Origin of the sequence: Pseudofrankia coriaricola, from assembly GCF_001854805.1 — a bacterium.
Taxonomy (GTDB): Bacteria; Actinomycetota; Actinomycetes; order Frankiales; family Frankiaceae; genus Pseudofrankia.
In genome coordinates, this window is sequence record NZ_MBLO01000051.1 from 1 (window position 1) to 41,592 (window position 41,592).

The window sequence follows — 41,592 nt, forward strand, 5'->3', positions numbered from 1 at the left end:
CCGTATCCACTCCGAACGCCAGCACCGCTGGGGCCACACCAGAAACGCCGCCTGATCAACAAGAACCGACCCGCATTCGCGGACAACGCACTAGCCGAACGCGCCATCGCCGAAGTCGCACCCGGGCTGATCGAGGCCATGCGCACCGTCGCGGCAGGGCCACCCGAACCCGCCGCCACCACCGACGCCACACCGATCCCGAGACGCGGCGTGGGGATCCATCTGCGCGGGCCTGTCGACCACCACGCCGGCTCAGCCGCTGGGACTACGAGCTACCGAAAGTCTGCACCTTCGACACCGAGGAGGTTGCCTTCGCGCTTCTGGATGCGATCGAGCCGTACGCCGCGGGGATCACCGGCGCCTGCAGCGCGTTGGGCATGCGTGCCGACGTCATCGTGGCCATCTGGCTGAAGGACGGACCAGACACTGACGGTGACGTCTTTGTATCTACTCCCGCGCTCAGTTACCGCAGGCAGACCGTGTAGCGCCTGGCCCGGCTGCATCTGGCCGTGGACCACGACCTGTATATCGAGCTACCAACGCGAAAGCCAAGGCTGATCCTATTGCTGCCGATCGACAGTGCCACCGGACCAACGCGGACCTGAATGACCCATCACTGTTGCAGTAAACACCGCCCGCCAGGCAGCGCCCGGAACTCTTCCTGTGCCGGCAGCCGACGACCATGAACTCGCTCCTTCTCGAAGTAGGACTGGTCAACGCGAGAGGGCGCGTTTTCTCGAGCAGTGAGGTTCCGACCGCGCCGGCGGCGAGTTGCCAGTATCGTGGCACCGATGTGATGCGCCGTGCCGCCTGGAAGGGACCGGTTCGCGTTGGACAACGATCTTGCCAGATGACGCCGGCGCCCCGTGGACGGGATTCTCCGACGCGTGGCTCCTGGGATTTCGCCGCATCTACGCCATCTTCATTGTCCGCGGGAATCGCGACCCACGCCGGACCGCCGTGCGAAGTCCATGGGCCATGCTCCGCTTGGTGGCTCTGTCTTTTGGGCCAGGCATTGTCACTACTGCAGTATCGAAGCTGCCAGCAGGGCACTCCTGGGGGATTTCCGGCGACGACGTGCTGTTGTTCGCGCTGCTGGGCACGGTCAGCGGGGGAATGCTCGGCGCGGCGTCGCTGGCCTGGACCTTTCCGCTCGCACGGCTCGGCACCATTGACGACCTGATCCGCGGCAGCGCCCGCCGAGATCGGATCGTGTCCCCGGTGCTGCGTGGCTACGGCATCTGGCAGTCCGTCCCACCCATCGTGGCGGCGGCGATCCCCGTCGTCGTCCTGTTGGCCCGCGGAGATTTCAGTGCGCGGAATGTGGCGGTAACCGTCAATCTGGCTTGGGCTATGTCATTTCTTGGAAATGTGAGCTACTGGCTGATAGTTCCACCGATCATGGTCATGGTCATGCGGAAATGCACGGATCTCAACCTTCGCTGGAATGACCCGGCGCGCACGCCGGGGATCAGAACCCTTTCCGAAGGGTACGCATACTCGGCGATCTTCCTGGCGCTCGGGGCATTCGCCGTCACCTTGCCGGGCCTCTTTGGCAACGCGCTGCTCGGCAACTACCTGCTCTACCTATATGGGTGGCTACTTGGGCTGTCGCTGTGGGTCGGCGCGCTCACGCAGTTCATGCTATTCACGATCACCCGCCGTTTTCGCCTCCTTATGATGGACACTCTGGTCGGGGGCGACACGTATCTGCTGTCCGAGGGAAGTGCGGCAGAAATCTTCGAGAAGGTGCGGATCAGCGAGAGTTCACCGAGCACGCGTGCCGCGTACGACACGCTAGCCGAAGCGCCCACACTCCCATACGGAACAGGCCTGATCGTCCAGTATGCGACGGCCGTTTTCGGGTCCGTCGTCGGCATCCTGCTACAATAACGCCGGCGGAACGGAGACTACAGTGCCAGAGCGCGACGCGAACATAAAGGCGGTTCTTCGGTACTACGACCGCACGGAGTCACGGCTTGGCTACCTGTATCTGCTGCGCGGGACGAAGCACTTCGGCTGGTACGAGGCCGGGGACTCCGGGTGGCGGTTCTCGCCGGCGATGCGCCGCATGGAGCACCAGCTCGGACGCCGTCTCGGTCTCGACGCCGGCTCTCGGGTGCTCGACGCCGGCTGCGGCATGGGCGAGGTCGCGCGCACCATGGCGGCCGATTTCGGCCTGGATGTCACCGGGATAGACATTCTCGATTTCAACCTCGATGAGGCCCGGCGCCGAAGCGAGAGAGCGGGACTCACCGGCCGCACCCGGTTCGTCGAATGCGACTACCACGACCTCTCCCGGTTCGAGGACGGGGCGTTCGACGGGACCTACACGATGGAGACGTTCGTGCACGCCGCCGACCCCGAGCGGGTGCTGGCCGAATTCCACCGGGTTCTACGCCCAGGCGGTCGGCTCGTGATGTTCGAGTACTCACGGACGCCCCAGGAGCGGTTGGAGCCGGCCGCGCGGGCGGCGTTCGATGCCGTGTGCGAGCTCGGCGCGATGCCCGCCTGGCACCGTCTCAACCACGGCGACCTCGAAAACCTGCTCGCATCGGCCTCATTCAAGGTCGAGTCGGTGGAGGACGTGACGGCCCGCATGCTGCCGATGCTGCGTGCGTTCGCGGTCCTCGGCCGAGTGCCTTACGCCACCGCGCGGCTGCTGGGCAAGAGGGAGAAGGCCGTCAACGCGATGAGCGGCGTGGAGATGTGGAAACACCAGGATGCCTGGCGGTACAACATCTACACAGCTACCAAGAACGCATAGACCTATGTCACTCAGATAGCGGTTGACGCGCTGGCCGACTGCCGTGTGGGTGTAGATGTCTAACCGGGTAACAGGACGACGGCAAATTTGCTGCTCTACAAATCATCTTTATGATCATGGTGCGTGGCCGTTCGGGTCGACGGGCTTGGTGGCGTGGCGCCTGGGCGATGTTTGTGACGCTGGTCAGGAGCAAGATGGAACGCGGTCGGCTGACCCGACCAGCCCGCAATGGGTGGATAGTGCCGCAGGATTTTCTGTGCGACAGCACCAGGCGGACGAGGGCGGGATTCGGCGCGAGAGATCCTTCGGGGTGCTTTATCGAGATCGCCGCTACCCGCTGATGACAGCTGCGTACTTTGTTACTGCGGCGCAGAGGTCTAGCCTTGACCTTTCGCGCTGTGGACGCTGGTGATCTTAAGTCGCCCTCCCGGCGTTGATGATGTTGGATTGTGGTGCTGGCCTGACTCAGGCCGTTGCCGAGTGCTGCGCTGTTGCGCGGGGTGGGCGCTTGGTCCACGGCCGGCGTCGCCGGGAACATCGTGTGGGGCATCGCCTTCGGCCGAGTTTCCAGCTGGCGGCGATGCCCCATGGGAGGGTCGCGACGATGACCCGTGCGATGCGTGGTGGCCAGAAGCTGGAGGGTTGCGCTCGTCCGTGGGAGGGCGATCGGGCCGCGGTGGTGCCTGGTAGCGGAACTCGACAATGCCACGGCGTGCAGTGCCTCCGTGGATTTCGGCGGCCGGCGCCGGGCCGCGAGCAGCTGGTTACCCCGAACAGGCTGTCGCCCGGCGGTCAGCCGGGCTCGGCCCGCCCGGACCGACAGCGTCGGCTCGGCCCCGACGGGACGGCGCCCCCGTCGAGGGGTGGGTGCGGGCGGGGCTCACCGTGTGGATCTCATGGACGACGCTGGTGAGCCACTCGTCGGACGGCACCCCGGCGGCTGGGACGGTGGGCAGGTGTGACAGGTCGGGGATCAGGAGCAGCGCGTCCGGGTGGAGGGCGATCGCGTCGACGGCGAGTGCCAGGCCGGGCCGGTCGGTTTGGCTGGCGGTGGTGTCGCGGTCGACGAACACCTCGACCAGGTCGAGGCCCGTCCGCCGGGCGTGGGCGGTGAGCTGGCCGTCCAGACCGTTGATCTGGTCCTCGTCGGCGTGGGGGACGCAGAGATAGCCGACAGCCGAGCGCGCCGCGGCCGTCGCGGTGCTCACGCCGGCACCGCCGTCGGCCAGAGCGCGACCGGTGCCAGGCTGGCGCTCCAGGCGATGATCTGCTCCTGGTGGGTGACCTCCCAGATGACGCGTAGCTGGGCGCTTTTCCAGGTCAGGACGGTGACCGGGTGGGGAACGACGACGGCGCCGGATTCCCAGGCGCAGCGGGGCCGGGTCGGGCTGGTCACCAGCGGGACCAGGCTGGCGCCGACGGCGGCGCGCTGGTCGGCGAGCAGTCGGCCGACGGCGAGGGCGAGCATCACCTGCCCCGGGGAGGCCAGCGCCGGGCAGGCAACCGCGACCCGCGCACCGGCCGACCGGGCGGCCCGCAAAGCGGCGACGTCGACGGGCTGGTGGCCTGCCGGGATCCAGTCCGGCCACGGCAGGGCGTCGAGGAGGACGCCGGGCCGGGCGGGCAGCCGCACCGGTTCCAGGTCGACTGGCACTGGGCCGTAGCCAGCGCCGTCTAGGTCGATCATCAGGGGCGTCATCGGGCCTCCCGTTGGGCAGACGAACCCGGCTGGTAGCGCGCCGCGGGACCTGCGGCGCGCTACCAGCCGCGACGGCCCGCGCCAGCTGGGGCGGGCCGCGGCCACGATCACCGGGAGCTGCCCGCCGTCGCCACCGACACCTCGTCCACGGCGCACCCGGCGACCGCGGCCGGCCAGCGGCTGGGATCGCCTTGCCGGTCATCCCGCCGTCGGATCGCCGTCTTCCGGCCGTCGGACCGACGTCTTCGGACCGTCGGACCGACGTCTTGGGACGGCTGGACCGCCGTGTTCCCGCCGTCTGGCGGACGTCTTACCGACGTCTCGGGACGGCGCGTGGTGGCGTCGTGACAGATGGGCCGAATGTCCGGATCATGGGGTCGGACCTGCTACGTCGGTTTCCCGAGGAGGCGGCCATGCCCCCGGACGACCCGCCCCGCACCCTGCTCGCCCTGCGCCTGCGCGAACGCGGCCTGACCGTCGAACGCTTCGTCAAGGAGTTCAACAAGGCCGCCCGCCGCGCCGGCCCCGACAACCGCGACCACGCCATCTCCTACCGCCAGGCCACCCGCTGGGTCAGCGGCAACATCCCGTCCCTGCCGTACCCGGTGTCCTGCCGGGTACTGGAGGCGATGTTCGGCGACGGCGCCGCCGCCCTCCTCGGCCCGCCCGACGGCCGGCCGCGTGCCGGGACAGTTCCCAGCAATGGGACGACGGCAGGCTGCTTCGCGGGCGACGATAGAAAGGCCCCGCCCGCCGAGGACGAGGAGGCGAGTCCCACGCGCCGCCGAGACCTGCTCAACATCGGCGTTGTCGCCGCCACCGTCGGCGCCCTGGCCGACCCCGCCACCCGCGCCGCCGGCATCTCCCGCGCCATCGCCACGTCGACACCCGACCCGCTGACGCTCGCCCAGCTCCAGCACGGCATCCACCGGCTGAGCACGCTGTACGCGGTCACCCCGCACACCGAGCTCGTCGCACCGGTCGAACACGCCTGGGACGAGGCCGAGGCCCTTTTGGAGACGCGGGTGTCCGGCACCGCGCGCCGGGACGTCGAACTCGTCGCGGGTCAGTGGGCGTTCTACCGGGGCCGGCTCGCGTTCAGCATGAACGACGACGCGACCGCGCTGACGTTCCTCGTCCTGGCGGGCCAGCACGCGGCCGCCGCCGGCGACCCGCTGCTCGCCGGCAGTGTCGCCGCCATGCGTGCCGCGGTTGCGTTCTTCGCCGGCGAGTTCACCACTGCGGCGACCATCGTCCAGCGGGCCCAGCCGGGCGCCCACCCCTACGTCGCTCCCACGCTGGCCAGTTCGCTGGCCCGCGCCCTCGCCCAGACCGGCGACGCCGACGGCGCGATCGCCGCCCTGCGAACCATGCGCGACACCGTCTGGACCGGACTGCCCCAGCCCGGCACCGAACCCGGCGACGAGGAAGCCTACGAGGCCTTCAGCGCGGTGACACTCGGCTATCTCGGCAGGGGCGAAGCCGCTGAGGTCCACGCCCGAGCGTCGCTCGCCCTGCTCCAGGGCACCGGCCGGCACGTCCAGATCGCGGGAACCCAGCTCGCCCTCGCCCGCGCGTTTCTCCGCCGGAGCAAACCCGAACCTGAGCAGGCCGCCGGCGCGGTCCAGGACGCGCTGACCGTCGCCGCCGGCAAAGACCACGGCGCCACCGTCAACCGCGCCGCCGCGATCTGGCGCCACCTCCAGGCCAACCCCGACTGGGCCCGCCTCCCGACCGTCCGCGACCTCGCCGACCAACTCCCCGCCGGCCGCGCACTGCCGCCAGGCGCCATCATCTGACCCACCACCACGATCGATCGTGCCGAGCTGGGCGAGAGCGTCGTCGCGGGTGTCTTCAGGGGCCTGGCGGGCGGCGTCGGAACGGGCTGTGCGATCGATCGCCTCGCGGACCTCAGCGCGGGCGGCCTCTAGGAGGGCGACGGCTTGGTCTGCGCGGGCCTGTTGGGCAGCAGCAGTCTCGCGGGGGGCGGAAAGCAGCTGCTCGGGGGTCGCGGCACGGAGTGGGTGAGTTCGACGGTCTGACGGGTGGCGGCCTCGTTCGCACTGGCCGAGGCAGGTGCCAGCATCCGGCCCCGGAGGCTCTCTTGCGCGGCGCGCTGGCTCGGTCTGACCACGACCACCGCCTTCGATCCGAATCCATCCCGCAAGGGCGACTTCGTGAACCGTAGCGGCTCGACTACACAGACAACACGGGCCAGGGGGAGGTGCGCATCGCACCGTTGCCGGCGCCACGCTGCCGCGGGGTGGCCATTCCGCCTACTTCTGCCCGGTTTGCCCAACCACTGCCATAAAGGTGGCCATCGGGACTTGAGCTTCTGTGGCGCACCGATGATGCATCTAGGGTCGCTTCCTTAGGTTGTTGCATGGTATGCAACACTTCGTTGCCTTGTCGGGGTAGTCGGGGGACCGCGCGGCGGCGGAGGGGGATGCGGGGTGGGGCCGCTGCTGCCGTCCGACCCGTCAGAGATCGGTGGGTACCGGCTCGTCGCGCGGCTGGGCATGGGCGCGATGGGGTGGGTGTACCTCGCGTGGTCGGACACCGCGGAACTCGTCGCGCTCAAGGTGGTGAAGCCGGACCTGCTGGAGGGTGAGGAGATCCGGCGACGGTTCGCCGACGAGATCGACTCTCTGCGCTTCGTGCAGGGTTCCCGGATCGCCCGCTTCGAGGACGCGGGCGCGCGCGACAACCCGCCCTGGCTCGCGTCCGAGTACGTACCGGGCCGGACACTACGCCAACACGTCGAGCATGAGGGGCCGCTGGAGGCCGGGCTGGCGGCTGCGCTCGGAGTGATGCTGACCGACGCACTGGAGAAGATCCACAAACAGAATCTCTTCCACCGGGATCTCAAGCCACAGAACATCATGCTGGGCCCGGACGGTCCAAAGGTCATCGATTTCGGGCTCGCCGTCCTGGACGGGCAGGCGGGGCAGAACACCGCGACTGGCAGCATCGTCGGCACCCCCGCCTACCTACCGCCCGAGCAGGCCACGGGTTCGCGGGCCATCACGGCGGCGGCCGACGTCTACGCGCTGGGCGCAACGCTGGTCTACACCGCGACCGGGCACGCCCTGTACCCGAGCCGGTCGACCACCGCACTGATCGCGGCGATCGTCGATCCGGCTACGCCGCCGGACCTGTCCGGCGTCCCGGTCGAGTTGGTGGACACGCTCGCCAGCATGGTGGCACTCGACCCGACGCGGCGTCCCAGCGTCCTGGATGTGCGGCGCCGGCTCGTCGCCGTCGTCCAGGCAGCCGGGTCGATGGGCGAGGTACGCCGCCGGCTCGTCGCGCGGACCTACGTCGAGCCGAGCGACCCACCGATGCTCACCGAGCCCTCGGCCCGCCCGGCCGGCGGGTCGGCGCTGGCTGCCGCCGAGGACGACGACGCGCCCAGGGGGGCGCTCGGTGAGGACGTCGAGCCAGCTCCCGCGGCCACGGCCGGCGGCGGCGGCGCGGCAACAGCCGACACGCAGGACGCGGAGAGCAGCGGCGCGGAGAGCAGCGGGGCGGGAGGGCATCTCGGCGCTCCGCTCGGCGGCAGGGACGGACCGCGCGGGCCGAGCGCGGAACCGGCCGACACGCGTTTCGACCCCGAGGTCACGGTGCTGATCGAACCCCCGAAGCTCCCGCCCGTGGCCATGCCCGCGCCAGCGCCCGCCGGCGGCGGACCCACCCCGGTCGCGGCCGGGACAGTGCCGCCGCGTGCACGAGGGCCACGTCCGGTCTCGGTCGGCTGGCTCGCCGACGAGCTGCGCACCGCCTACGCGCGCGACGCGCCGCTCTGATGGCCGCCGGCCCGCCCCACCGGAACAGGGTCGCCGCGCCGCCCTCGCCCGCGGCCCAGGCACGGTCCCCCGCCAGCGCGGCCCGCGCACTCGGACCGGTGTTGTCAAGTATCGAGAGAGGTAGTTCGTGGTCACAGCACCACCGTCGTGGTCGACGCCGTACGCCCCGGGCGCACGGGTGCTCATCCGGGACGAGGAATGGCTGGTCCGCGGCGTCGTCCGCACGACGCATGACGGCTACCTGGTGCGGGTCATCGGCGCGTCGGAGTTCGTGCGTGGCCTCGAGGCGTCCTTCTTCGACGGTCCGGGCCTCGACACCATCGAGGCGCTGCGGCCGGAGGACACGCAACTCGTCCGCGATGACTCCGAGAAGTTCCGGCGCAGCCGTCTGTACCTGGAGGCGGTGCTGCGGCGCACCCCGCTGCCACGCTCGGAGCGACGCCTCGCGCTCACCGACGCGTTCCTGCTCGACGCGCTGGACTACCAGCTGCGACCGGCCACGCTCGCGCTGAGCGGTCTCGAGCCGCGGATCCTGATCGCCGATGTCGTCGGCCTGGGCAAGACCCTGGAGATCGGGCTGCTGCTCGGCGAGCTGATCCGCCGTGGCCGGGGCGAGCGGCTGCTCGTCGTCACCCCGCAGCATGTGCTGGAGCAGTTCCAGCATGAGCTGTGGACGCGGTTCTCGATCCCGCTCGTGCGGCTGGACTCGGTGGGCATCGAGCGGATCCAGCGGGAGATCCCAGCTGGCCGCAACCCGTTCACCTATTTCAAGCGGGTCATCGTTTCGATCGACACGTTGAAGAACGTCGGCATGTACGGCCACCACCTGGAGGACACTCGGTGGGACGCGGTCATCATCGACGAGTCCCACAACCTGATCGGCGCGAACAGCCTGCGTAACAGGCTCGCCCGGACGCTCGCCGCGCAGACCGACGCGCTGATCCTGGCGAGCGCCACCCCGCACAACGGCAACAAGCGGTCCTTCGGCGAGCTGATCCGGATGCTCGACCCGGCCGCGATCGCCAACCTGAACACCTACCAGCGCGATGACCTCAGGCACCTCTACATTCGCCGGACGAAGCGCTCCTCCGAGGTACGTGACAAGGTCACCGACCGGTGGGCCGACCGCGGCCCGTCGCGGCGGCCGGACTGCAAGGCGAGCGCGGCCGAGGAACGGGTCTTCGCGGAGCTGACGGCCCGCTGGGTCCAGGCGCCGCCGGAGCGGACCGCCACCGAGCCAGCTGCCTCGGACCTCGGCGCCTCGGAACCCAGCACATCGAAACTGGGCACGGTCACGTCCGGCGAGCAGACCGCCGAGGTACCCCAGGGCCGGCGGCCAGGACCGGCGGCGGGCGTGAACCGGCGCGGCGGGCAGCAGCTCTTCCCCTACACGCTGGTCAAGGCGTTCCTCTCCTCGCACCACGCGTTCCTGGAAACGATCGACAACCGGCTGGCGTCGACGGCGCTCGCCGAGAGCGAGCACCGCGCCGACGAGCGCGCCCGGCTCGAGGAACTGCGCCGGCTGGCCTCGGCGATGACCGACGACGACTCGACCAAGCTCACGGCCCTGCTCGACGAGCTGCGCGCCGCCGGCGTCGGCCCTCGCTCGGACACCCGGGTCGTCGTCTTCTCGGAACGGCTCACGACGCTGCGCTGGCTCGCCCGGGTGGTGCCCGCGGCGCTCGGCCTGCCGGTGGCGAAGGTGCCGCGCACCCGCCGTTACAGCGACGCCTCCTTCGACCTGGAGTTCAACAGGCGGGAGAGCGGCGGCGCGGCCCGCATCCTGCACGGCGGCCTGTCGGACGCCGACCAGCAGCGCATCGTCGAGGAGTTCTCCCTCGACGGCGCGCCCGTCCGGCTGCTGTTCACGGGTGACGTCGCCTCCGAGGGCGTGAACCTGCACCGCGCCTGCCACCGGCTCGTCCACTACGACGTGCCGTGGAGCCTGATCCGTATCGAACAGCGCAACGGCCGTATCGACCGCTACGGGCAGCGGCACAGCCCTGAGTTCACCGCGCTGCTGCTCACCTCAGCGACCCCGGGCGCGCTGGACGACCGGGCGGTCGCCGCGAAGCTGCTCGCCGCCGAGCAGGAGGCGAACGACGCCCTCGGCACCGCCGAGGAGGTGACCGGCCTCTACCGCGCCGACCGCGAGGAACGCCGCCTGCTGCGGGACCTGCTCGCTGGCCGCGGTGTCGAGGAGTCGCTGCGCCTAGCCAGCCGCGCGGTGTCCCTCACCGCCGGCACGGCCGGCGGCGGTGCCGATGCCCGCCCCGACGCGCCGGGCGTAGCCGCTGGCGACGCCCTCGACCTGACCGGCGGCGACCCGCTCGATCTCGACAGCGACGGCGACGGCGACGGCGACGAGTCCAGCGACGACGCCACCGACGGCGCGGCCCACGTCGAGGAGGCCGAGGGAGCCGAGGCAGAGGCCCAGCCGGCGTTCGACGCGCTCGGCCTCAGCCTGGGCCCCGACACGGACGCACACGTCGAGGACCCGGCTCCGGTCGGCTTCGCGCCGCCCAAACTGTTCCGCGACGTGGCAGCGTTCGTCGAGGAGGCGTTCAAGGAGGTCTACGACGGCCGCGCCGCCGAGACGGTCGGCTTAGACCAGGAGACCGGCCTCGACAAGAAGACCACCTATTTCGCGTTCAGCGCGCCCGAGGACCTGGAGGCCAGGCTCACCGACCTGCCCCGCGGCTACCTCGCCCGCCTGCGCGACCAGACCGGCCAGCTGCGCCTGCGGCTGACGTTCGACCGAGACGAGGCGAACGCGTCGCTGGCGGCGTCGCGGCGCGGCCGGGAGACGCTCTGGCCGGAGAAGGGGTTCCTCACCGAGATCCACCCGGTCGTCGACTGGCTGGTGGACAAGGTCCTGGTCCGGCTCGACCGCCAGCAGGCCCCGCTGCTGACCGTGCCCGTCCGCGAGCCCGAGTTCCTCGTCCAGGGCGTGTACTGCAACGAGTTCGGCCAGCCGACGGTGGTCGAGTGGATGGCGGTGCGCTGGCTGGACGGCACGCCGCGGATCCGCCCCATGGACGAGGCACTGAAGGCCGCCGGGGTGGGCCCCGGGATGACGAACACCCAGGCGGCATTCGACCTCGCCCCGCTGCGGGCCATGGTGCCCGCGGCCGTCGTGGAGGCCCGCCGGCATCTCGAGGCTGAGCGGGCCCGCTGGGACGAGCAGATCGCCGAACCGCTCGATGAGTACCTGGCCCGCCTGGACGCCTGGGTGCGCCGGAGCCTGCCGTCCGACGCCGAGCGGCGCGCCGCACGCCAGCTCGACGACCGGCGGGCCGCCGCCCAGGTGACGAAGCGGGAGCGCCGGGTGCGCGAGACCGAGGCACGGCAGCGCGAGCTGGTCCAACGGCTGCGGACCACCGGTGAGCCGCTGCTGCGGGTCCTCGCCGTCCTCGCGCCGGCCCCGAACACGGGAGAGGCCCGATGAGCTTCGACGCCCTGACGAACCACGGCGAGTACCTCTCGCCCTACTTCGTCGAGGAGGTCCTCCCCGGCGAGATCCGCAAGTCGGTGGCCGCCCGCTGGGCCGAGCGGGAGAAGGTGGCGGCCACCCAGCCGGACGGCGCGGGCCGCGTCACGGCGACCCTCGTCGTCGCCGAGCCGGATCCTGGCTACGGCGAGCCGTCCGGGAGCGGCACAGCTGCCCTGGTCGCGCCGGTCACGGCCAGCACGATGGCGGCTACCGGGCTCGATATCGGCCCCGGCCTGCGCAGCCTGGATCTGACCGGTGGCGCCGAGCCGGCCGCGAACGCCGAGCTGACCGCGAGCGTCCCGGAGGAGGCTCCGCGGCCGGCGGTGACCCCGCGCGAGGGCCTGCGCCGGCTGCGCCAGGCGTACTACGACCGCAAGAGCGACCTCGTCGCGCTCGACCCGGAGAACGACGACGCCAAACGCGCCGAGCTGCTGCACGCCCTGCACGACCAGGTCCTGGCGGCCCTCGGCTTCCCGCCGCGCCGGCACGTCCGTCCCGTCGCGCACGCCGGAGCCGAGGTGCGCGTCCCGCTGGCCGCCGAACTCGACGGCGTGTGGGCCCTCGAGTGCGGCTGGGCGACCGAGACCGACGCCGCCATCGATCCGGCCGGCGCCGGCCGGCTGCTCGAGGCCGTCGACCTCGGGCCGCGGGAGCGGGTCACCCACGGGATGCGGCTGGCCGCCCACCTGTTCGCCGCCGAGGAGCCGCCGCGCTACCTGCTGCTGCTCGCCGGCGGCGTGGTGATCCTCGCCGACCGGCGTACCTGGGGCGAGGGCCGCTACCTGGCCGTAAGCCTCGACGTGGCGTTCGGCCGCAACGACACGAGGCCGGGCGGCGAGCTGGACGTCATCGCCGCGCTGTTCGGCGCGGACGCGCTGTGCCCGCCCGAGGCCGGCGGCGCCGAGCCACTCGCGGACCTGGTCGCCGGCTCCCAGAAGCAGGCCGTCGGGGTAACGGCCGAGCTGCGCGACGGGCTGCGCGAGTCGGTCGAGCTGATCGCGAACGAGGTACTGGCGAGGATCGCCGAGGCCGGCGTGCGGCCCGAGGAGATCGACGACCTGAAGTCGCTGGGCGCCCGCCTCACCAAGGAGGCGCTGCGCTACCTCTACCGGATCCTCGTCCTGCTCTACGCCGAGGCCCGCCCGGAGCTGCGCGTGCTGCCGGTCGACCATCCGGAGTACGCCGACGGCTACAGCCTGGCTCGCCTCGGCGACCTGGTGGCCCGCCGGCTGCCCCCCAGCCCGGCCGCCCGGACCGGCACGCACCTGTTCGACTCGCTGGACGTGCTGTTTCGGGTCGTCAACGACGGCTACCGCCCGCGCGACGCCACGCCCGCCGCCGCCATCGTCTCCGGACCCGACGCCGTGTCGCCCGCGGAGGTGCTGGCAAGCGGTGCCGACGGCCTGCCGGCGGTGGCCGCCCAGACGGCGGCCGACGGGGGGGCCGATGGGGGCAGGGCCAGCGGGGAACGGATGGCGGCGCAGGAAGCCGCCCGGCGGCGAGCCGGCAGGGCTGCGGCGAAGGTCAGCGAGGGTGAGGGGATCCGGTTCGAGCCGCTGCGCTCCGACCTGTTCGACCCAGAAGCGATCACGCTCATCGGGCTCGCGCTGCCGCGGCCCGACACCGACGATGACGAGGACGGCGAGGAGCCCGCCGGCGCTGGTATGCCGGGGACGATCGACACCCGGCTGCGCAACGCCTGCCTGTACCGGGTCCTGCGCCGCCTGATGATCACAAAGGGCGGCCGGGGAAGCAGGGGCGGCGGCCCTCGGCGGCGGGGCGGGTTCATCTCGTACGCCCAGCTCGGGATCAACCAGCTGGGCGCGGTGTACGAGGGGCTGATGTCCTACACCGGCTTCATCGCCGGCGAGGACCTGTACGAGGTCGCCAAGGGCGGCGACCCGAAGGACGGCAGCTGGACGGTGCCCTCCTCGCGCGCCGGCGAGTACCCGCCGGAGGTGTTCGTCCACGAGGTCGACGACGACGGCCACCGCACCGAGCTGCGCCGCCGCTACCTGGCGGGCTCGTTCGTCTACCGGCTCTCCGGCCGCGACCGACAGACCAGCGCCTCCTACTACACCCCGCAGTCGCTGACCGAGGTCACCGTCCAGCTGGCCCTCAAGTACCGGATCGAGGAGGCCGGGCCGGATTTCAAGGCCCGCGACCTGCTCGACTGGACGATCTGCGAGCCGGCGCTCGGCTCCGGCGCGTTCCTCAACGAGGCGATCAACCAGGTCGCCGCCGAATACCTGCGCCGCCGCCAGGAGGAGAAGCAGAAGGACGGCACCCTCGATCGACCGCTCGACCCGGCGCGCTACGCCATCGAGCTGCAGAAGGCCAAGGCGTACATCGCCCTGCACAACAGCTACGGCGTCGACCTGAACGCGACCGCCATCGAACTGGCCGACGTGTCGCTCTGGCTGAACGTCATGCACGCCGGTCTCCAGGCGCCCTGGTTCGGCCTGCACCTGCGCCGCGGCAACTCGCTGGTCGGCGCCGGCCGCCGCTACTACATCCAGGACACCCTCGCCGACCGGTCCTGGCTGACGAGCGCCCCCGTCGACCTCCCGTTCCGCGAAGGCGCACTGCCCGGCGGCGCGATCCACCACTTCCTGCTGCCCGCGGCCGGCTGGGGCGCGGTCGCCGCCGAGAAGGAGGCCAAGGAGCTCGCCCCCGACGACGCGAAACGCCTCGCAGCCTGGCGCCGCGCCATCGCCAAGGCCCCGACGACCAAGGGCACGAAGACCAGGCCTAGCCAGGCCGACCAGCTGGCGGCGCTCGCCCGCCGCGTCGAGTACCTGTGGAAGCTCGTCCAGCAGCGCCTGGAGATCTCCGAACGGGAAATCCGCCGCCAGATCGACGTCTGGGGCGCCGACGACCTGCCCGAGGTCCACGAGCTGGCATCCCGCAAGAAGATCAAAGACGACCTGGAGGCACCCGGCACGCCGTACTGGCGCCTGAAGAAGCTGATGGACGCCTGGTGCGCCCTGTGGTTCTGGCCCGTCGACGCCGCAGCCTTGCTGGACGGCACCGCCCCCGATTATCAGCGAGACCGCGTGACGGTCACCAGCGCCGACCCGGACACGCCGTCCGCGGCCACCGCGCTGTCCGGGCCGGTGCCGGCAGGCGTGGCGTCCTCGTGGGAGGCGCTGACGATGTTCGCGGCGGACGGTAAGGACGTCGACCCCGCGGTCGCCACTCCCGCGCCTACCACCATGCCCGCCAACGGCAACGCCCGGCGGGCGCCCACCGGCGGCGGCGTGGCGCGGCAGCCGGAGCGGTCCCGCCGCGCCGTCGCGCTCACCAGCCTCGACGACTGGATCCGGTTCGCCACGGCCCTCATCGGCCGGGGCGACGTCGCCCAGGACTCCCTGGTCAGTCAATTCTCGACGCTGGACGACTTGGAGGACTATGAGGACGGCCTCGCGGCGTGGATGGGCCAGGAGGACTGGACCCGCCTCCCCGAGCTCTTCCCCTGGCTAGAAACCGTCGACCAGATCGCCAAACGCCAGGGCTTCTTCCACTGGGAAGTTGAGTTCGCCCAGGTCTTCACCCGCGGCGGATTCGATCTCCAGGTCGGCAATCCCCCGTGGTTTCGCCCGGACTGGAAAGAGGCGCTCGTCCTCGCCGAACGGGAACCCTGGTTCATGCTCGCGGACAGACCACCTGCCGATGAGTGGGAACGCCGCCGAGATGTACAGCTGGCGGTTCCCGAAGAGCGCCGTTCGGTACTCGCGGACCTCGCCGCGACCACCGGAGACAAGACGATACTTACCGCACGTTCGACTTACCCCCTACTCAATGGCACGCGACTCGATCTGTATCGAGCCTTCATGTGTCGAGTATGGGCCCACTCGAACACTTGCGGCATTACCGGCATGCTGCACCAGGACACTCATCTCAGCGGCGCAAGAGAGGGTGCGCTACGCGCTTCGTCGTACCGAAGGTTGCGGATTCATGGCCACTTCGTCAATACCGCCAACTGGGCATTCGAGGCCAACCGGAGTATCGAGTTCGGGCTACACGTCTATGGACCACCTCGGGGGATCTCCTTCTTGCATGCCAGCCGCCTGTTCGGGGCGGCGACGCTCGTCAAGTCGCTCGAACACGACGGAGAGGGACCTCTTCCGTCGCAGCGACACAACGGAAGTTGGGATCTACGTCCTCATCGCGCAAGGCTTGTGGAGGTCGACGTAGACCGCTTGGCCGAGTGGCGGAGGTTGCTGTACCTCGAGGATGAGCCAATCGAGACGACGCCACTGCTGTACCCAATCAGCGATGGTGAACAAGCGGCTATATCAGCGCTTGCTAGATACAAGATAAGGACGCGCTCGTACAACCCAGAGGTGGATGGTGGCTACAACGAGACGACGGCCCGGAAGAACGGCCTGATCCGTTATCGATCCACTACCTCAAAGATGATGAACGACCTGGTAATCCAAGGCCCTCATATCGGTATCGCAACACCGTTCAGTAAGTCTCCTCGGGTGCCGTGTCTGACTCGAAGCGACTGGGATTCAGTTGATCTTACGACGTTTCCCCCCAACCCCTCCGTTCGGACCAACTTCGAGATTGCGGACGGCGCGGCGCGACGCGGCGCGTCCGACGGAGCGTACCGCCTTATCTGGCGCGACATGATCGCCAATGATACCGAGCGGTCACTCTTTGCAGCCATTTTCCCTCCGGGAGTTACCCACGTACATGCTCTACAGTCGATGGCGTTGCGAAACTCGAAGGCCCTTGCGCTTGTTTCCGGATTCTGGGCGGCTCTACCTCTCGACTACGTGTTGCGTATAACGGGAAGATCTCACCTGCAGGCCGAAGGGTCGCTAGCGATACTCGCGCCGACGCCTGACCATCCACTGGCTTCCCCACTGCTCCTCCGCGCTCTTCGGCTAAACTGCCTGACAGAGGCGTACGCCCAGCTCTGGGACGAGCTGTACGACCACGGCTGGGCGGTCTCGGAAACCTGGGCCGTCAACTGGCCGGGTGTCCGACCGATAGCAGAAGTAAAAACGGAGTGGGGCTGGGAGACGCCACTGCGTACCGAACGTGAACGTCGCGCAGCCCTTGTTGAGATCGACGCACTGGTCTCGGTCTGGCTGAGGATTGGAGCCGACGAACTCGTCGCTATCTGTGACTCGCGATATCCAACGCTCGTCGAGCGCGAGAGCGAAATGTACTTCGACGCCAAAGGCCGGCGCCTTGCGCGTGATCCCTATGCCTTTGGGATCGAGCAGACGAAGGAAGACTGGGTCGAGTTCCAGGAGTACCTCGAGGACCCGAAGCGGAAACTGCCGCCGGCGGGTTATGTCGCGCCGTTCTACAAGGCGGATCGGGAGGGTGAGATGCGGGCCGCGCATGCCGTGTTCTCGGCGCGGTTGCAGGCGGCGCGGGACGCGGGCTGGCAGGAATCGGACGGTGTCGGCCCGGTCCAGGCGACGGACGCGGCGCTGGCGGGTCGGGCCGTGGAGACGGAGACCGCCGGATGAGGCCTACGGTCGCGGCGGAGCGGCTGCGGCGGACGTTGACGCAGTACCTGACGACGACGTTCGCGCTCGCCGACGAGGGTGAGCAGGCGGCGCTCGCCGCGTTCCTCGACAACCCCGAGTACGGCATCTACCGCGGCCCGTACCTGCGGGTCCGTACGCCGTTCCGCCCGGCGCCCGACGGCTGGCGGGAGCATCTCGACTGGGCGCCGGCGGACTGGGCGCCGTACGCCCATCAGGCCGCCGCGTTCGAGCGACTGTCGACGAAGTTCGGCCCGGCGAAGCCGACCGTTCTCACCACCGGCACCGGCTCGGGCAAGACCGAGGCGTTCCTGCTGCCGATCCTGGACCACTGCCGTCATGCCAGCGCCGCCGGCCAGCCGGGTGTGAAGGCGCTGCTGCTGTACCCGATGAACGCCCTGGCGACCGACCAGACCGGCCGACTCAACGCGCTCCTCGCGGACCCAGCGCTCGCATCCGTGACCGGCGGCCTCTACATCGGCGATGCCCCGGCGCAGACCTACCCCCGGGTGATGACGGACCGCGCGCAGATCCGCCGGACGCCGCCCGACATCCTGATCACAAACTACAAGATGCTCGACCAGTTGTTGCAACGCCCGGAAGACGTGCCGCTGTGGCAGGCGAACAGCCTGGCCTACGTCGTGCTCGACGAGTTCCACACCTACGACGGCGCGCAGGGCACCGACGTCGCGATGCTGCTGCGCCGTCTCGGCGCCGTCACCGGGGCGGCCAGGCCCGGACGGCCGCTGGGCCTGGTCTGCCCGGTCGCGACGTCGGCGACGCTGGGTTCGGGCGCGCCGGCCGACGACACGGTGGCGGCGATCCGCGCGGTCGCCGAGGAGATCTTCGGCGCCCCGTTCGACGAGGACGCGGTGATCGGGGAGGACCGGCTCGCCCCGGACGAGATCCTCGACGACCCCGACCCGCGCCTGCCCGACCCGGACCCGGCGTCGCTGGCCGCGATCCCGCTCGACGGCCCGGCGCTGAGCGATCAGGTACTGGACGGCCAAGCGCCGAGCGCCCCGGCGGGCGCCGCGGAGGAGCGGGCCCGCCACCTCGACGCGATGCGTCCGCTGGCCGTCGCGGTGCTCGGCCCCGACGCCGCGAAGGATCTGACCCCGGCGAGCCTCGGTGTGCTGCTACGCCGGCACAAGCTGACCCGCGCCGTGCTGCGGCTGCTCGGCGATACCCCGCGCACGGCTGACGAGGCGCTGGAGGGCTTCCCTCGCGAGGATCTCCGGGCTTGGGGGGTGGCGCTCGCGACCCAGCCGGAGCTGGCCGCCGCCGGCCTCGCCCGGTTCGTCGCCCTGCTGTCGGTCGCCCGGGACCCGGCCGACCCGCGCCGCCCGTTGGTCATGGTCGAGACGCACCTGTGGGTGCGGGCGGTCTCGCGGCTGCTGCGCGCCGTCGCCCACGAGCCGGCGTTCGGGTGGGACGGCGAGCAGCGCCCCGCCCCGTCCCCGCCGCTGGACCTGGCGACGACGGCGGCGATGGATGACGGCGCGGCCCCGGCCGTCGCGCCGCGGGCGGCCGGCGGCGCGACGGCCGGGGCGGCCGGCGGGACGGGCACCGCGACCGGTGTCGTCGCGGACAGCGGGCAGCCACTGCTGCCAGCCGTCTACTGCCGGCACTGCGGCCGGTCCGGCTGGGCGGCGTTGTCACCGGAGCGCGGCCCGACGGAGCTTGTCACCGACCCGACGAAGATCTACCGGGCCGGTGTCGGCCGAGAGAAGCGGCGGGTCAGGGCGCTGATCAGGGCAACCGATCAGGAGGCCCGCTCCCCTGCCGGCAGCCCCGTGATGATGCTCGACGCGAGCGGCACCCGGCTGCACACGTTCGACCCGGCGAGCAACCGGCACCTCGCCGAGGGCTACGCCGCGGCGGCCGGCGGGACGGTGCCGGCAGCCGGGGTGCCGGTGCTGTGCGCGCTGGACGACTCGGCGGGCGCCGAGGCGGACCGCTGCCCGGCGTGCGGCCTGGAGCAGGGCATCCGGTACCTGGGCGCGGGCCTCGCCTCGCTCGCGTCCGTGTCCGTCAGCCAGCTGTTCACTGGTGGCGAGCTGCCCGACCGGGCGTCCCAGCGCACGCTGCTGTTCAACGACTCGGTGCAGGACGCGGCGCACCGGGCCGGGTTCGTCGCCGCCCGGGCGTTCACGTTCTCGCTGCGTGCCCTGCTCGCCGCGCAGCTGGCCGACGGGGTGCCGGTCGCGCTGAACGACCTGATCGCGGACCTGGTCGCGGCCGGGACCGACCGGGAGACGTTGGCGGCGATTGTGCCGCCCGAGCTGCACGACGTCCAGGCCGTCGACGACCTGCTGTCGGGCCGCGGGCGGCCCCGCCGGGACACGTGGCGGCTGCTGGGCGACCGGCTCGGGTTCGCCACGGTGCTGGAGTTCGGCCTGCGCTCGCGCAACGGCCGCACTCTGGAGCTGACCCGGACCGTCGCCGCGGAGGCGGGCCTGCCGGCGACAGCCCGTCCCCTGGCCAGGGACACGCTGGTCACCGCGAACGTCCAGACGCTGTTCGACGACCTGGACGACGCCCGGCTCGACGCCTACCTGCGCGGCCTGCTGGAGCGGCTGCGGATCCGGGGCGCCGTCGGCCATCGCTGGCTGGACGTCTACCTCACCGAGGGCGGGCGCCGGTTCCGGATCTGGGGCGGCCGCCCGGACGGGATGCCCGCTTTCCCCCGAGGGCTGGCCGCGCCCGCGTTCCTCCTGACCGCGCCGCGCCCGCGCACCCAGTTCGACGTGCTGACGGGCGCGGGCAACTGGTACCAGGACTGGACGGTCCGCTGCCTTGGCCTGTCCCGCGACCACGCGTCCGACTACCTGCGGGAGCTGCTGCCCCGGCTCGCCGACACCGGGGCGCTGGCTCGGCGGGTGATCGTCCGCCCTCTCGGCAACGGCCGAGCACCGGGCCGCGGCCGGGCGCGCAGCGCCACCCCGGCCGGCGGCATCACGGTCTACGGGCTGCAGCCCGGCCACATCACCGTCACCCGGCTCGGCGACGCGGACGCGCGCGACGCGGGGGTGCGGTGCGACGCGTGCGCGTGGACGCAGACCGTCCCGCCGGCCCGGGTCGCCGACTGGGTCGGCCAGCCATGCCACCGCTACCGCTGCCCCGGGCGGCTGCGCCCCGCGCCGCTGCCGCGGGCCGCCGACGACTACTACCGCCGGCTCTACCAGGACGGCGGCACGTTCCGCGTCGTCACCGCCGAGCACACCGGGCTGCTCACCCGCGAGCAGCGGGAGACCGTCGAGCACGCGTTCCGCGACGGCACCCACTACACCGACCCGAACGTGCTGTCCTGCACGCCGACGCTCGAGCTGGGCATCGACATCGGCGCCCTGTCCACGGTGCTGCTGGCCTCGCTGCCGGGCGGCCCGGCGAACTACGTCCAACGCGCCGGCCGGGCCGGCCGGCGCAGTGGCAACGCATTCGTCCTCACCCTGCTGGAGCGGGGTGAACGCGAGCAGTACTACCTCACCGAGCCCCGCGACATGATCGCCGGAGAGATCGCCCCGCCAGGCACGTACCTGTCCGCGATCGAGATCCTGCGCCGCCAGTACGTCGCCCACCTGGTCGACCTGACCGCCAGGGGCCGGCTGCCGGATACGGCGCCCCTGCCGCGCCTGGCCGGCAACCTGTTCGGTGCCGACGGCTGGCTCACCGCCTTTACCGACGCTGCCCTGAAGTCCGGCGCGGCGGAGGTGGAGCGGTTCCTCGCCCTGTTCGGCCCCGCCGGCGAGGACGGCGGCACCCTCCACGGGGGAAGTGCCGCTCGCGGAGACGGAAGTACGGCCCTCCGGGAGGACGGCGCGGACCTGTGGGAGGGCACGTCGGGGGAAGGCAGCCAGATCAGCGCGAGCGCGGCGGCCGAGCTGCGCCAGTACGCCGTGGCGGGTCTGGCCGACGCGGCGGCGGCCGCCGAGCGGGCCTGGGAGGAGCGGCTCGCCGGCCTGCGGCACCGCATCGACGCGATCGACCAGGCACGCGCGGCACTCCTGCAGTCCGACGAGGAGCAGCGCAGGGACTTCCGCGCCCTGTCCGCGCAGCGCCGTGCCGTCGCCCGCCTGGCCGGCGACATCACCGGCAAAGCCGCGCACGCCACCCTCGTCGAGCTCGGCCTGCTGCCGAACTACGCGCTGTTCGACGGGGCGACCACCCTGGAGGCCACGCTCACCTGGGACGAACTAGCCGCCAACGGCGAGCGCCGGTTCGTCAGCGACGTCCGGGAGTACGCCCGCCCAACCCGTCAGGCGCTCACCGAGATCGCGCCCGGCAACACCTACTACGTCCGCGGCTACGCCCACCGCGTCACCGGCCTCGACATCGGCCCCCGCGGCAGGCCCACCTGGGAGTTCTGGCGGATCTGCCCGACCTGCGGCTACGTCCGCACCCCCCGCACCGCGCCCGTGGCCGCGCCGAGCGGCAACCCGGTCGCGCCGGCGGGCGACCCATCCGTGCCAGCCGTCCCGCTGGTGGACGACGCCGGGCCGTGCGAACGCTGCCGGGGCACCGGCATCGGCGACGCCGGCGCCCGCTTCGCCGTGCTGCGGCCCACCCGCGTCACCGCCGCCGACCGGCGCGACGACGCGCGGATCCGCGACGATCTCGACGACCGGGAGGGCCGCTCCTACACCACGGCCACCACTGTCGACGTCGACCCGGTGAACATCGCGCGCTCGTGGCGGCACACCCATGCCACGTTCGGCGTCGACTACGCCCGGCCCGCCGTGGTGCGCGCCTTCAACCTGGGCACCACCCGGCCCGACCGGACCCCGACCGACACGTTCGCCGGCGAGGAGGTCTCCCTCACCCTGTTCCACGTCTGCGTCGACTGTGGCGGGACCGCCGTTGACGGGCCGCCGCCGACGACCACCGGCGGCACCGGCTTCGGCCAGCCGGAGCTCGCCGACGGGCCGGGCACGATGAACGGCGAACGCTCCGAGTCGGGCGATGGCCTGCGCGGCCACGAGCACCACCGGCTGTGGTGTCGGCACCGGCGCCATCCCCAGTCGGCCCGCCACCAGCCGCTGCTGCTCGCCGCCGAGCTGCGCACCGAGGCCGTGCGGATCCTGGTCCCGGCGCTGACGACGTCGATCACCACCCGGCGAGCCTCGTTCGCGGCCGCGCTGCGGCTCGGGATCGCCCGGCAGTACCGCGGCAGCCCGGACCATCTGCGCCTCGTCTCGGCCGTCATGCCGGACGCCGCCACCGGAACGTCGCGCCAGTTCCTCGTCCTCTACGACAGCCAGCCCGGCGGCACCGGCTACCTGCACCGGTTGGCGGACCCGGAGAACTTCCGCGCCGTGCTCGCCGCCGCCCTCGAGGCGATCGAGACCTGCGCGTGTGTCGACGCCGGCCGGCCTGGCTGCCCGCGCTGCCTGCTGCGCTATGCCCGCGGCGACGAGTTCGCCCAGATCCAGCGCGCAGAGGCGGTCGGGATCCTGCGCGAGCTGCTCGACGACTGGGACGTGGCCGACAGCGGCCCCGCGGACCAGATGTCCATGGTCAGCCTGGTCGAAAGCGAGCTGGAGGCGCGGTTCCTCGACGGGCTGCGCGCCTGGGGCGCCCGGCCCGGCAGCCCCGGCACGCTCACGGCCGGCGCCGCGGTGACCGGCGCCGCCCGCGTTGCCGAGCTGCGGATCAGCGGGCCTGGCGGCGCGATCACCCACTGGCGGATGCGGCTGCAGCACACGATCGCCGGCACCCGGCCGGACGTGCACTTCGCCCGGCTCGACGGCCCGCCGATGGAGGTCGCCGTCTACCTCGACGGCTTCCGCTACCACGCCACAGCAGAGCACAACCGGCTCGCCGACGACGCGGACAAGCGCTCCCGGCTGCGCGCCCACGGCGTGCGCGTCTTCCAGTTCACCTGGGACGACGTCGAGGAGTGGCGCACCCGTTCCGCCGGCGCGGCGCCGCCGCCCCGCCCTCCCTACCAGGGCCTCGCACAGGAACAGGCACACGTCTACTACCGGACGGTGACGGCTCCGCCGCGGCCGGCCGACGAGCTGGACCGTCACGTCTGGATCAACCCAGTGGACCTGCTGCTCGCCTTCCTCGCTGACCCCGACGGAGATCTGTGGCGGGTCCGCGCCGAGGCAACGCTCGGCGGCCTGTTGCGAACGCCGGGTATGAGGCGCGCCCAGACCGGTACGGCCGGGCTCGCCGCGGTGGTCGACGCCAGCCTGCGCGGCGGGCCGCTTCCCGCGGGCAGCGGCGCCATCCACGTCATCGGGGCACGCGACGACGCCGGCTGCCCGGTCACCGTCGTGATCGACGACCGCGGCGGAGTCCAGAACCGGGTGTTCTCGGCGCTTGTCCTCGTCGACGACCGTGACGAGGCTGTCGGCGAAGCCATCGCCGCTGGCGGCGGCGGTGCCGGCTGGGCTGGAGGCGACGGGGTCGCCAACGGTCTCGACACCCCGACTGACGGCGCCTCGCCGCACCGGCGCAGGTGGGCGTCCTGGCTTGCCTGGACGAACCTCACGCAGTTCCTGGCCGACGGGGACGGCGACGCGGTCCAGCTCACCGTCACCGGGATCGACGACTTCGACCCGGCGCTGCTCGCCGCCGCCGGTGGTGGCGGTCTCGCCGAGGTCAGCGCCGCACAGGCACTCGACCTGGAGACGTCGACCTGGCTCGGCCGGCCAGCGCTTCCGGCGCCAAGACCGCTGCGACCGCTGCCGCCGGCGGGCGGCTCCGCTTCCGAGATCGACCTCCGGTGGCGCGAGGCGCTCCACCTGGCCGACCCGGTCGAACCGGGCCTGCTCGACCTCATGCACGCCCTCATCGCCCTGGCTCTGGCGGAGGCGCTCCCGGCACCCGAGGTCGGCTTCGAGCTGGGCGACGGCGGATGGATGGCGGAGCTGGCCTGGCCCGACGCTCGCGTAGGCGTCGCCCTCGCCCCGGTCGGCCCGGCCGACCAAGAGGCGGCCGACCGGGACGAGGCATACCGAAACGCGGGCTGGGACGTTCGGACCACGGCCGGCTGGACCGCCGCCGAGCTTGCCGACCGCGTCCGCGGCGGGACGCCTCCCATCGGCCGTCGCACGCCGACGGAGGGCGGAGCGGCGGGTGCCGCCGGCGCGGGCTTCGAGGACTTCAGGAAAGGAGCACGGTGAACGCTCAGGGCCGGGTGACTCTTCGCATCCTCCAACGCGCCGACAAGGAGATCCTCGCCCTGCCGCGGGTCGTCAAGGGCGCGGTCTACGAGTTCCAGTCGAAGTTCCGCGCCGACCCGAACCACCCGTCGATGCGGTTCAAGCAGCTCAAGGGCGGCTCGCGTCTTTACTCGGCCCGCGTCGGCCACGACCACCGCGCGCTACTGCTACATGTCGGCGGCAGTGACTACCTGCTGGTCTCGGTGAAGGACCGCAAGGACGCCTACGGCGACCTGGAGCACTACGCCTACGAGATCAACCGGGTGACGGGCGGGATCGAGGTCGTCGACCTGTCCGCGGTCAACGACAGCCTCGCCGGCAAGCTCCTCGCCGCGAAGGAACCCGCCGGACAACAGCAGTCGGCGTCGCCCTCGTGGTTCACGCCCACAGCGGCCGAGACCCCCGGTGCCGCCGCGGCGGCACCGGGGCGGGAGGCCGGCCTCTTCGCTCGGTTCGACGACCAGACGCTGCTCGGGCTCGGCGTCGCCGAACCACTGCTGCCGTCGGTCAGGCGGCTCACCACCGAGGAGCAGCTGCTCCAGTTCACCGACTGCGTCCCGCAGCTCACGTCCGACATCCTCATGGCGCTCTACGACGGCAAGACCGCCGACGAGGTCGAGGAGATCGTCACCCGTCCCGTCGCGGCGCCCGAACCGGTCGACACCTCCGACTACGAGGCCGCCGTCGTACGCGCGTCGACCCCGGTTACCAGCGACGACGAGGCACTGCGCGCGATCCTCGCCGAGTCGTTCGCCCGCTGGCAGGTATTCCTGCATCCCACCCAGCGCAAGCTCGCCGACAACACCTACAGCGGGCCCGCGCGCGTCAGTGGCGGCCCTGGCACCGGCAAGACGATCGTCGCCCTGCACCGCGCCCTCTACCTCGCCACCGACCTGCCCGAGGGCACCACCGGCAAGCCGATCCTGCTCACCACGTTCAACCGCAACCTGGCCGCCGATCTGCGCGCCCGGCTGCTGGAGCTCGCCGGACCCGAGCACACGGCCCGTGTCGACATCGTCAACATCGACAGCCTGGCCGCCCGGGTGGTCTCCGAGGCCGACGACGCCCGCCGGCGCGCCATCGGCCAGGACGCGGAGATCAGGGAATGGGCCGCGATGCTGGCCGAACTCGGCGAGACACGCTTCCGCCCCGAGTTCCTCGCCGCCGAATGGTCCCAGGTGATCCTCGGCCAGGTGCTGCGCTCCCGCGCGGAGTACTTCCGTGCCCGCCGGCCCGGCCGGGGCCGGCAGCTCACCCGCCAGGACCGTGACGTCATCTGGCAGCTCACGGAACGTTTCACCAAGCGGCTCGCCGACCTGAACGTCTGGACCTGGCAGCAGGTCGCCGAGCGGGCCGCCGAACTGGAGATGGCCCGGGCCTCCCGCGCGGCCGGGGCGTCACCTGACGGCGAGAACGCCACCGAGACCAGCGGTGGCGCGATGCCCCGGCACCGGTACCGGCACGTCATCGTTGATGAGGCCCAGGACCTCAGCCCGGCGCACTGGAAGCTGCTACGCGCCATGGTCGCGCCCGGTCCCAACGACCTGTTCCTCGTCGGCGACACACACCAGCGGATCTACGACAACGTCGTCAGCCTCGGCAGCCTCGGAGTCAACATCCGCGGCCGGTCCCACAAACTGACGCTCAGCTACCGAACCACCCGGCAGATCCTCAAGGTCGCCCTAGAGCTGCTCCACGGGGAGAGCTACGACAACCTCGACGACGGCACCGAGGACCTGGCCGGCTACCGCAGCCTGCTCAGCGGCGACCAGCCCGAGTTCCTGGAGCACCCCAGCTGGGACGAGGAGCGACGCACGATCAGCGCACACGTCCGCGCCTGGCTCGACGCGGAACGCGGTGGCCGTGAGCGTGACGGCCTTGACGGCCAAGGTGACGCCAGCAGCGCTGGTTCCCCGGCCGGCGGATCGATAGCCGTCTGTGTCCCGACTCGCTCACTCGCCGCCGATGTACTCAGCACCCTTGCCGCCGACGGCGTCGAGGCCGCCGACATTGGCCCTGACGGCCCGGCCAGCGGCGCGGAGACCGCCGCCGTCCACGTTGGAACCATGCACCGCTTCAAGGGCCTCGAATACCGCCAGATCATCATCGCGGGTGCCAGCCAGGGGCTCGTCCCACGCGGTTTCCTCGACCGCATCCAGGACTCAGACCCCTACCGCTACGACCGCGAGCGCCGCAAGGATCGCTCCCTCCTCTTCGTGGCCGCCACCCGCGCCCGCGACACCCTCCTCGTCACCTGGCACGGCACCCCCAGCCCGTTCCTCGGCCGCTACGCAACCGTCACCAAACCCTGACTCGCCGTGCCCGGACGCGTCCGGGCACGGCGAGACCCTGATTGGGAAAGCGGCGCCACTGCGTTGACCCGCATTGGACTATTGGCGCGTGCATTCGAAGCCGGCCGGCGCCATTCTGGAGGGTGCTCGCGGCCCCGGTTGGGGGAAGTCGCCGCGAGCGAGGGCATTGGGGGTGCCGTGACGTTCGGCAGTGATCATGCCGTCGGCCTGGAAGTCGTGGCCGCCTACGAGGGCGAGTGGCGCCAGGCACTGCGGGCCGCGTCGCTTGTCGCGGAGCTGGACGTGCCAGACGACCAAGTCCAGGACGTCCTGCGCTCCCTGGGGCGGTTGTACAAGAGCACAACCGGTAGTCAGCGGCATTTGCTGCTGTACGACCGGTACCCGGCCGCGCTGGTCGTGGGGCTCGCGGGAGTCGGGGCGAGGGGTTACCACCATGGGAACTTCTGGTCGGGCGCCTGGGAGGCGGTCGGGTTTCGCGGCCTTCAGCCCGACCAGAAGTACTGGGCCGAGGCATTCCGCGCGAACCTTGACCGGTTCGGCCTTGCCCGTTTCCCCGGGCTCTCAAGGGTCTACGTCGATGAGATCCTCATGCACGGCGGGGTGCCGGTCTACTGCCTGCCGGACCTGCTGCGGTTGCTGATCCGCCGTAGGCGTAGGGAGCCGGGCGTCACCGGGCGGGAGGTCCAATCCTGGGTGCGGGCCGCGTCGGAAAGCCAACTGACCGGCGTCGACAAGCCGGTGCTGCGATTCGTGTGTGAAGGCGGTGACTACGCGACCGACTTCGTCGACCGTTGCCTCGACCTCGTCGACCTGCTAGCCCTGCCTGACCAGGTAAGCACCGAGCTGGCGGCGCTGGGCCTGCCGCGGCGGATCGTCGACGAGGCGATCCGGTTCGCCGACACCGACGCCGCCGACCTGGCCTCTCTCCGCCGGTCGCGCGCCGCAGTCCCTATCGATGGGGTGGCCAGGCAGGATGACGATGCCGGCGCCACACTGGCCGGGCGTCCCCATCTACGCTTGGAGCCCTATGACAACGGGGTCGCGCTGTGGCTGCCGCCGGTCGTCGGCGGGACCGAGGATGGTCGCGTCGTCTGGCACATAGCAACGAGCTCGGGAATTGGCTCCATCCAGCATCGGGTCCGTACCCGGCCGACCTGGGCAGGCAGCACCGTGATCGCCGCCGAGACGGTGCTGCCACTGAGCGAACCGGTCTGGTCGATCGAGGTGCGGCTCGGCGACGCGCCGCTACCCTCGATTCTCAGCCTGGTCGACAAGGACGACCCTCTGCTTGTCTTCACCAAGGATGGGCTGCTGATCGGCCCGGCGGAGTCACTACCGCAAGGCTCGGTCTGGCTGCTCCATCCGGCCGCGGACCCACTCCAGGGCCAGGTCGACCTGGCGGCGACTGGCCGGGAGCTCGACGAGATCGAGCCGCCATACGGGTGGCATGGCTGGCGTCTGCGGCACGTCGACCTGACCGGTGTGCCCGCCATCGGTTATGCCGACCGACTGCGCCCGGTGCACGCGAACCGGCGGGCCCACCTGGACCTTCCCGCGCATCTACGGGACGTCAAGACCGCGGTCGGCGGGTTGATGTTCGGCACGCCACCGCGGCTGTCGCTGCCGGTCGAGGGCGTGCCCGTCCCGTGGACGATCCGGGTGCGACGCCCCGGCGCGGCGGGGTCCCTGAGCACCCTGATCGTCACCGTCGGCACGGAGGGAGACAACGGATCTCCGAGCCGGTCGGTCGACCCGTGGGCGGACGTACCACGCCCTCTGCTGGGCTCCTACGAGCTGACGGTGCGTGGCCCCCTTGGCAGAGGCCTGACGCGCGTGGTGCAGCTGGCGGAGGGGCTCGACGTGCGCGCTACCCCGCCCTGGCGAGAGATGGGGCCCCGTGGGCTGGACCCGGCGACGCTGACCGTCACCTGTGCCGCGGCGGGCGGACGCGCCACCGTCGTCCCCGGTCGCCTCGAACTCGGCGGCCATGAGGTGGGCAAGACCGTGACGGTCGCGGCCCATAGCCACAGGCACGACCTGCTGGTCAGCGCCCCGCACATGGCCGTGCGGCACGCCGTTCCGGGTGACCGCGGCGACTGGTCGTTCATGCCGTTGTCCCTGCACGCCGAGACCGACGCCCGAGGTGAGCTGCTTGTCCGCCTGCCGGCGAACGTGCCGGCCGAGCTGGTCGTCTCGGCGGCCGGCATGCCCGACCAGCGGATCCCACGCGCCTTTGACAGGCAGACGACAGTCGCCCGGTTCGACCTCTCGCGACTACACGACACCGTCACTCGACACCCGCGTGCGGTCGTTGACATCGATCTGGTGGACGGCGCCCGGTTCCGCGTCGCCACCTTCTCTCCTCGCCGACTGGCGACCGGCCTCACCGTCGAGCCAGCCGGACAGGCTGCCACCGTGGATGGCCCGGACAGCCCGGATGGCCTGGTACGCGGGGAGGCGCTGCGGGCCGACGGTTTCGCGGGGGTCAGCGACGCAGTCGCCGCCTGCTATCAGCTCTTTGCGCCCTGGCGGGAGTCTCTGCTGGTCGCCCTCGACTCGGCAGGGCGCGCGCCACTGCCACCCGAGCTGCGCGACGCGGGTCCGCTGCTGGTCATGCTTCGCGTCGACGACCCGTGGCTGCCGCGCGACTGGCCTGACTGGCCGGATCCCGCCGATCGGGACGACGTCTACCTGCTGCGCGACCGCATGTGGCGCCCACCGGCGGACTCCGGGATGCCGGCGGGCGAGGTCGAGTTGTCGGCCTATCTCGCTGGCGGCGCCGATCTGCCCCGCTCCGCGGGCGGTGCCACCGCCGCGCTCCGGCTCACCCAGGTCGCCGCGGACCTACGTCGGCACGAGGTGCCTGGCGACGGCCGGCAGGCCGTCGCCAGTCTGCTGGCCGCCCGGCCGGCCGAAGCCCTGGAGGCGTCGCTGACAGCACGCCTCGATGCGGCGGCCCTGGTCGCGCCGCTGGTCGAGGCCGGCCTGGCGGCACTGCCGCCAGGGACATACGTCTCCGCCGACGCCGAATGGGCGCTGTGGACGGCGAGCCCGCTCGCCGCGCTCATCGCGGGCGTCGGCCAGCTCCGCACCGGCCGACCCGTGGGAAGCGGCGGCCCAGCCGACCCGCGGCGGTTCGACCGCGGCTGGGTCGACGACGCGCCGCGCCGGGAAGCGCAGCTCGACCGTCTCGGCGCGATTGCCGGCGAGTCCGCGCTGACCATCCTCGACGGCGGCGCCGACCGTGACGCCCGGGTCAGCCGCTTCGACGAGAACGCTGTTCGGTTCGCCGCCATGCCACCCGCGCAGTTGGAGTCCCTCTGGCGCGAGAGTGCCGTGGTTCCCGGGGCGCTCCTCGACCACGGCACTCGGATGGCCGCGGCGCGCCGGTTGTTCGACGCTCGGACGCGCCCTGAGGTCGTATCGCTGGCAGGCTCCGCCCTGGGAGTGCTCGGCAAGGTACTTCCCGAACTGGAGCGCGCACCAGCGCTCGGCCGGGCGGTCGCGAGCCGGCGGGCCGACGACGGTCTGCGCAGGTCCCAGCCCTGGCTGGCGCTGCCTGAGCTGTCGATGGCCTTGGCCGGGCTCGCCCGGCGGGCGTCTCGTGGCGGCGTCGCCGCCGCCCGGACGTACCGCGACGTGCTGCCCGCGCATGTTGTGCTCGCCCACCACGCCCCGGACCTGGTGACCATCGACCTGGTCCTCGCCGAACTACTCCTGCGAGGCGCCGCCGCGGCGCGATCTGGCTCCGCGCCGGCCGCGCGGCCCGGCAGCCCGTCCCACGACGATCTCAGCGCACTGAGAGGCGACCGATGACCGCCCGGCTCGACCCGTTGGACGCCAGCGAGACGATCGTCAACACCTACCAGCGGTACCTGCGATCGCTCATAGCGCCCCGGGACCCTGCCCTGGCCGCCGCGCTACACGACGCCATCGGCGAGGCAGTCGGCACCGGCATCACCCGCGGCCCGCTGCTGGAAGCCACCCCTCCCTACCAGACCTCGGCGACGCTGGGCGAGCTGGCCACCGAGGGGGTTGTGCACTCCGGCCTCGTTGACGGGCGGATCGACGTAGACCCCGACCGGCCGCTCTATCGCCACCAGGAGCAGGCGATCCGCAAGGCCGCCGCCGGCCGCAACCTGATCGTCGCCACCGGTACCGGTTCCGGCAAGACGGAAAGCTTCCTGCTACCGATCCTGAGCGAGCTGGCCGCCGAACGCGCCAGCGGCACCCTCGGTCCCGGGGTGCGCGCGCTGCTGCTGTACCCGATGAACGCGCTGGCCAATGACCAGATGAAGCGGCTACGCAAGCTGCTCGCCGGCAGCCCGGAGATCACCTTCGGTCGCTACACCGGCGATACCAAGGACAGCACCGACGACGCCAAGGCCCGCTTCGCGCTGCAGAACCCGGGCGAGCCGGTGCTACCCAACGAGCTGCTCAGCCGGGAGCAGATGCGTGCCACCCCACCGCACCTCTTGCTGACGAACTACGCGATGCTTGAGTACCTACTGCTGCGCCCGCTCGACCTCACCCTGTTTCAGGGCGAGCACGGCGGCCACTGGCAGTTCGTCGTCGTCGACGAGGCGCATGTCTATGACGGCACCCGCGGCGCGGAGCTGGCGATGCTGCTCCGCCGGCTGCGCGACCGGGTCGTAGACCCAGCCCGCGTCGACGGCATGCGCTGCATCGCCACCAGCGCGACCGTCGGCGCTGATCGCCACGCGGTCACCACATTCGCCCAGACGATGTTCAGCGCCCCGTTCGAGTACATCGACGACGATCCGGCCCGCCAGGACCTCGTCGTCTCCGAACGAGTGCCCGTCCCGGAAGGCGCCGTCTGGGGACCGCTGCCCGCCGCCGGCTACGCGTCGCTCCGCGACGCCGAGAACCGCGACGAGGCGATCCTCGCCGCCGCCCAGGCGCACGGCTACAACGGCGACGATCCCGGCGAGGCACTCGCGCTCGAGAAGCGGCTCCGCGCGCTGCGGGAACAGCTCAAGAACGGTCCCGTGCCGCTGCCTGACGTCGCCATCGGCCTGTTCCCCGACGTCGACACCCGGACTGGGCAGGCGCAGACGACCGCGCTCGTCCAGCTCGCCAACGCAACCCGCATCCGGAAGAAGACCCCTCGAGGCGGCGAGGAGAGCACCCCGGTGCTCTCGGCCCGGTTCCACCTGTTCGCTCGGGCGACCGAGGGCGCGTTCGCCTGCTTCGGCGAGTCCGGCCCACATGTGACCCTGACCCGGCGGGAACAGTGCGAGCGGTGCCACGCAGCCGCGTTCGAGTTCGCTGCCTGCCGGCGCTGCGGCACCGTCCACCTCCAGGGTGTCGCGGAGGCGATCGGAAAGAAGACCGTCTTCCGCTCTCGTCGCGGTCGCGACGAGGGCCGCCGGATGTGGCTGCTGCTCGACGAACACGTCGCCGCGAGCGGCGATGAGGACGACGAGACCCTTCTCGACGCCGCGACCGCGGCGTCGAACAGCAAGCTGACCGCCGACCCATGGTCGCTGTGCACCCAGTCGGGATGCCTGACACCCGGCACTGTGACCACCTGCCCGGACCCAGCCTGCGGCGGCGCCCCTGCCAGGCCTGTCCGCCGACTGAGCACGAAGACCGGAAGCAGCGAACTGTCTTCCTGTCTGGGTTGCGGAGGCCGCGGCGGACGGCTCATCCGGTCGTTCGAAAGTGGAAACGACGCCGCCGTCGCCGTGCTCGCCACCGCGCTCTACCAACTGCTGCCACCCATGGAGGATGCCGAGCAGGCCAGCCTGCCGGGTGGCGGCCGCAAGATCCTGTTCTTCTCGGACAGCCGGCAGGCCGCCGCGTACTTCGCCCCCTACCTGGAGGACTCCTACGCCGACGTCGAACGCCGCCGACTGCTGTACCAGGGGCTCATCGCCGCGACGAGGCGTGCGGACGACGACGAGGAAGTCCTCCGCGACGACCTCGTCGCCCACACGGCGAAGGCCGCGACGAACGCGGGCGTCTTCAACGATGACGTCTCCAGGCAGGGCAAGCTGCGCGTCGTCGAGACGTGGGCGCAACAGGAACTGCTCAGCCTCGACGAGCGGATGTCTCTTGAGGGCACCGGGCTGCTGCGCTGGGCCCTGCGGCGCAAACCCGAGTGGACCGCCCCGAAGCCACTGCTCGACCTTGGTCTGACCAACGAGCAGGTCTGGGGGCTCATCGAGGAGCTCCTGCGCAGCGTACGGCGGCAGGGCGCCGTGGGTTCCCCGGAGGAGGTCGACCCGAAGGACGAGGTGTTCGAGCCGCGAGTCGGGCCGATCTATCTGCGCTCCCGGGGCGCGCAATCCAAGCAGAAGGTGCTCAGCTGGCTACCTACCCGCGGCACCAACCGACGGGTCGACTACCTCGGCCGGATACTCGCCGTGCTCGGCCGCGAGGACAACCCACTCGACCTGCTCGAACATCTGTGGAAGTTCCTTGTCGACGACGCGCGGCGCAAGTGGTTGACCGCCCTCAGCCCCGCCCAGCTCGGCGTTGTCTACCAGCTCAACCACACCGCCCTCGCCCCCCGACTCGTCACCCCCGACGACCAGATGTGGCAGTGCGACCGGTGCCGGCTGATCGCCGGGGTCAACGTCGCCGGGGTGTGTCCCACGCTGAACTGCGCTGGCCGCCTGAGGGAGTGGTCGCTGCCGGACGCAACCACCGATGAGCACCACTACCGGACGCTGTACCGCACGATTGACCCGGTGCCGCTGACCGTAAAGGAGCACACAGCGCAGTGGCGCAGCGACCAGGCCGCGAAGATCCAGCAGGACTTCATCGCCGGCCGGCTCAACGCGCTGTCCTGCTCGACGACCTTCGAGCTCGGCGTTGACGTCGGTGAGCTGCAGACTGTGGTGCTGCGCAACATGCCGCCGACGACAGCCAACTACATCCAGCGTGCCGGGCGTGCCGGGCGGCGCACCGAATCTGCGGCTCTCGTCCTGACCTACGCCCAGCGTCGCTCCCATGACCTCACGCAGTTCGCCAGACCGGAAAGGATGATCGCTGGACAGATGCGGGCGCCGTTCGTGCCGCTGGAGAATCCCCGCATTGACCGCCGCCACGTGCACTCGGTCGCTCTCGCCGCGTTCTGGCGCGACCAGTTCGAGCAGTACGGGACGGTGTGGCGTAAGGCCGGGGAGTTCTTCAAACCGGACGTGAACGGCAGCGTGCCAGCGACGCGCGTCGCCCCGTTCCTGCGTCCCGTACCGGAGGGTGTGAGCGAGTCGCTCACGAAGGTCATCCCGTCGCCAGCGGAACGCGAAGATCTCGGGATCACCGACGGCAGCTGGATCGAGAAGCTCGAGACGTCGCTGACGGACGTCCTGGCCGAGCTGACCCGTGACCTGGCCACCTACGAGCAACTGCGCCAGGATGCGTTCGCCAACCGCAAGGACGACCTCGCCCGCATCTATGGCAAGATCATCAGGACGCTGGAGGAACGTGACCTGATCGGCCTGCTCGCCAACCGCAACATCCTGCCGAAGTATGGGTTCCCGGTCGACACCGTCGAGCTGCGGGTCAACCACAGCCCCGCGCCCGAGGCGAGCCAGATCGAGCTTTCCCGCGACCTGACCAGCGCCGTCTACGAGTACGCTCCCGGCGCGGAGATCGTCGCCGGCGGTCGGCTGTGGACCTCCGCTGGCGTCTACCGGCTGCCGAACCGGGACCTGGAACGACGCGTCTACACCGTCTGCCCCGCCTGTGGGCACTTCCGCGACGCCATCGACACCCTCGACCCGGCCTGCCCCCGCTGCGACACCCCGTTGACCGGGATGCCGCGCCGCTACGTCCTACCCGAACACGGATTCGTCGCCGGCCGCCAGCCGCGCCGGCCCGGCGCGAGTCCGCCGCGGGGGTCCTGGCACGGCGGAACCCACGTCGTGTCCTCGGGCGCCGAAGTCGAGGACTTCAAGGCCGAGCTTTCCGGTGGGACCGTGCGAGCTCGATCGGGCACCCGCGGCCAGCTGGTCAGCCTCAATGACGGACCGGGCGGCGCGGGCTACCTGATCTGCAAGACCTGCGGCTTCGGCCAGTCCGCGATGACCCGCCGTCCGACGGAACACAGGCATCCGATGACTGACAAGGGATGCAGAGGCTCGCTGGAGTCCCTCTCGCTCGCGCACAAGTACGAGACCGACGTCTTGGAGATCACCGTCGATGGTCCGGTCGCTGCAGGGGCCGACGGATCGGTGTGGCGCTCTGTGCTCTACGCCCTCATCGAGGGCGCCTCGGTATCTCTGGAGATCGCCCGTGACGACATCGACGGCACGCTGTTCCGCAACGAGCACGGCACCACCTCGATGATGATCTTCGACACTGTGCCCGGCGGCGCCGGCAACGTGCACCGCCTCGGCCGCAACCTCGACACGGTCCTGCGCGCCGCGCTGGCCCGCGTCCGCGACTGCGAATGCGGCCCGGAGACCAGCTGCTACCGCTGCCTGCGCGTCTTCCGCAACGAGCTGTTCCACGAGGCACTTCGCCGCGGCACCGCGCTCGACGTCCTCGCCCGCCTTCTCGGCGAACCGACGGTCTATGCGGAGATGCGGGCCGCCGAGGCGGTGCGTGCGTTCACGCTGCCTGATGCGGTCGCGTATTCGGTGACGACGTCAACCGCGCCAGGAGTGCCGTTCCGCGTCATCGACGTACCCGACTTCGTCTTCGAGACGGTGCCCCGCGGTCAGATCGACCTGTGGGACGGCCGGATCGTTCTCGCCCAGAACCCGGACCGTCAACCGATCATCGGCCGCCTCGCCCTCGTCCGCGAAGACGGCGACCTCACCGCCGCCGAGATAAGCCCGCTGATAGGCGCTCCAAACCGCGCCGATCTCGCCGACACGGTGGTGCTGGCCGTCGCCCTGTGACACCACGGGACCTGTCGATCACGGCAGATCCCGCAACTGGCCAACGCCCTGCGACTGGACACGACCTGCCACCCTCAACCTGGACGCATCCTCTAGCCAGCCCTCCGCTGGCTCCGCGCGCCAGCGATCCCGGATCGGCGCGCCGGGCCGGCTCGGGAGAGAAACGGCCTCAATGAAGGGCTGTTCCACGAGGAACCACGGCCGACGACAGATCGGCGTAGCAGGTGACGTCGTCTGATTGCGCGGATTGTGGAGTCTGTGCGCCACGGGTCGGTTACGATCCGTCTGGCTCCGCTGCCCCGGGGGGTGTCCTGGTTGGCTTCTGGCTCTGAGACGTCGGCGCACTATGAGCGGCTGGCGGGTAGCTACGACGAGAACTGGGCCTACAGCGAGGCCTTCCTCGACTGGATGTCTGGGGCCATCGCCGGGTCGCTGGATCTGACGCCGGGCGACCGGGTCGCGGATGTGGGCTGCGGTACTGGCCTGTTCGCGGGCAGGCTGCTGGATGTCGTCGGCCCGTCGGCTCGGGTGCTGTGCGTCGACCCGTCAACGGGCATGCTCGGCCAGCTCCCTCAGGTTGATGGCCTGGTTGCGATCCATGCGTCCGCTGAGGATCTCGCCGGAGACGCCGCCGGCAGGGGCGGCGGCGCCACGGGCCGATCGGTGCTGGTGGAGCCGAGTTCGCTGGACGCCGTCGTGGTCAAGGAGGCGATTCACCATGTTGCGGCCGCGGACAGGTCGTGGGTGGTCGCCGGGCTGGCCGATCTGCTCGCACCGGGTGGGCGGCTGCTGGTCGTGATGTTGCCGACGACGATCTCGTATCCGTTGTTCGACGGGGCGTTGCTGCGGTTCGAGGAGCTGCAGCCGGACCCGGAGGCCATCGCGGCCTATATGCGGGACGCGGGCCTGGCCGTGACCGTCGGCTACCAGGAGTTCGAGCTGCGGATTCCGAAGGACCGGTATCTGGGCATGGTCAGGTCCCGGTACATGTCGCTGTTGGCGATGTTCGACGACGACGAGCTCGCGGCAGGGATCGCTGAGATCGACGCCCGCTATCCCGGTCCTGTGCTGGTGTTTCCGGACAGGTTCGCGTTCGTAGTCGGCCGACGGGATGGGGGCCGGCGGTGACCGAGACGGTCGATGACCGGCTGCGCCGCCTAAGGACGGAGCTGGACGGGCATGCGCGGATCGCGCGGCATCTGGGCCTGGACTTCGAGCGGCCAGTCCGCTCGCTCGGGGACGGCTATCCGGAGAACACGGTCGCGCTCATCGGGAAGATCACCGAGCGGCTGCTCAAGCAACTTTGGACGCACCACGGGGTGGTCGGGGACCCGTCCGGGAAGGCGCTGAATGATCTAATCAAGGGCTGCCGGCCGCATATCCGCAGCACGAACGTCGTCAACGCGCTGACCGACATCCAGCGGCTACGGAACCGCTCGACCCACGACGGCTACGACATCGCCGAGGAGGACGGTCTGCTGGCGGTCCGGCGGCTGCTGGACGTGCTGGAATGGTTCACCTCCACCGGCATCACCGCGATCACCGGGGAGGCGCCGTCGCTGAACCCGCTGGTGGAGCGAAAGGCGGAGTTCCTGGCCGGTCTCTACACGACGCTGGGCTATCGCCTGATCAAACGGTTCGAGCTGTCGGAGAGCACGGTCTATCAGCTGTTCTGCCGCCAGGCGGGGCTGCAGGTCGACTATGTGGAGATCATCCTCGGTCGCAGCCCGGATGAGCTGGAACAGCTGATCGCCGCGACCGGCGGCGAGCTGCTCCAGACGCAGCTACCGAAGCTGACCCGGTTCCTGGTAGTCGACGACGAGCCGCCGGCGGGCACAGCTCCGTACGCGGACGGCGAGATCCGGATCGTTGCCTACGACCGGTTTGTCGAGCGGATCGTCGACATCCCGGCGCACCTCGCCACGCTGGCCCCCGCTCTGGTACCAAATAACGCCGAGGCGGTGACGATCGCGGGCGAGGTGCTGGAGACCGACCCGCGCACGGGCGAGATGACGGTGACCGAGACGGACGACGCGTCGGCGATCCTGCGCCGGCTCGCGGGTAGCTCGGCGAACATCCTGGTCATCGGCGGCCCGGGCAGCGGGAAGACGATTCTGCTGCGTCAGCTCGCCGTCGGCGGGGCCACGCCGGCAGCGCATCGGTACCGGTTCTACCTGGACATGAGCCTCAAGGGTCACGACGAGCAGTTCGCCGACTTCGTCACCCGCGTCCTGGGCCCGTACGTAAAGGTGCCGAAGAACCGGGTGTTCGACGTGTTCCTCTATCTGATCCGCGCTGGATCGGTGCTGTGCGTGCTCGACGCGATCGACGAGGCAGTGCAGGGGACCAGCCTGCCGGCGTTCCTCGACCTGTTCGCCGACGTTGCGCAGGCGCTGTCGGCCGAGTCGACCGTGGTGCTGTCGTCGCGTTACTCGTTCCTCGCGGACTCGCCGCAGGTTCGCCGTTTGCTGAACAGCTCGACGCTGATCTCGGAGAAGCTCGTGCAGCAGCTGCATGCTGGCGGGATCGACCCGCTGGAGCTGCCGCGGTTCAGCGTCGTCCGCCTCGACGACGTCGAGGTCCACCGCGAGGCGCGGGTCGTCACCGTGTCGCCGCTTGAGCTGCTGTTGGCCGAGCAGACCGGTCGGGGCGACGGCGGCGGACTCGCCGGCGAGCAGACTGGCCGGCTCGCCGGACTTGTAGCCGCGCGCGTCGACCAGGTCCTTGCCGACAGCGGGCTCGCCCACATCGGACCAAAGCTGGACGGCCTTCTGGGCGCGGCGTTCCTGGCCGACCGGTCGGTGTTCACCCTTGCCGAGGTCTGCACTGACATCGGTATCGACTGCTTCGCCGACGGGCGAGTCACCGCCGAGACATTTCTCCTCGCTCCGCTGTTCCGGCCCGCCGGACCAGACACGGTCGCTCCAATCCACACGGTGTTCCAGGAGTTCTTCGCCGCCCGCTATCTGCGTGCCGTAGCCGGCCGCGACGCAGCCTTCGCCGGTGGCGAACCGTTCCTCACCGAGCAGGTTCGGCGCTTCCTCCACCACCTCGGCACCGACCCCGTCGCCGCGTCGCCGCAGGTGCTGCCCGCTGGGACCTACCTGGTAGGTCCCAGCCACCGTCTCCTGCTCAGACGCATCGAGAAGCCAGTGCTGTTCGACGAGCACCCGGTCACGGTCGGCCGGTACAAACGCTTCTTGGCCGCGATCGAACAAGACGGCTGCGCTGCCTTCGACCATCCGGACGTGCCCGCCGAGCACACCCACGAGCCCTGGGCCGAGCGGCTACGCAACCCGGACTACTTCACCGATCCCCGCTACGACGACCACCCGGTCATCTGCGTCAGCTGGTGGTCGGCCTACGCCTTCGCCCGCTTCGAAGGCAAACATCTGCCGACCTGCGTCGAGTGGGAAGCCGCCGCCCGCGGGACCGACGGCCGACTGTTCCCCTGGGGCGACAACCTGGACCTCGCCGCCGTCAACTGCGCCGACTCATACAGCGGCCGACCGCTGATCACCTATGAGGTCTGGAAAGACGAGATCGACCGCGGCCAGCTTCGCGGCAGCTCCCCCACTCCGGTCAGCGGCCATCCCACGAACGTCTCGCCGTTCGGCATCCGCGGCATGGCCGGCAACGTCTGGGAATGGACCGCCACCGTGTTCGACGAGATCAACTCGGCCGTGATCTGCGGCGGCTCCTACGACAACCCCTACCGCGCCGTCCAGACCTCCTCCAAAGCCCTCTACCGGCGCCGCGGTGCCAGCAACGCCGTCGGCTTCCGATGCGTCCAGGAGATCGCATGACCGTCGACACCGCGCCCGGCGAAGGTCAGCGGTTCGGCCGCATCGTCGACCGCCAGCCCCTCGGTGCCGGCCCTCACAACGTCACCGCGACCTACTTCGTCCGCGACGACCACACCGGCGCCATCCATGGGTTCGACTACAGCGACATCGTCACCGAAGGATTCCGCACCGTCATCCTCGGGGAACGTGTCCGATTCGAAACCGACCTGGACACTGGCCGCGCGCATTTCGTTATCAGGCTTGACCTGCCGGAGGTCGACGAATTCTACCGATAGCCCCCACCGGTCGGCATTCCCTCGTCGCCATCTGCCCCGCCACCGTCACGAGCCCGCCCGACTGGCCCACTGGGCCGCTCCCGCTGCGCCACCGCCAAGCCGAAGCGAACGCCACCACCCGCGCCACCTACTTCAGCCCTGCCTGCGCCCGCATCCTCTACGGAACAGACCACCAGCCTCACCGCTGGCACCAGTATTTGTCCGCACCGGTCTCAGCAGGCGTCGTCTTCGGCGCCGAAATAGTCCTTCCGAACCCGTCGGATCACCTCGGCGAGGCTTTCGTTGTCTTCCACCTGTACTCCGGCGCCCCTGAGCTCATCGATATCCTGCGCGCAATCGCCCACCGCCGCGACAGCACAGCCACGCCCCCGGACTTCGAAAGCCTGCTGCCAGCGTGGGTAACGCTGAAAGCCGGCGCGAAGGTCTTCACCGTCGCCTTCCTGACCTTCACCGCCGGCCTACCGTCGATGCCCCACGACCCGGCACCTGTCGTTGCCTGGTCGAACGCCGACCAGTGGCTCTGGCAGCTGGCGTCCCGCACGACGTGCGCCGACTTCCCGCCCGACCCAGACCACGCCGACGAGCTCCTCGCCGGCACCGTCGCCCTCTCCGCCGACTGGCGCGGCCTCGTCGCCCGCGACGGCGCCGCCTTCCTCGCGCTGCGCGCGGACCAGGGCGACGATGACCCCTACCTCGGGTTCGCCCAGTACTACGCGCACGCGGCCTACACCGACGCCCTCATCATCGGAATGATCCAGAACACCACCATCGCGACCCTCATCGACGAGACTGCGCTCGCGTTCGACGCGAAGGACCTGACCCGGCACCTCGCTCGCCTCGAAACCCGCGTCGCGAAATTCCGCACCATCTACTGGCTACGTGACGCCAGCACCCACAGCCACGCGAACGACCTCCTGACCGCCTACCAGGCCCAGCACCACCTCCCCGAGAAGTTCGACGCCGTCCTCAACGAGATCGCCGACCTCAATCGCATCGCCCAGACTCAGGAAAGCCAGCGCGTCGGCGCAGCCCTCGGCATCCTCACTGTCGTAGGACTCCCTTTCGGCGCCGCCTTCGCCATCCTCCAGGTGCTTGGCGCCAACACCTGGCCCGACATCCTGATCGGCATCGCCGCAGCGACGGCCGGAACCAGCGCCCTCCTGCTCACCCGCCTCGGCCGACTCCTGCTGCGCTCACTGCGCGCACTCGACTCATGAACGAGTAGCCCGGCTCGCCGGAGAACGGATCGGCGTTCCGCTCTCGACCTGGTCAGCCGGAGTCGACCGTGACGCGAAGGCGATCCCGGACTCCGCCGACGGCTTTTGGCCGCCAGCCGGCCGGCGGGTTCAGCGCCGCAGGTCACGTCCGGCGGCCCGCAGGACTCTGCCCACGACCAGACGCGGCGTCACCACCGACCTCCACGAACAGCACGGCGCCTGGTCCGCTGGGAACTGTGCGTCCCAACGAGCAGTCTCCCCGGCAGACCAACCGCTCTGCATCGCCGGCGGTCGCAGCAGGACATGGGCCTTCGGCTCCAGTGCCGAGCGGTATACGGCCTCCCACGGAGGCTCGTCGCGTGGCGACGGAGTCACTCTCGGATGGTGAACCGCTGAAACCGGCATGCCGCAATGGAGAGCCGGCTTGGAGGCCGGCTGGACCGGATGCCGTCGGGCACCTCGCGCTTGCTGACGACGCCGCAATGGAGAACCGGCTTGGAGGCCGGCTGGACGCGCAATGTCATGCAAATAGTCCAGGCCACGTTCCAGGGCCGCAATGGAGAGCCGGCTTGGAGACCGGCTGGACCGCCGCGGCCGGCCTGGAACGACGGCAGCGCGTCCTTGCCGCAATGGAGAGCCGGCTTGGAGGCCGGCTGGAC

General features: G+C 70.9%; 16 protein-coding genes. 14 read left to right on the top strand and 2 right to left on the bottom strand.

Annotated elements, in window-relative coordinates:
* Positions 1-1,077: 1,077 nt before the first annotated feature.
* Together BCD48_RS10025 and BCD48_RS10030 are read left to right on the top strand one after the other, a co-directional pair.
* The gene (locus BCD48_RS10025) at positions 1,078-1,893 is read left to right on the top strand and encodes a hypothetical protein (protein ID WP_071048079.1); all 816 of its coding nucleotides are present in this window, start codon (positions 1,078-1,080) and stop codon (positions 1,891-1,893) included.
* A 22-nt stretch (positions 1,894-1,915) separates the two neighbouring features.
* A complete protein-coding gene (locus tag BCD48_RS10030) occupies positions 1,916-2,767 on the top strand; it encodes a class I SAM-dependent methyltransferase (RefSeq protein ID WP_071048080.1) in 852 nt (283 codons plus the stop codon).
* A gap of 764 nt (positions 2,768-3,531) precedes the next feature.
* On the opposite strand, the gene BCD48_RS10035 is transcribed toward BCD48_RS10030, so the two are convergent.
* Both BCD48_RS10035 and BCD48_RS10040 read right to left on the bottom strand, forming a co-directional pair.
* Complete coding sequence (locus BCD48_RS10035; protein ID WP_071048081.1) at positions 3,532-3,975, bottom strand: recombinase family protein; 444 nt, start codon at positions 3,973-3,975, stop codon at positions 3,532-3,534.
* A complete protein-coding gene (locus tag BCD48_RS10040; RefSeq protein ID WP_071048082.1) occupies positions 3,972-4,466 on the bottom strand; it encodes a hypothetical protein in 495 nt (164 codons plus the stop codon). Before BCD48_RS10040 ends, BCD48_RS10035 begins: the two co-directional genes overlap by 4 nt.
* Positions 4,467-4,810: 344 nt before the next feature.
* Here BCD48_RS10040 and BCD48_RS10045 point away from each other — a divergent pair, with 344 nt between their 5' ends.
* The 12 genes from BCD48_RS10045 to BCD48_RS51150 all read left to right on the top strand — a co-directional run bounded on the left by BCD48_RS10045 (position 4,811) and on the right by BCD48_RS51150 (position 40,933).
* Positions 4,811-6,265, top strand: a complete 1,455-nt coding sequence (locus BCD48_RS10045; RefSeq protein WP_241841625.1) for an NsdA family TPR-like regulatory protein — start codon at positions 4,811-4,813, stop codon at positions 6,263-6,265.
* A gap of 654 nt (positions 6,266-6,919) precedes the next feature.
* Positions 6,920-8,272, top strand: coding sequence for a serine/threonine-protein kinase (locus BCD48_RS10050; protein WP_071048083.1), 1,353 nt, complete (start codon positions 6,920-6,922; stop codon positions 8,270-8,272).
* A gap of 127 nt (positions 8,273-8,399) precedes the next feature.
* Entirely contained in the window at positions 8,400-11,720 is a 3,321-nt protein-coding gene (locus BCD48_RS52130; RefSeq protein WP_241841626.1) for an SNF2-related protein, read from the top strand.
* Positions 11,717-17,257: a hypothetical protein gene (locus tag BCD48_RS10060; RefSeq protein ID WP_071048084.1), complete on the top strand. Its 5,541-nt coding sequence runs from the start codon at positions 11,717-11,719 to the stop codon at positions 17,255-17,257. The genes BCD48_RS52130 and BCD48_RS10060 overlap by 4 nt, the downstream gene beginning before the upstream one ends.
* Positions 17,254-24,408 (top strand): DEAD/DEAH box helicase, encoded by a 7,155-nt coding sequence (locus tag BCD48_RS10065; RefSeq protein WP_071048085.1) that lies wholly within the window; start codon positions 17,254-17,256, stop codon positions 24,406-24,408. Before BCD48_RS10060 ends, BCD48_RS10065 begins: the two co-directional genes overlap by 4 nt.
* A complete protein-coding gene (locus tag BCD48_RS10070) occupies positions 24,405-26,759 on the top strand; it encodes a UvrD-helicase domain-containing protein (RefSeq protein WP_071048086.1) in 2,355 nt (784 codons plus the stop codon). Before BCD48_RS10065 ends, BCD48_RS10070 begins: the two co-directional genes overlap by 4 nt.
* Positions 26,760-26,936: 177 nt before the next feature.
* Positions 26,937-30,575, top strand: a complete 3,639-nt coding sequence (locus BCD48_RS10075; RefSeq protein ID WP_071048087.1) for a hypothetical protein — start codon at positions 26,937-26,939, stop codon at positions 30,573-30,575.
* Complete coding sequence (locus tag BCD48_RS10080) at positions 30,572-35,635, top strand: DEAD/DEAH box helicase (RefSeq protein ID WP_071048088.1); 5,064 nt, start codon at positions 30,572-30,574, stop codon at positions 35,633-35,635. The genes BCD48_RS10075 and BCD48_RS10080 overlap by 4 nt, the downstream gene beginning before the upstream one ends.
* Before the next feature lie 315 nt (positions 35,636-35,950).
* On the top strand, positions 35,951-36,763 hold the full coding sequence (locus tag BCD48_RS10085) for a class I SAM-dependent methyltransferase (protein WP_071048093.1): 813 nt from the start codon (positions 35,951-35,953) through the stop codon (positions 36,761-36,763).
* Positions 36,760-39,441, top strand: coding sequence for an SUMF1/EgtB/PvdO family nonheme iron enzyme (locus tag BCD48_RS10090; protein ID WP_071048089.1), 2,682 nt, complete (start codon positions 36,760-36,762; stop codon positions 39,439-39,441). Before BCD48_RS10085 ends, BCD48_RS10090 begins: the two co-directional genes overlap by 4 nt.
* On the top strand, positions 39,438-39,716 hold the full coding sequence (locus BCD48_RS10095) for a hypothetical protein (RefSeq protein ID WP_071048090.1): 279 nt from the start codon (positions 39,438-39,440) through the stop codon (positions 39,714-39,716). The genes BCD48_RS10090 and BCD48_RS10095 overlap by 4 nt, the downstream gene beginning before the upstream one ends.
* Positions 39,717-39,913: 197 nt before the next feature.
* Positions 39,914-40,933, top strand: coding sequence for a hypothetical protein (locus BCD48_RS51150; protein ID WP_083418424.1), 1,020 nt, complete (start codon positions 39,914-39,916; stop codon positions 40,931-40,933).
* Positions 40,934-41,592 lie beyond the last annotated feature (659 nt).

What these genes read in the sequence shown, in the direction of transcription:
- BCD48_RS10095 (WP_071048090.1), top strand. Translation starts at nt 39,438, where the DNA reads ATGACCGTCGACACCGCGCCCGGCGAAGGTCAGCGGTTCGGCCGCATC.
- BCD48_RS10080 (WP_071048088.1), top strand. Translation starts at nt 30,572, where the DNA reads ATGACCGCCCGGCTCGACCCGTTGGACGCCAGCGAGACGATCGTCAAC.
- BCD48_RS10060 (WP_071048084.1), top strand. Translation starts at nt 11,717, where the DNA reads ATGAGCTTCGACGCCCTGACGAACCACGGCGAGTACCTCTCGCCCTAC.
- BCD48_RS10065 (WP_071048085.1), top strand. Translation starts at nt 17,254, where the DNA reads ATGAGGCCTACGGTCGCGGCGGAGCGGCTGCGGCGGACGTTGACGCAG.
- BCD48_RS10040 (WP_071048082.1), bottom strand. Translation starts at nt 4,466, where the DNA reads ATGACGCCCCTGATGATCGACCTAGACGGCGCTGGCTACGGCCCAGTG.